We start from the raw sequence: 57,671 nt of genomic DNA on the forward strand, positions 1-57,671 counted from the left end.
AGCGAGAGCGCTCGCCCTGGTGCCGCAACTGTTGATCTGCGACGAGCCGGTCTCGGCGCTCGACGTTTCCGTCCAGGCCCAGATTCTCAATCTGCTCAAGGATCTGCAGAAGGAGCTTGGGCTGACATGCCTGTTCATCTCGCACAATCTGGCGGTGGTCGACTATATGGCCGACCGGATCGCGGTGATGTGTGCAGGGCGGATCGTCGAGCTCGCGCCGCGCGAAGTTCTGATGCGCAAGCCGGTGCATCCCTATACCAAATCGCTGCTCGCCGCCGTTCCGTATCCGGATCTTGATCGTTCGCTGGATTTCGATCTGCTCAAGGCCATTGAGGGATCGGACATGCGACGCTGGGGGCCGCAGTTCAGCGGCGACGGCCAGGAGGATGCGCTTTCTCCTGCCGACCTCGGCGGCGACCACTACGTGCTGGCTCGCAAGTCAGTGGATGCAAGGGAGTTACGGCCATGATCACTCGCCGAACTGCACTCGCGCTGCTCGCTACAGTGGCTTTTCCCAAATATCTGCTTGCGGCGTCAAGCGAGCCGAAACTCTTGGAGGCGCTTGTCGCCGAGGGAAAGTTGCCACCCGTCAATGAGCGGCTGCCGAAGACGCCGCGTGTCATCAACGTTGCCGGCATGGGGCGCCAGCCGGGCAAACACGGCGGCACGGTGCAGAGCCTGATCGGCAGCGCGAAGGACATACGGTTGATGACCGTCTACGGCTATTCGCGCCTCGTCGGCTACGACGAAGAACTCGAGCTGCAGGCGGATGTGCTGGAAAGCTTCGAGACGGTCGAGGATCGGATCTTCACGTTCCATCTGCGCGAGGGACACAAGTGGTCGGACGGCAGCCCGTTGACGACGGAAGACTTCCGTTACTGTTGGGAAGATGTGCTTCTCAACGAGAAACTGAGCCCGGCAGGCTTGTCGACGGCGCTGATGATGGACGGCGAGGCCGGAAAGTTCGAGGTCATCGACGAGCGCACGGTGCGCTATTCCTGGTCCGCTCCCAACCCTGATTTCCTGCAAAAACTCGCCGCACCGCAACCCTTGGTGCTGGCGATGCCGGCGACCTACCTCAAACAGTTCCATGAGAAATATCAGGATGAGGACAAGCTCAAGGCTCTTCTGAAGGAACAGAGGGTCAAGAAATGGAGCCAGTTGCACATGCGCATGGCCCGTTCCTATCGCCCGGAAAATCCCGATCTGCCTACTCTCGACCCGTGGCGCAACACGACAGCCTTGCCTGCCGAGCAATTCGTGTTCGAGCGTAACGCCTTCTACCATCGGGTTGACGAGAACGGCTTGCAGCTTCCTTATATCGATAAATTCGTGCTCAACGTCAGCTCTCCGGCGCTGATCCCGGCGAAGGCCGGCACCGGCGAGAGCGACCTTCAGGCGACGAACATCGACTTCATCGACTACACCTTCCTGAAAGATGCTGAAAAGCGCTATCCGGTAAAGGTTCGCCTCTGGAAGAAGACGCAAGGTTCGCGGGTCGCCCTGCTTCCCAATCTCAATTGCTCCGATGCGATCTGGCGCCCGTTGCTGCAGGATGTGCGCGTCCGGCGGGCGCTGTCACTGGCGATCGACCGGTCCGAAATCAACAAGGCCGTCTTCTACGGACTGACCAAGGAGAGTGCCGATACGGTGCTGCCCGACAGCCCGTTGTTCCGGCCGGAATTCGCCTCCGCCTGGATCGCCCACGACCCGGTGCAGGCCAATGCGCTGTTGGATGAGGCTGGTCTGACGAACCGCGGCAGCGATGGTATTCGTATTCTCTCTGACGGCCGCGCTGCGCAGATCGTCGTCGAGACCGCGGGCGAAAGCACGCTCGAGACCGATGTCCTGCAGTTGATCACCGACTACTGGCAGAAGGTCGGCATTTCCCTGTTTATCCGCACGTCGCAACGCGACACGTTCCGTAGCCGCGCCGTCGGCGGCGAGATCATCATGTCCATGTGGTTCGGGCTCGACAATGGTGTGCCGACCGCGGACATGAATCCGGGCCAACTGGCGCCGACTGCGGACGATCAGCTGCAATGGCCGGTTTGGGGACTTAACTACCTCTCGCATGGGGAGATGGGCCAGGCGCCCGATCTTCCGGCTGCAGTTGAACTAGCCGAACTTCTGCAGCGTTGGCGGCATTCGGCCGAGGATGCCGAGCGCACGGAAATCTGGGGGCGGATGCTGTCGATCTACACGGACCAGGTCTTCTCGATCGGTATCGTGAACGCCTCCCTGCAGCCGATCCTCGTTGCCAACAAGATCAAGAACGTCCCGGAAGCGGCGCTCTACGGTTTCGACCCGACGAGCTATTTCGGCGTCTATAAACCCGATACGTTCTGGATCGAGCAGGAAGGCTGACATGCTGCGATACATCCTCTGGCGCATCGCGGCGATGGTCCCGACCTTGCTCATTATTTCAGCGCTCGTCTTCACCATCATCGAGCTGCCGCCCGGCGACTACTTCGAGAGCTACGTCGCCGAGATCAGGGCGCAGGGCGAAGGCGTCAACATGGAGCAAATCGAGGCGCTGCGGAAGGAATATGGTTTCGATCAGCCGCCTCTGCTGCGATATGTCCACTGGCTCGGCGGCATGCTGCAGGGTGATTTCGGCTACTCCTTCGAATACGAACTGCCGGTCAGCGCCGTCGTCGGCGACAGGCTGTGGCTGACGATCCTGGTTTCCTTCGTCACGATCATCTTCACCTGGCTGATCGCCTTCCCGATCGGCATCTACTCCGCCACGCATCAGTATAGCTGGGGCGATTATGGCCTGTCGCTGATGGGTCTGATCGGCATCGCCATCCCGAACTTCATGCTGGCGCTGATCATGATGTACTTCGCCAATATCTGGTTCGGTATCTCGATCGGCCACCTCATGGATCAGAAGTATCTGGCCGAACCGATGAGTTGGGAGAAGGCGAAATCGATCCTGGAACATATCTGGATACCAGTGGTCATCGTCGGTGCTGCGGGGACCGCCGGCATGATCCGGCGTCTGCGCGCCAATCTGCTTGACGAACTGCAGAAGCAATATGTCGTGACCGCCCGCGCAAAAGGGCTTTCGCCGATGCGCACCCTGCTCAAGTATCCGCTCAGGATGGCGCTGAACTTCTTCATCTCGGATATCGGTTCCATCCTGCCGGCGATCATTTCCGGCGCGGAAATCACGGCAATCGTGCTGTCGCTCGAAACGACCGGCCCGATGCTGATCAAGGCGTTGCAGAGCCAGGACATGTATCTGGCAGGCTCCTTCCTGATGTTCCTCGCTTTTCTGACCGTCATCGGCGTGCTGATTTCCGATCTCGCGCTCGCCATTCTTGATCCTCGGATACGGCTGCAAGGCAGGAGCACCAAGTGACGTCATTCCTTCCGGCACCCGGCGAACCGCTGCAGCACTACGTATCGGCTGCACCATTCGATCCCTATTCCGTCGAAGCGATGACGGAAGAGCAGGTGCGGGTAAACCAGGCTTCGCAATTCCGGCTGATGTGGTGGAAGTTCCGTCGGCACAAGCTGGCGCTGATCTCCGGCATTTTCCTGGTCGCGCTCTATCTGATGATCCTCATCTGCGAGTTCCTGGCGCCCTACAATCTGCACACGCGCAATGTGGACTATATCTATGCGCCGCCGCAGTCTGTGCATCTATTCCACGAGGGCAAGTTCGTCGGGCCGTTCGTCTATGGACGGACGATGGAACTCGATATGGAGACGCTGAAGCGCAACTACACCGACAACCTGCAGGACGTCGAGCCGATCCGCTTCTTCTGCCGCGGCGACGGCTACCGCTTCTGGGGCCTGTTTGAAAGCAACGTGCACCTCGCATGCCCGGCAAAGGACGGGCAGCTCTTCCTGCTCGGCACCGACCGGCTCGGCCGCGATGTGCTGTCGCGCATTATCTATGGCGCGCGCATTTCGCTGACGATCGGCCTTCTCGGCATCACGGTCAGCTTCGTGCTCGGCATCGTTATCGGCGGTCTGGCCGGCTACCACGGCGGTGTTTTCGATCTCATCGTCCAGCGCGTCATCGAAGTGCTGCAATCCATCCCGAGCATCCCGCTCTGGCTGTCGCTGGCTGCAATCATGCCTGCGACCTGGAGCCCGATCCTGATTTATCTGGGCATCACGATCATCCTCGGCCTTCTCGACTGGACCGGGCTTGCACGAGCGGTGCGTTCGAAACTGCTGGCATTGCGCGAGGAGGACTATGTCCTTGCTGCGCAATTGATGGGTGCAAAGAGCGGTCGCATCATCGGAAGGCATCTGGTGCCGGGCTTCATGTCCCATCTGATCGCCACCGCGACGATCTCGATCCCCGGCATGATCCTCGGCGAAACGGCGCTGAGCTTCCTCGGATTGGGGCTGCGTCCTCCGATCACCAGTTGGGGTATCCTGCTGACGGAGGCGAAAAGCGTGAGCGTGATTGCCTTCTACCCCTGGCTGCTATTCCCAACGATCCCGGTCATTTTTGTGATTTTGGCGTTCAACTTCTTGGGAGATGGCTTGCGCGATGCCGCCGATCCCTACAAATGAGGTCCGTTTCGACGCCGGCCGCAAGCCGGCGTCGCGAGTTTTGGTTCGTTTTTTCCTGAGCGAAAGGTTTCTGGCATGACGCGGCGCTTAGAAGATGCCCGAATACTCATGTACAGCCACGACACTTTCGGGCTCGGCCATCTGCGCCGATGCCGCACGATTGCGCATTCGCTGGTGGAAGATTATCGCGGTTTGAACATCCTGATCATTTCGGGCGCGACGATTGCCGGCGCCTTTGACTATCGCGCACGTGTCGACTTCGTGAAGATTCCGAGCGTCATCAAGCTGCACAACGGCAACTACACGTCTCTCGATCGCCATATCGAGTTGGATGAGACGTTGAAGATGCGCCAGTCGATCATCCGGCACACGGCGGAAACCTTCAAACCGGACATCTTCATCGTCGACAAGGAGCCGATGGGGCTACGGGGCGAGGTCGAGGAGACGCTCACCTACCTCAAGGCCCATGGAACGACGCTCGTTCTGGGCCTGCGCGAGGTGATGGATGCGCCGCATCTGCTCGAGGTGGAATGGAAACGCCGCGACACCATGCGCAAGATCGAGCAGTATTACGATACGATCTGGGTTTATGGTCCACCGGACTTCTACGACCCGCTGACGGAACTCGAAGTGCCGCCTGCCGTCCGCGAGCGCATGAACTTCGTCGGCTTCCTGCAGAGGAGCGTGCCGCGAGAAGAGTTGCCCGGTCACAAGCCGGAAGGCGACTATATTCTCGTCACCACCGGCGGCGGCGGCGATGGTGCCGACCTGATCCACGATTTCATCCATGCCTACCAGCAGGATCCGGAGCTGACGCATAGGGCGCTGGTCGTGCTTGGCCCCTATATGCCGGTCAAGAAGCGCGAAAAGCTGATCAGGAAGGGAAGCAAGATCCCTTACATCAAGATCATCGAGTTCGATAACCGCATGGAAGAGCTGATCGCTGGAGCCAAGGGCGTGGTGGCTATGGGGGGCTACAACACCTATTGCGAGATCCTGTCTTTCGACAAGCCGGCGCTGATCGTGCCGCGCATCCAGCCGCGCGAGGAGCAGCTGATCCGCGCACGCCGCGCCGCCGAACTTGGCCTCATCGACATGTTGCTGCCCGACGAGGCCGAGGATCCCTTGCGTTTCGCCGCCGCGTTGAAGGCTTTGCCGCAACGCGCGCCGCCCTCGAAAAGCTCTGCCAACGGCCTGCGGCTCGAGGGGCTCGTGCATATCTCGGAAATCGTCGGCGGGTGGCTCGGCGAGCAATCGAGTGAATATCTGAGCATCGTCAAGAAATCGAGCTGAAGCATTGCCAACGGACCGCAAGATTGCCGTCGTTCTGAAGGGGTATCCGCGCCTTTCGGAAACCTTCATTGCGCAGGAACTGCTAGGACTTGAGAAAGCCGGGCATGAGCTGGTGCTGATCGCGCTGAGGCGTCCAACCGACGGCAAGCGCCATCCGGTGCATGACGAGATACGTGCCGACGTGCACTACCTGCCGGAATACCTGCATGAGGAGCCGTTGCGTGTCCTCAAGGGCCTTGTGCGCTCGCTGCCGAAGCCCGGTTTTTGGAGGGCGCTTGGGCAATTTTCGAAGGATCTCGGCCGGGACCTGACCCGCAATCGCTTCCGCCGTTTCGGGCAGGCGCTGGTGCTGGCGTCGGAATGGCCGGGTGATCCGGGCTGGCTGCACGCCCACTTCATCCACACGCCCGCTTCGGTCACGGCTTACGCCAGCCTCATCGCCGGCACGCCCTGGACATGTTCTGCACATGCCAAGGATATCTGGACATCGCCGGACTGGGAGCTTTCCGAAAAGCTCGGTCGCGCGCGCTGGACGGTGACCTGCACCCGAACCGGATATGAGCATCTGCAGAGCCTGACATCGCAAAAGGCAAGGGTGCACCTGAGCTATCACGGTCTCGACCTTGAACGTTTCCCGCATTTCGATGGCGAGCATTCGAGCCGCGATGGTTCCAATCCACAAGACCCCGTTCGTATCGTCAGTGTCGGCCGGGCGGTGGGCAAGAAGGGCTACGACGTCCTCCTCAAGGCGCTTGCCCTCTTGCCTCGGGACCTTCACTGGCGTTTTGAGCATATCGGCGCTGGAGAATTGACGGCAAAGCTCAAGGTTCTCGGCGACGAGCTCGGCATCTCGGACAGAATTGCCTGGAAGGGTGCGCTCGATCAGACCGATGTGCTCGGCCACTATCGAACCAGCGATATCTTTGCGCTTGCCTGCCGGGTGACGGCAGACGGCGACCGTGATGGACTGCCGAACGTCTTGGTCGAGGCGTCGAGCCAGCAGCTCGCCTGCGTCTCGACGGCAATCTCGGGCGTACCTGAGCTGCTGGTCGATGGAGAAAACGGCCGTGTCGTCCCGTCGGAGGACGCAAAGGCGCTGGCGCTCGCCTTGGAGCAGTTGATCCGCGACCCGCAGTGGCGTCGCCGTTTGGGCGCTGCGGCAGAACAACGGGTGAGGGAACATTTCGACCATCATTCCAGCATTGACCAGCTGACGGCCCTGTTTGCAAACGAATGGAAGACGGCATGACGCGGCAGCGGCGGGTCTTCTTCTATGTCCAACATCTGCTGGGGATCGGCCACCTGGCACGGGCAAGCCGCATTGCCAGCGCGCTGGCCGCCGATGGTTTCGACGTCACGGTGGTCACCGGCGGTACACCCGTTCCCGGCTTTCCAGCTTCCGGATTGAAGCACGTGGCCCTGCCGCCGGTCGTTGCCGGCGACAAGGGGTTTTCGGGCCTGGCTGACGAAACCGGAAATCCGGTGGACGACGACTTCAAGGACCGTCGGCGAGATATGCTGCTTGATGCGTTTCGCACGTGCGACCCGGATGTGGTCATCTTCGAAGCGTTTCCGTTCGGGCGGCGCCAGATGCGCTTCGAACTGATGCCGCTGCTCGATCTCATCGAGACGTCGAGCCCACGCCCACTGGTGGCGACATCCCTTCGCGATATCCTGCAGGAGCGAACGAAGCCGGGTCGCGCCGAGGAAATGCTGGATCTGGTGCAGGCGCATTTCGACCTCGTGCTCGTGCATGGGGATCCCGCCTTTGCACGGCTCGAAGAGACCTTTCCTTACGCGCAGGAGATCGCCGACAAGGTCGCCTATACCGGCCTCGTTGCCGGCGGTCCGCCGATGGCGCCGTTGGAGCGCTTCGATGTGCTGGTCTCGGCAGGTGGCGGTGCGGTCGGAAAGGAGCTGATCGGCGCCGGGCTAGAGGCTGCGAGGCTTCTGCCGCCGGAGCTGCAATGGTGCCTGATTACCGGGCCGAACCTGCCGCAGGTCGACTATGATGCGCTCGAAGCCGCGGCACCGGGCAATGTGAAGCTGTTCCGGTTTCGGCAGGATTTCGCCAGCCTGCTTTCCGGTGCGCGGCTTTCCGTCTCGCAGGCTGGCTACAATACGGTCTGCGACATCATTCGCGCCGGGTGTACATCCCTGCTGATCCCGTTCACGGCTGGTGGGGAAACGGAACAATCGACGCGGGCAGTGCGACTGGCAAAGCTCGGGCTTGCCGGCGTCTTGCCGGAGAACGACGTAACGCCGGCCCGATTGGCGCGCGATGTTGAAATGCTGCTGGCACGTGGGAAGCCGGCGATGCCGCCGCTCGACCTCGAGGGCGCCACTCACACGGCTGCAATCCTGCGCGAGCGGCTCTCGAAAGTGCTTGTCAAACCGTCCCGATCAGCATGAATCTTGTATATTTTTTCGTCGGCAAAGCGCCGGCGAAATCGAGTGTCGCGAGCTTTGCCTGGTTGGCGAATGCGTCGACGGACGCCACACAGTTGATGTGGGTCGGTTCGCTGAAGTAATCGTTGGATTGCAGCAGGACGCGTGTACCTCGCGGGATCAGATCGAGCCACGAGCGCAGATCGGCAATATGCTCGCAGCTCGTGTTGACGATCAGGTCTGCGCCAAGACTACCATAGTCGATCGCGTACATATCCGCCGTGACGGCTTGGAATCGGTCGGCAAAGGTTGCGTTAAGCGTGCGCGCGACAGCCTCGACCGAAGGGTCGATGTCATAGCTCTCAGCCATTGCGATATCGAAGCGGCGGTCCTCGAGCAGCATGGCGGAAAGAATTCCGTACCAGCCGCCGAGAATGACGATCCGCTCATAGGATTTGCCCGCGGCTTCCAGCAGCGTGTCGCGAGCCCAAAGCTTGCACGCCACCTGCTTGTGGTTGAACGCGTTGGCAATATCGGCGTCCGGATGCCTGGCGATCACCTTGGCGATGCCGTCGATCAGAGGGCTTCTGGTGTAGGCGGCAATTCCGCGCGTCAGGTCGAAAGCGTTTTCGTACCAGTCGCTCGCAGGAGTAGGGTGGTGGCTGGTGTGTTTCATTCGGTCGTTGTAAGCTGGCATACGATCGAGCGCAATAAGCACGCCCGTCTCCTTCCCTGCGCCATCCGTTGCGAGGAGACACGATCGCCAATCTCAAAGGCGGCGTCCATTGCGGTTTTCTCGCGCTCCTGCATAATCTAGTGAACCGGATTCGAAGCCGGATCAGATTTTGCCGAAACGCCTCGCGACCGGACGCCCCTGGCGGTTCAGTCGGAAAGTATCACAAGCACGCATTTCGTGGCTGGGTATCGTGACAGCCCTCGCCGCACACATAGCAGTGTTCAATAAGGTCCCGTTGCCAGAAACATGGAATCACGCCTCTCCCGCTATATTTGGACCCATACGCGCAAGGATCAGCTCTGGATCCTGGTGGTCGTGGCGTTTTCGATGGTGCCCTATTTCCTGTCCTTCGACCTGCCCAAGCAGATCGTCAACGGACCGATTCAGGGCGACGGCTTCGCCAGCCCGGAAGCGACGCAGGCGTTCCTGGCGATCTCCTTTGACTTGCCTTATCTTGGGACGATCAATCTCTTCGATGGCTTCCAGCTCGGCCGCGAGGGGATGTTGCTGGCTCTGAGCCTCGTATTCCTGCTGCTTGTGGTCGTGAACGGCCTCTTCAAATTCTACATCAACACCTTCAAAGGACGGCTCGGCGAGCGTCTCTTGCGGCGGATCCGTTTCGAGCTTGTCGACCGGGTCCTGCGGTTCCCACCGACGCATTTCAAGCGGGTGAAACCGGCCGAGATCTCGACGATGATCAAGGACGAAGTGGAGCCGCTCGGCGGCTTCACGGGCGACGCCTTCGTGTCGCCGGCGCTGCTGGGCGGTCAAGCGCTGACAGCCTTGATCTTCATCCTGTTGCAGAGCTTCTGGCTGGGGCTGATCGCCTCCGTCATCGTCGCCGTGCAGGCCGTGATCATCCCGCGCATGCGCAAGCGGCTGCTGGTGCTTGGGCGTGAACGCCAGCTGACGGCGCGCGAATTGTCCGGCCGGGTGAGCGAGATCGTCGACGGCATCGGCACGATCCGTGGTTATGACACCTCCAATTTCGAGCGTGCCGATATCGCATCGCGGCTCGCACGGATCTTCAAGATCCGCTACGACCTCTATCAGTGGAAGTTTCTGGTCAAGTTCATCAACAACTTCCTCGCCCAGGTTACGCCTTTCCTGTTCTATTCGATCGGCGGCTATTTTGCCCTCCAGGGCCGCCTCGATATCGGCCAGCTCGTCGCCGTTATCGGCGCCTACAAGGACCTGCCCGGACCGCTGAAGGAACTCATCGATTGGGACCAGGCGCGCCAGGACGTGCAGGTCAAGTATGCCCAGGTGGTCGAGCAGTTCAGCGTCGATCCGCTGCTCGATCCCAAGGTTCACGCCGTCGCGGCGACAAGTCCCGAACCGCTGAGCGGTGCGCTCGCGGCCGTCAACCTCACGGTGACCGACGATGGTGGCGTCACGCTTCTCGACCACGTTTCGCTGCAGGTGCAGCCAGGCGAGGCGGTCGCGCTCAAAGGCGGCGGAGAAGTGTTGGCAGAGGCCTTCGCCCGTCTGATCTGGCCGGCGGCCGGTCGGGTTGTCATTGGCGGTCAGGATATTCTGGAGATGCCGGAATCGGTCACCGGCCGGCGGATTTCTTATGCCTCCTCGGACGTCTATGTGTTTCAGGGTAGCCTTGGCGACAACCTGCTCTACGGCTTGAAGCACGCGCCATTGACCGAAGTCCGGTATGAAGGTGAGCGCGCGGCCCATCGCAAGTGGGAGCTGGTCGAAGCCAAGCTTGCAGGCAATCCATCCTTCGACGTCAACAGCGATTGGGTCGATTATCAGGCGGCCGGCGCAACTGGACCGGAAGATCTTCTGCTCAAGATCAGACCGGTCCTCGATGCCGTCCTTCTGACCAACGACGTGCTGGCGCTTGCAGTGCGCTCCACCATCGACCCGAACCGCAATGCGGCTTTTGCCGCGGGTATCGTCGAAATGCGCAGCGCGCTTCGCCAGCGCCTCGAAGAGGAGAAGCTCAGCGACCTCGTGGTGTTCTTCGAGCCCGGCTCGTACAACATCGAAGCAACGATCGGCGAAAATCTGCTCTTCGGCACGATCACCGATCAGGTGATGTGGGACGGCGCGCTTGAGGGACATCCGTTCTTCAAGACCGTGCTCCAGCGGGTCGGCTTGCGCGACGTCTTCTATGAAATGGGTCTGGAAATCGCCGAGAACGTCGTGGAACTGTTCCGCGACCTGCCGCCGGATCACCCGTTCTTCCAGCAACTGACGTTCATGACAGCCGAGGAAATCCCCGTCTATGAGGCGTTGCTGCAAAAGGTTCGCGGCCGCCCACGCGCCGATGTTGCCGAGGATGATCAGGTCAAGATCATCCGGCTATGTTTCGGGTATATCGAACCTCGCCACCGTTTCGGTCTCCTGACTGACGAGCTGATGGCAAAGATCGTCGCGGCACGGCGCGAGTTCGACGAAGGTCTGCCGGCGGACCTCGCCGGTATGATCGAGCACTATCGCCCGAACCGTTACATCGCCTCCGGCAGCATCATCGACAATGTGCTGTTCGGGCGCATCGGCCACAAGCATGCGGATGGATCGGAAAAGATCAGGGCCATTGTGCGGGATCTTTTCGAGGCTGTCGGCCTCTACAACGAAGTGCTTGCCTTCGGCTTCGATTTCAATGTCGGCGCTGGCGGCAAGCGCCTGACCGCAGGCCAGCGTCAGAAGCTGGATCTGGCGCGGGCGCTCATCCGCATCTGCGACTTCTACATCTTCAACCAGCCGCTGCTGGCGCTCGATCAACGTGTCCAGGAACAGGTGATCCGCAACGTCTTTGCGCTATTGCGGGAGGATGGGCGCAATCCTGCCATCGTCTGGGTGGTCGCCAATCCGGCCGTGATGGAGCTGTTCGACCGTGTCGCAGTTTTCGAGAATGGCCATCTGCTTCGCGACGACAATACGGAAGTGGGGGCTAACGAAGGACCCGACTATAAGGAAATGGCATCTTGATGTAATATTAATGTCAGGGCACGAGCATAAGGTCCTGCCGCAATGCGGGAGATGGCTTGTCCCCGACCGGATACTCGGAGAAACGGATTGTGATGTTGCTCAAGGATGAAGTCGAAATGCTGCGCCGGATAACCCTGTTTTCAGGATTGCCGCCTGCAAAATTGAAACTCCTTGCCTTCACCTCCGACCGGGTCATGTACAGCGCTGGGGAGGCGCTTTTCTATCAGGGCGATATCGGTGACGCCGCCTATGTCATTCTCTCCGGCAAGGCCGAGGTGCTGGTGACCACCGCAAGCGGTCCACTGAAACTGGCAGAGGTCGAGCAGAATTCGATCGTCGGCGAAATCGCTATTCTCTGTAACACCCCGCGCACGGCAACTGTGCGCACGACGACACCGCTGGAGGCCCTGCGCATCCGCAAGGACGATTTCCTGAAGCTCCTGGCCGACTTCCCCGAAATGGCCGTGGAAATCATGCGCGTGCTCGCCGACCGTCTCAGCCAGACGACGGCCGAACTCACGGAAGCACGCAGCCGAAACGAACGCATGGAAGCGTGAAGTCAAGCCGGCGGCGCCTGTCGATGGCATGTCCTGGCCGCATGAAAGACCTTCGCAAAAACGATTCCGCTTCGCCGGGATATGGGCTAGAGAAGCGCCATGCGTGCGATCACCTACTTCTGCAAGACCGTCCATTTCCCCGACAAGCCTGAGAAGAAGCGCTTCTTTGCGCGGCTTCAAAGCGGCGAGTGGGAGCCGTGCACATTTCAGAACATCGAGCGGCTGGTCGACGGCAACACGACCTTTGTCGATATCGGTGGTTGGATAGGCGTCACACCCTATTGGGCGGCACAGATTGCCGACAATGTCATTACCGTCGAGCCCGATCCTGTTTGCTTCGGCATCCTCAAGGAAATGGAGCCGCAGAATGAGGGGGACGTCGCACTGATCAATGCGGCACTTTCGGAGGATGAGGTCCTGGTGCTGAATTCAGTCGGCGGCGGATTTGGCAGTTCAGAAACCTCGGCGCTGATCGCCGACGACACGGGGCAGGCGATCAAGGCGAAAACGATCACGATTGCCGAGCTGCAGTCGATGGCGCGAACCGACAAGCTGTGCTTCAAGATCGATATCGAGGGCTATGAATACCGTGCCCTGACCCAGTTCCGGGGTATCGACCGCACACGGACGACGGGTGTTTTGCTCGCCGTTCATCCACAGATCCTATTTGCGTCGCTGAGTGGGCCGGCAATCGTCAGGGCGTTTCGTACCCTCGTTGCGACCTTCGGGCTCGTGCGCAGCTTCCGTGGCTTTCGCCTCGATAATCCGTCGGCGATATGGAGTGCGCTAAAGAAATCCATCGTGCGGCGCGAATTCCGCGGTTTCGATCTGCTCTTTGTTGCGAAGGCCCGCGAGCGGTAACATCACCCGCCAAAAAGCAACAGTCTCCGGCTTTTTCAAGCACGAGTGTCGGCGATGTATGCCTTACCGGAGCAGGAAAGTCGCGGCGATCCGCCCATTAACCATGTCTGGAGCTTGGTTAATTCTTGGTTTAAGAATATTACTTCTGGTGGTATAAAGTTTCAGGTTTCCATTTTATTCATTGGTTTTTCTGCTGTGCCATGAAAGCGGTCAGATGTCCTGGATGTATTTTGTCGGCGTAACCTATTGTATGGCTGCGCTTTTCCTATTGGCGATGACCTATTTGGAGGGCCTGCAGGCGCACGCGTCTTGGAATGCCTATCGTGTCGCCGGCATTGTGATCTGTATTTTCTGGCCGGTTCTTATTTTCTATCTAGTGTTTAAAATTGTAACAAAAAGAAACGTTCCGCAAGAATGAAGTTATTTCTCGTTGCGCCGGATGACATATCTTCACTCTCTCCCAGAGAATTTACCATACAACCACAAAATGCCGGCGGTTAACCCATGAGTCCTTCATGCGGATTATGTTTCGGTTGTGATTGGCCCGTGTGAAAGTTCTGAACATGTGTGGTTTTGGCGGCTATTTCGGTTCGGTCCGGGAAGCAGAAGCCCTTCTCAAGAGGATGGTGACCGCGATCGCGCACCGCGGCCCGGACGAGCGCGGGACATTCGTGGCGCCGGAAGCTGGCCTCGGTCACGTCCGGCTGTCGATTGTCGGGCTCGGCGACGGCCAGCAGCCAATGTCCGACGCGACGGGCGACCTGACCATCGTCTTCAACGGCGAGATCTTCAATTATGTCGAACTGCGCGAGGAACTGCGCACCAAGGGGCGGCATTTCCGAACCTCGAGCGACACCGAAGTCATCCTTCACCTCTATGACGAGATGGGAGAGGATTGCCTGTCCGTCCTCAACGGTGATTTCTCCTTTGCGATCCGGGACGCCCGCCGCAACCGGATGATGCTCGCCCGTGACCGCATGGGCGTGCGTCCGTTGTTCTATGCGACCCAAGGCGAAACACTCTATTTCGCATCCGAAATCAAGGCACTGCTCCAGGTTCCCGGCATCGCGGCAGAGATCGATCCGGTCGCGCTCGACCAGATTTTCACGCTCTGGGCCCCGATCGCGCCGCGAACCGGCTTTCGCGATATCTATGAGTTGGAGCCGGCGAGCTTTATGATCGCCGAGCGGGGCCGCCAGACGATCAGGCCCTATTGGCGTCTCGACTATCCGGACCGCGAGGCGACTTCACGCTTCGTCAACGAAGGTGATGCCGCTGAAGAATTGTGGGCGCTTCTGAGCGATGCGACGCGAATCCGCATGCGGGCCGACGTTCCGGTCGGCTCCTACCTGTCGGGAGGTCTTGATTCCTCCATTGTCGCGGCGCTCGCAGCGGGCATGGCACCGCAAGGGTTGCGCACGTTCTCGGTCACCTTCGACAGCGCCGAGCACGACGAAAGCGCCTACCAGATGCAGATGGCTGCGGCCCTCGGCACGCAGCACAGCGCAGTCGCCTGCCGTGCCGGCGATATCGCCAGGGTCTTCCCGGAGGTCGTGCGCTTTGCTGAAAGGCCGATCATCAGGACGGCGCCGGCGCCGCTCTATCAGCTCTCGGGCCTGGTACGCGAACAAGGCCTCAAGGTGGTGCTGACCGGCGAGGGGGCTGACGAGGTCTTTGCCGGCTACGATATTTTCAAGGAGGCGCGTGTACGTCGGTTCTGCGGGCGGCAACCCGGCTCGCGCATTCGCCCGCATCTGTTCCGCAAGCTCTATCCCTACCTGCCGGGCCTGCAGCAGCAGTCGGCGGAATACCTTGCCGCCTTTTTCGGGGCCGGCGACGCGCCGCTCGACGATCCGCTGTTCTCCCATCGTCCACGCTTCAAGAGCACGGCGGCGACGAAGATATTCTTCTCGCCCGATCTGCGCGCCAGCCTTGCCGGCTACGATGCGGCAGAGGAACTAGCAAGCCGTCTGCCTCAGGATTTCGCCCGCTGGCACGCTTTACACCAGGCTCAGTATCTCGAGGGTCGATTCCTTCTGCCAGGCTATATTCTTTCGAGCCAGGGCGATCGCATGGCGATGGCGCATGGCATTGAAGGGCGTTTCCCGTTCCTCGATCACCGACTGGTCGAGTTTGCTGCCGGACTGCCGCCGGAGATGAAGCTCAAGGGTCTGGTGGAAAAGCACATCCTGCGCGAAGCGACCAAGGACCTGATGCCGGAGCCGATCGGCAAGCGCACCAAGCAACCCTATCGCGCACCCGACAGCCTTTCGTTCACCGGTGTCGGCGAACTCGATTACGTCCGCGAGGCGATGAACGAAGACCGCATTTCCACGGATGGCCTCTTCAACCCGAGGGCCGTCGCGAAACTCTACGAAAAGTGCCAGTCCCAGCCGGTTTCCGGCTTCCGCGACAATGCGGCGTTCGTCGGGATTCTGTCGACGCAGCTATGGTTGAAGACATTCACCGGTACGAGCATCCATACGGCCGAGGCGGCCTGAACGACTGAGGAAAGGAAAACACATGACGGAAACGATCAAGGACAAGGTCAGGGCCTTTGTCATCGAGAACTTCCTGTTCGGCGACACATCCTACGATCTTGCCGACACGGCATCGCTGATCGAGAACGATATCATCGACTCCACCGGCGTGCTGGAGTTGGTCGCCTTCATCGAGGATCACTACGGCATCGCCATGGCGGACGCAGACATCGTGCCGGCGAACCTGGATTCGCTCGCCCGCATCTCGGCTTTCATCGAGGCCAAAGCCGGCGCGACGGTAACGGCGTAAACGACAACGGGCGAGGTCCAAGCAGATGCGGTTCGAGCAATTCCTTATCGGCAACGCCGCGGCGTATGCGGCGAAAACGGCATTGATCACCGACCGCAAGCGGCTGCGGTATGACGAACTCGATCGGCTTTCGAGCCGCCTGGCCGCCTCGCTTTCCAGGAGCGGCGTCAAGCGCAATGATCGCGTGCTGGTGTTCATGGATAATTGCTGGGAGGCCGCGGTATCGATCTTTGCCGTACTCAAGGCAGGCGCGACTTTCAGCCCGATCAATTCTTCGACCAAGGCGGACAAGCTGGCCTACATCATCGGTGATTGCGAGGCGGCCGCCATCCTCACGCAGGCAAAACTGATGCCGGTCGTGACCGAAGCCCGCGCGCTTGCTGCCGATGCGGACCTGTTCGTTGCTTCGACAGCGGCGCCGAACGGCCAGGTGCCCGCGGGCGCCACCGCATTCGACGCATGCCTGGAAGGCGATGCGGAGCCGGTTGTCCACGGTGGTATCGATCTCGATCTCGCCATGCTGATCTATACCTCCGGTTCCACCGGACGCCCGAAGGGCGTGATGATGACACATCGCAACATCGATGCGGCCTCCGAATCGATCACGACCTATCTGCGTAACCAGCACGACGACGTCATCCTCAATGTCCTGCCGCTCGCCTTCGATTACGGCCTCTATCAGCTGCTTATGGCCATAAGGCTCGGAGCGACGCTGGTGCTCGAAAAGTCCTTCGCGTTTCCGCATGCGATCTTCGAGCGCATTCGCGAGGAGGGCGTCACCGGATTTCCGCTCGTTCCGACGATGGCAGCGATGATCCTGCAGATGCGTGATCTCGAGCCGGGCTTCCTTCCGAGCCTTCGCTACCTCTCCAACACCGCCGCAGCGCTGCCGCCAGCACATATCGCCCGGCTGAGGGAGCTCTTTTCCGGCGCCCGGCTCTATTCCATGTACGGGCTGACCGAATGCAAGCGCTGCACCTACCTGCCGCCTGAGGAACTCGACCGTCGCCCGGGTTCGGTCGGCATCGCCATCCCGAACACCGAGGCTTTTGTGGTGGATGATGAAGGCAAGCGCGTGCCGCCCGGCGTGCCAGGCGAACTCGTCATCCGCGGCCCGCATGTCATGCAGGGCTATTGGCGCAACGATGCATCCACACAACGCATGCTTCGGCCGGGACCGCATCCGTGGGAAAAAGTGCTTTACACCGGCGATCTGTTTCAGACCGACGCGGAGGGCTTCCTCTATTTCGTCGGGCGCAAGGACGACATCATCAAGACCCGCGGCGAGAAGGTTGCGCCGAAGGAAGTCGAGACGGTCCTGCATTCCCATCCAGGCATTGCGGAAGCCGTCGTGGTTGGTGTGCCCGACCCGGTTCTCGGCCACGCGATCGCCGCACTTGTTGTGCGCTCGGACCACACGCTCAGCGACAAGGACATCATCCGTCATTGCTCGCGCCATCTGGAGGACTTCATGGTCCCGAAGGTTGTCGAATTTCGCACCGAGTTGCCGAAGACGGACACGGGTAAGGTTAGCCGCAGGCTTGCGGCCGAGACAATGGAGCCTGCAGAATGAACATTCGCCCGACCCATGAAGCGGCTGCGTTTTCGGCCGAAACGCTTGATATCGACCATGCGGCTGAAACCGACAGCATCGTGGCAGGGCTGCGTGAGCAGCTGCGTGGAATGAAGAAGCGCGGCCTCGTGCTAGGTCTTTCCGGCGGCATCGATTCCAGCGTGTCGGTTGCCCTGGCTGTGCGAGCTGTGGGCGCGAAGAACGTCTTTTGTCTCTTCATGCCCGAAAACGACAGTGACCCGGAAAGCCTGAGGCTCGGCCGTCTGGTGGCTGAAACCTTTGGCGTCGATGCCGTGGTCGAGGATATCGGGCCGACATTGCAGGCAATGGGCTGCTACGAGCGTCGCGACGCCTTCATCCGCCAGCTTGTTCCTGCCTACGGCGAGGGCTGGGCATCGAAGATCGTGATCGCCAACGCGCTCGAAGGCGAGGGCTACAACATCTCGTCATTGGTGGTTCAGGATCCACAGGGCAAGCAGACGAAGCTGCGCATGCCGCCTGCCGTCTATCTCGGCATCGTTGCCGCCACCAACATGAAGCAGCGGACGCGCAAGCAGATCGAATATTATCACGCCGACCGGCTGAATTTCGCGGTGCTCGGCACACCCAACCGGCTTGAATACGACCAGGGCTTCTTCGTGAAGAACGGCGATGGTGCCGCCGACGTCAAGCCGATCGCGCATCTCTACAAATCGCAGGTCTACGCGCTGGCGGCCTATCTCGGCATTCCCGAGGAAATCCGCCGCCGTCCACCGACGACGGATACCTATTCGCTGGAGCAGACGCAGGAAGAGTTCTATTTCTCGCTGCCCTACGACCGCATGGATCTCTGCCTTTATGGCCTCAACAACGGACTGGCGATCGAGGCGGTTGCGCAGGCTGCGGGCCTGACGACCACGCAGGTCGATCGCGTCTGGGCGGACATTTCCGCCAAACGCAAGGCGACGCGCTACCTTCATCTCGGACCGCAGCTCGTCCAGACCGTTGAGGAGATTGCTGACTGATGGGCATAGGGCGCGATGGCCAGTCCGGCCGCATCGGTCAGTCGAAGCGGCCGCCCATAAGTCGGCTCCAATGTTCGCCGGCTAACCCGTTTATGAACCCTTGCGAATGGCGGAACGCCTGAACGAGTTCGTCGTCGCGCGAGTGGACCACGGTTGACGCCATGTGCACAAAGGCGATGCGGCGACCGAGCATGGCCTCAAGGAGAGCTGGCTGCGTCCGCCCGCGCAGACCCGCGACACCGCGCGCGGCTGCGTGGTCGATCAAACAATCGATGACGGGGCCGGCCTGTCCGGGAAGGGCGAGGATCTGCAGCACGCGGCCGATATCGCCGGAGCGAGAGTGATAGGCAAAGGCGCCGACGACGGTTCCGGTCCGTGCGGTAACGGATGCGAAGATTGCGTCACCCTGATCAGGTTTTTGCACAGCGTCTGCGAGGATGTTGTCGAGCTGCCCTTCCGCCCAATCCGGGCGCAAAGGGAACTGGGCAGTGAGCGGACCGACAAGATCGGCGAAACCGCTTCTGTCGATTTCCCCAACGCGAAAATTTGCCTGGCCGGTTCCGCTTTCGGGGACGGCCGACCAGCGCCGCTCCCCGCGACCCATCCTGTTGCGATAGAAACGATCAAACGCATGCGCGAGCGGATTGATCAGCCGCGCGAGCTTGATCCGGTGCTCGGCGACGCTGAGCGTGAATGTCGATGGCCGGATGACACGCACCCAATCGAGACTGTATTGCGGCAGTACGATACCGCGAAGTTTCGTCCACATCTGCGTCGATACTTCGCTTGCGGTCTCGCTGAACGACAGATCCTGTGGACCCGCGAGGAAGGCCTTCAGCAACCGTGCACCCGCCATCGGATCGCTTTCACGATCCTCGGCCATAAGAGAGCCGCATATGGCGGCTCGCAACCGACGACCGTTAAACGTCATCGGCAGCGCGTTCACGCCAACGAAACCGGAGATGCGGCCGTCGCCGTTGACGTGGACGAGGGGCCGAATCTCGCGATCGCAGCCAGGTGCGTCCAGATAGAGCTGGCGCATATAGTCTACGAGCGCAGCTGGCGGCTCCGTCTGATCTTTGCAGAAGACCCTCTGGAACATTCCAGCGATCGCTGGAATGTCTGCGGGTTCAAGGGGGCGGATGCTACTCATCTTTCTTCGTTCCCGGCATCCGCCGCAACGGATGCTTGAGTGACAAGTTTCCTGACGATGGCGACGCGTGGTTTGCCGTCCGCATCGGTGGCGAACGCGACAGGTTCGTAGGCCCTGGTGCGAGCGAGAAGAGCGGATGCCTGTCGGTCCTGGCCGGCGCCGAACTCGAAGAGCAGCCAGCCGCCGGGCTTCAGCAGCGCCACGGCATCTCGGATGAGACGCTGATGGATGGAGATGCCGTAGGGGCCGCCATCGAACGCTTCGCGCGGCTCGGCCTCGAGCAGGTGGGCGCTGTCACCTTCGAGCCGGGATGTGGAGATATAGGGCGGGTTGCAGACGATCATATCAACCGCGCCCTCGAGATGGTCGTCGGCCAGGGCATCAAACAGATCGCCTTGCCGTATGGTAACGCGGTCGGCGACCTTCAAGCGTGCGACATTGCGTCGGGCAAGGGCAACGGTGCTGTCGGTCAAGTCCGCCGCGAAGACCCGGGCGGACGCAACATCGGTCGCGATCCCAAGCGCGAGGTTTCCGGAGCCACAGCACATGTCGATGACAGTTGCACCGGCTGGCCGGTCGTGCAGTATTCTGGAAGCAGTGCGTCCAAGCAGCTCTGTTTCCTCTCTTGGCACCAAGACATCAGGCGCCAGTTCGAGGTTGACGTCCATGAACCGATGCAGGCGCAGCACAATGCTGTCGGGCTGGTCGTCCGGAAGAGGGGTATTGTTCTGCGGCACGGCCTCTCCTTCATCGGTCGATGGATCGCTGCGGGGGTTACGCTACCCCAATCAGGTAAACGGAAGCTAAAATGCAATTGAGGCGCGTGTGTTAACCGCGCAATCATTTCTGCGTGCTAACTTTTGCGACGATCGGAAACGGGGGCGCTGATCCAGCCCTTCCGGCAGAAGACGCGCATTTCGTCGGATTGTTGTCAGAGGCAGATCGGGATGGCATCGGAAGGTCTCAGAGAACCGCGCGCGCACAAGCCGTTCCTGTCGATGATCGTGTCCTATGCTGCTTCGGGCGGCAGCCTCATCATCGGATCTGCAGCCCAGCTTCTGACTTTCGCGATCCTCGCGCGCTGGCTCGGCGTCCATGAGTTCAGCGTCTTCGTGGCAATTACCGCCGTTGCCAACATTGCCGTGCATCTCTGCGGATTGGGGGCGATGGAGTGCCTCGTGCGCCGCGTGGCGCGCGACCGGAGCATGTATTCCCACATGCTCGGGCACAACATCATACTGACGGCCACCAGCGGCATCGTTCTGGTTCTGCTTGGTGCGATCACGCTTCCGTTCTTCTTCACTCTTTCCGCCGATCCGGTCACCAACATGGTCGTGATCACGCTGATGCTGACCACCAACGTCGTCTTTGTGCGGATTATTGTTTTGGCGGAGCAGATCTTTCTCGCTCACTCCAATTTTGCATCCGCCAACAAGGTTGTCGTCGGTTTCGCGATTGCCCGCACCATCGCCGCTGCGCTCGCCTGCATCGTCTTCGGCGTGGCGACCGTCGCCTCCTGGGCCGTCTGGCAGTTCGTGTGCCATGTGCTTGTGGCCATCGGCTGCTGGTATGCCGTCAAGGGCCTTGGCCGGCCAACCTATGGCATCGTTCGGGAAGAGCTGCCGCAGGGGCTCTATTTCAGCGTGCCCTTCATTCTGCGCGCGGTGCGCCAGAATGCCGACTTGCTCGTCCTGAGCCTTGTCGCCACAGCGGAAGTGATGTCGAGCTACAGCGTCGCACGGCGCATGCTGGAAAGCAGCTATCTCTCGGTCGAGGCGCTGAACCGGTTGATCTACCCAGGTTCGGCCAAGGCGACGGCCTCCGGCTTGCACCACGCCTTCGAGCGGGTGCGCAAGGTGCTCGTTGCTGCCACATCGATCAGCATCGCGGCGGCGATCGCGGTCTTCGCGCTTGCGCCGGTGCTCCCCTATCTCTTCGGCAAGGACTATGTCTCGCTGGTTTCCTTCGTCCGGATTCTTTGCTGGGTCGTCGTACCCATCGCCATGTGGTCGGTTGCCATGGAGGCGCTTGGCGCATCCGGGCATCACCCGGCACGCGCCTCGGTGATGGGGCTTGGCAGCGTGCTCGGCGCAGCCTTGACGGCGTGGGCGACCTGGTATGCGCCGCCTGCGGGCACGTTCATCTCCTTCTATGTGATCGAGATCGCGATGGTCATCGTTTCCTGGAGTGTCTTCCTGCGCTTCGTCCGGCGCGACAGAGAGGGAGCGATTGAGGACGTAGTCCCGACGAGGATGGCACATGAAGGCTGAGCTGAGGGAACTGGAAACTGCCGCATCCATTGGGCGTCGCATGCCGCATCCGGGCAGCGTGAGACCCATGGAGCGGGGCGATATCCCTGCGGTCAGCCGGCTCTTCAGCAAGATTTTCCGCAAGCACGACATCGAACCAGGCGATGATCTCCGGCAGTATCTTGAAGCGACCTTCTTCGGCAGTCCGCTCTACTCTCCCGAGCATGGCAGTATCGTCTATGATGACGGCGACGGCACCATCGCGAGCGCTATTCTGGCGCTGCCGATGGAATTCTCGATCCACGGTCGCCGTACCGTCGGCAAGCTTCTCTGCGCATTCATGTCCGACGGCAAGGCGGGCGCCGTTGGTGCGGCATGTCTCGCTCGTGCGATGCGCGCCGCGCGCCAGGACATGTGCTTCTCGGATAATTCGTCGCCGGTGAGTGCTGACCATTGGGTTGCCGGAGGCGGGGTCGTGCTTCCGATACAAAGCCTGGAGTGGCAGCGATCGTTTCGACCAGTTACCAGCGGCGCCATTCGTGCCAGCAGGCAGTTTCCGGCATTGGGTTCGAGGATGCTCCTCGGGGTCCTTGGCGCAGTCGATAGGGTTCTGCGCCGGCGAAGACCATCTGTGAAGCCCGCCCCGGCTTCAGGATGCACCACGACGGTGATTGGGGCGGGCGAATTTATCGGGTGTGCCCGACCAATGATGGAGCGGTTTTCGGTAAGGCCCGTTTGGTCGACCGAAGAGTTCGATTGGCTTGTCGGGATCGCGGCGAAGAACCAAAGCCTCGGTGACGTGCATTTCCGCCAGGTGACGGCGGATGGAACAGCAATTGGCGTTTTCGTCTTTCTTGGCAAGACAAACAGGACTGCGACGGTCCTGAATGTGCTTTGCCAACCCGGTCGGGAATTTGAAGTGACGGCCGAAATGTTTGCCTGCCTCGACCGCGAAGGTTACGCCCAGGCTGTCGGCGCTGCGCAACCCTTTCTGATGAACGCGATATCGCGCCAGCGTTGGCTGACGTTCCGCCACCGCGGATATTTCTGCATGGTGACGCGCCATGGCGATCTCAAGGAAGCGGCATTGCGCAACGACCTCTATATCGGCGGCCTGGCATCCGAAAGCTGGAGCCGGTTGCTGACGGACTTCTGAGCGTTAAGGTAAACGGCTACCTGGCCGATTAACGGAATTTTCACCGTACAACTCTAATCCTTCTTTGGAGATACGAGACGCGCGAGCCGGCGATTTTTGCGTCTTGAAGCGGGCGTGAGGAATGCGGATGTATAGGCCGAACGAGCCCCGACAACAAAGGTCGGCTGAGCCAGTGCACAGTCAGCGTGCGATGGTCGGCCGTGGCTCGCTGCTCAACTTTCTGCCGTCTGAAGACGAGGACGCGCCCGCTCTTTTTGAGGAAAAGCAAGCGTCGCGAAGAGATCCGGATGTCCGGCGTCCGCAGCCGGTTCCCCAGGCGCAAGCAGAGACGGAGCCGACGCCGCATGTCGGTGGCGCGTTCTTCCCCCGGCTGCACCTCGTCAGCAAGATCGGAGTAGACGACGTTCTTCGCTGGCTGCGCGACGGCATGTTCTGGATAATCGCCGCAGTCACGATCTGCACATTTGCGGCCCTGGTCTATGCGATGACCGCGTCACCTCGATACACCGTGTACACCGATATCGTCGTCGACCCGTCCAATCTCAATGTGGTCAGCGACGATGTTTTTACAACCAATCCGCAGCGTGATGCGCAACTGTTGGAGGTGGAGAGCAAGCTCAGGATACTGACGTCACGCAATGTGCTGGCGCGGGTGATCGACGAATTGCAGCTCACGCGCGATCCCGAGTTCGTCAAGCCGGCGTCGTTCGCTTCACTGCGCAATCTGTTCTCTTCGAAGCAGGAACAGCAGGTCAACAACGAGCTTGCAGCCATGCGCGCGCTTTCGGAGCGCGTGGAGGCACGACGGGAGGAACGCTCCTTCGTCGTCGTCATGAAGGTTTGGAGCGAGGAGCCGGCAAAGGCCGTGACCCTCTCGAATGCAATCGTCGACGCTTTCGAGCAGGAACTGTTTCAGTCGGCGGCAGAAAGTGCCGGGCGTGTCGCCAAGAACCTGAATGCTCGGCTGGACGAATTGCGCCGCAACGTGACCGATGCCGAACGGGCGGTGGAAGATTTCCGCAGGGTCAATGGCCTGCAATCGACCAATGGTCAACTGGTGAGCAATCAGCTTTCCGGCGAACTGAACACCCAGGTCCTGGGCGCACAGCAGCGCTTCATCCAGGCGGAGACGCGCTACAGTCAGATGAGTGCGGCAATCGCTCAAGGGAGAACGGCCAGCGCGTCGGAGTTCGAGTCCGAAAACATGACGAACCTGCGCGAGCAGTACAACATGCTCCAGCAACAGATCGCTTCGATGCAGCGGACTTTCGGCGAGCGGCATCCCCGCCTGGTGGCCGCCAGATCCGAGCGTACGACCCTTGAGGGAGCGCTTGCCGACGAGGCTCGACGCATTCTGGAGCGCGCCAAGGCGGACATGGATCGCGAGGAGCAGGCGCTCGTGGCTCTGCGCGGCAAGGCAAATACCGAGAAATCAAACGTCTTCACTGACAACGAGGCCCAGGTTCAGCTGCGCGATCTCGAGCGTGACGCCCGCGCCAAGGCGGCGATTTACGAAACGCATCTCGCGCGCGCCCAGCAGATTACCGAACGCCAGCAGATCGACACGACCAATGTGCGCGTGATCTCGCGCGCCTTGCCGCCCAACGCACGCACGTGGCCGCCACGTACGGTGATCCTGTTGATCGCCGGCGGTATGCTCGGCCTTTTTCTCGGCGTGTCGGCAGCGATCGCCCTCGGCCTGTGGAGATATATTCGCCGCCCGCAGCCGGCGACCGCCTGACGGGAGCGCGCCAATGACCAGCGCCTCCTATGCCGAAACCAATGCCGCCGACACGCTGCGGCTACGCGTCGGCACCCTGCTGTTCATGGCGATGTTTCTGTTCTTCTGGATATCGATCAACCCTTTCGTCGACCTGACCGGGGCAGCAGTGCTCGATCCGTCGGCCGGCAATTCCAACCGCCTGAACCAAATCGTTTCCCTGCTGCTGTTCGCGGGCATGCTTGGCTATGGCCTGTGCCACCCGATGCGAAACATCATCCTGCAGCCGCGTCCGCTGCTGGCCGTGCTGTTCGCCTGGTTCCTGTTCGTATCGGTGATCTCGGCCTACCCAATGCTTGGGATCAAGGGCACCGTTCTCGCCGTCATGGTGACGGTCAATGCGAGCATCTACCTCCTGTTGCCCGCCAGCGAGCGACATTTCGCCAAGATGCTGGGCGTCGGCACGCTCATCATGCTCGGCGTTGCCTACTACGGCATCGCCTTCAAGCCGGCGCTCTCCATCCACCAGGCGTCCGAACTGCGCGAGCCGATGAATGCGGGTCTCTGGCGCGGCCATTTCCCGCACAAGAACAGTGCTGCGGCCGCCATGGTGATCGCGGCCTTCTTCGGACTTTTCGTCATGAATACCTGGTCGCGATTGGCCGGGATAGCCATTGTGCTCCTGTCGTTCAACTTCCTCATCCACACCGGCGGCAAGACGTCGACCGCGATGCTTCCGACGATCCTGCTGCTCGCCTGGATATTCGAGAAGTTCCGTTTCTTGCGCATTCCTATCGTCATCGGTGGTGTCGGGCTGTTCAACCTGTTCGCGGTCGGATCTGCCGTGTTCACGCCGCTAAGCGAATTAATAACCGAGCTTGGCATTGATGCGACGTTCACCAATCGGGCGGATATCTGGCGTTTCGCGTTCACAGCGCTCGCCGAGCAGCCTATCACCGGCTACGGCTTCAAGGCTTTCTGGCAAACGGCGGAGCTGGTCCATAGCGGCGGCGCGATCGAGACCTGGGCGGTGGCTGCCGCCAACGGCCACAACTCCTATCTCGATATTGCCTTGATGACCGGCTTTCCCGGGCTGCTGTTGACGGTGTTGTGGATCCTCGTCCTGCCGCTGCGCAACATTGCACGCATGGCACCGGCCGAGGAGCACTCGCATCTCACGCGGCTTTTTACGCGCGTCTGGCTCTACACGATCTTCAATGCCGGACTTGAGAGCTTGTTTTACGAGGGCGGTAACCTGCTTTGGTTCACCTTCCTGTTTTCACTCTACGGTTTGCATCTGCAGGCGCGGGCGGTCCTAGCCTTGCCGTCGCAGTCCGCCGAAAAAGGGGGCGTTGCCTATGCCTGAGCTTCTGCAAAAGGTTGATGGCCTGGTCGACCGGCTGGCAAATCGCCTGATCTGGCGCTTTGCTCCGAAGAAGCTCGACGTCAGGACAGACGTTCCGCTCGTTTCCTTTACCTTCGACGACGTGCCCGACAGCGCGCTGCATCAGGGTGCCGAGATCCTCGAACGGTACGGCGTTCGCGGTACATTCTATATTGCCGGAGGGCTCGAAGGACGGGTCGAGCCGGATCGGACCTTGATCACGGCTGCGGGTTGCGAGGCGCTCTCCAGGCGTGAGCACGAAGTCGGTTGCCACACTTTCAGCCACAGCAAGATAAGGCGCTTGACCGGAGGCGCGCTTGCGCAAGACCTCGAGCGAAATGCGGACTATCTCGCGCGCAGCGGGGTTGGCGAGCCGGCAAGGAACTTTGCCTTTCCCTACAACGCCGCCTGGCCGATGGCGCGCAAGGAATTGGGGCGGCGCTATCGCACCTGCCGGGCGGCAGGGGAAGCGATCAACCGCGGTGCGGTCGATCCGCTGATGCTGAAGGCGGTTGAGATCCGCCAGCCTGAGCAGCACGCCTTTGCACTGACGCGCTGGATCGATGCTCTCGTCGCGCAGCCGGGATGGCTGGTCTTTTTCACGCACGACATCGCGCCGCGTCCCACGCCCTATGGCTGCACGCCAGAGACGTTCGAACATCTCGTGCGTTACGCGGTCGAGAAACGATGCACGGTCCTGCCTGTCGACAAGGCGCTCGATCGGCTTGGCGGATGAGGAGAACGATGTGTCCAACACGGTAGCCGCCGGCAAGCGACTTCTCGCCATCAACAACTACTTCTATCGCCGTGGCGGCGCTGAGGCGGTCTTCTTCGACCATATGAAGATGTTTACCGACATCGGCTGGGATGTCGTGCCTTTTGCCATGGAGCACGAGGACAACGAACGCTCTGCCTGGTCAGACTATTTCGTGTCCGAGATCGAATTTGGCCGCCAAACGAGTTTTCTGCGAAAAGTGGAGCAGGCGGCAAGCGTGATCTATTCGCGCGAGGCGCAGCGTAACATCTCCAAGCTGATCGACCGTGCGCGTCCGTCCGTTGCCCACGCGCACAATGTCTACCATCACCTGTCGCCGGCGATCTTTTCGACGCTGAAGACAGCCGGCGTGCCAGTCGTGATGACGGCTCATGACCTCAAGCTTGCCTGTCCTTCCTACAAGATGCTGCGCGACGGCAAGATCTGCGAGGACTGTCGCGGTGGGCGGGTCTACAACGTCCTGCGCCATCGCTGCGTCAAGGGCTCGCCGATATTGAGCGGTGTTGTCCTGGCAGAAACGGTACTGCATCGTGCGCTGGGGCTCTATCGAAACAAGGTTGATCGTATCGTCGTTCCGAGCCAGTTCTACGTGGAAAAGCTCGTCGAGTGGGGCTGGGCACGGGAGCAGATGGTGCACATTCCAAATTTCGTTGATGTGGACGATTACCGCAGCGCCTGGGACGAGGGCGATTATTTCGTTTTCGCAGGGCGACTTGCGCCCGAGAAGGGCATTGCCACCCTGATCAAGGCGGTGGCGCTCTCGAAACAGCGGCTGGTCGTTGCCGGTGCTGGCCCCGAAGAGGCGTCGTTGCGGCAGCTCGCCAGCGCGCTCGATGCCGACGTGACGTTCACCGGTTATCTCTCGGGCGAGAGCCTGCACGGTTTGATCGGGTCATCCAGGGCGCTCGTCCTGCCGTCTGAATGGTACGAAAACGCACCCATCAGCCTGTTGGAGGCATACGCTCTGGGGCGGCCGGTGGTCGGTTCAGCCATCGGGGGCATTCCGGAAATGATCCGGGTCGGAGAAACGGGCGCGACGGCGGCGTCCGGAGACGCCGAGGATCTGGCACGAGCGCTGACCGACATCGCCGCTCTTGGATCTGCCGCGCGGGCCGGGATGGGCGCGGCAGGCAGGGCGTGGATATCCAGGGATTTCTCCGCCGATGTTTATCGGGACAGAACGCTTGATCTTTACGCAACGTTTGGAGCCGTATAGTTCGGCGGATTTCATCCTTGCGATATTAACCAACAACTGAATATATACTTACTATGACATTAATTCCGTTCGTTTGTTGGCCTGTTCATTCGATATTTAATGATTAATTTACGGATTTGTTAAGTATTGTTAACGTAAAAGGCAGCGGGTGCGCAATCCTTGAGGCCACGCCATGGGCAGAAAGTCAGGAGTCTCGCAAGTTGATCGTCGGCAACAGCCGTCGATCTCTTCTGAGATTGTACAATCTGGAGTATTGGAAGGCGTCGACGGAAAGGGCGGTGCTGCCCAGCGTGGAGTCTATCTCGTGGACAGTCATCGCGAGCTGACAGGTAAAGATCGACGGCTGGGCGCGCGAGCGGCACGACGGCGCGTGATGATGCTGGGCCTGCGCGGAATTCCGGATGTGCAGGGCGGCATCGAAAAGCATGTCGAGATCCTTGCCGGCAAGCTTACGAAGCATGGCTGGGACGTCGACGTCATCGGGCGTCGTCGATATCTTCCCGCATCGGTTCCCTTTAGCTGGAACGGCATTCGCGTCTTCCCGTTCTGGGCGCCTCGCCGGATGGCGCTGGAAGCCATCGTTCACACGTTCATCGGCGTTTGCTACGCGGGCTGGCGGCGTCCTGACGTGCTGCATATCCATGCGATAGGGCCGGCGCTTTTCGTGCCGCTTGCAAGAATGCTCGGACTGACGGTGGTCGTCACCCATCACGGCTATGATTACGACCGGCAAAAATGGGGTGCCCTTGCCAAGAGTATGTTGAAACTCGGCGAACTCCTGGGCATGCGCTTTGCAAGCGGGCGGATCGCCATTTCAAAGGATATCGCCGATACCATGGGCGCGCGGCACAACGTGTCCATGTCCCTTGTGCCCAATGGGGTGTCGGTTTCGGCGGCCAACGGCGAGACGGGAATTCTTGCCGAGTTCGGCCTTGCGCCACGGCGTTACATCCTGCTTGCCGCGCGCATCGTGCCCGAGAAGCGCCAGCTCGATCTGATCCGCGCCTATGCCAAATGCTCCAATCCGGAGTTCCGGTTGGTGCTCGCCGGCGGTGCTGAATTCGAGACCTCATACACGGAAGAGGTGAGAAGGCTGGCAAGCGATGTTGGCGGTGTCGTTCTGACGGGCTTCCAGTCTGGTGACCGGCTGGCGGAGCTTTTTGCCAATGCGGCACTATTCGTTCTGCCTTCCAGCCATGAGGGCATGCCGATCGCATTGCTGGAGGCCATGGCCTATGGTCTGCCGGTTCTCGCCAGCGATATCGTTGCCAATCGCGAGCTTGGCCTTGCCGGCGAGGAATATTTCCCGCTTGGCGACGTGGAGGCACTGTCATCGGCGATGACGGCCAAGCTGGCCAATCCTCCCAGTGAAAGCGAGATGCGCGCCCGTGCCGCCTGCGCCGAAGCCGCCTACAGCTGGACAAGCGTGGCGGAAAAGACCGTGGCGGTGTATAGCGCGTTGGTGGCAAAATAAATCGCGCGCAATTGCGCGATCTCCCTGTTGCCGACGGATGACGATTGCCGTGTTACGTGCGGTGCGGAGAGACAAGCAAAGTATGAATATCAAGCGCACCGCCGGCCTGCTTGCATGGCTCATATTCGCCGTAATCGCCTATTCGACGCTCTCGCCGCTCGATCTGCGCCCGCGCATGGGCACGTTCGTGCATGTCGAGCGCTTCGGTGCGTTCGGGTTGATGGGCCTGCTGTTCGCGATCGGTTACTCAAGGCGCATCGTTCTTGTGCTTTGCCTCGTCTTCGCAACCGCGGTCGGCTTCGAACTGCTGCAGATGGTGCTGGCGGATCGCCATGCGCGGATCGAGGATCTCGTCGTCAAACTGCTCGGCGGCGCCTGCGGCGTGGCTTCGGGTTCAATACTGATCCGTTATCGGTCACGTCTGCTGCAATTGCTGGGGCAAATAAACCAAAACTCAAAGTATCAGGGGTAGAACGGGCTGCGCCGGGACGCTTGGTTAGACGTCCCGGTGATTTTGGAGGCTCGCTTGGCAGTATCCGTCATCATCAAGACGCTGAACGAAGAGAAGCGAATAGAGGCCACGATTGAAAGCGCGCTTGCAGCGCTTGGCGAGACAGGTGGCGAAGTCATCATTGCCGACAGCGGCTCGTCCGACCGGACGGTCGAGATCGCTTCGCAATACCCCGTGGTCATCGCTCAGATCAGTCCGCCGGCGCGACCGAGCTGCGGCATCGGCCCGCAACTCGGCTTTCAGTATTCCAAAGGCGACCATATTTGCCTGCTCGACGGCGACATGCTGCTCGATGGTGATTTTCTCGACGTCGCCGTGGCGTTTCTCGCCGACAATCCCTCGGTTGCGGGTGTTACCGGCCATGTGCAGGAGATGTTGACGTCCAATCTCGAATTTTCGCGGCGCGTCAAACGCAACTCACCGGAAAACCGGATCGGGTCGATCGACCGGATGAACGGCGGCGGGCTTTACCGGCGCGATGCGATCGAGGCGGTCGGTTACCTCTCCGATCGCAATCTCCATGGATACGAGGAATTCGATCTCGGCATCCGGTTGCGAAGCGCCGGGTGGGGATTGCATCGCCTTGACCGCCGTTTCGTCCAGCACTTCGGCCACACCGTCAATTCCTATCGTCTTCTGGTTCGACGCTGGAAGAGCAAATATCTCTTCGGTATCGGCGAACTTCTGCGCGCCTCCGTTGGCCGGCCCTATTTCTTCCAGCTTGTGCGCGAGCTGCCCGAGCTGAAGCTTTGGTGCCTCGTCTACCTCTGGTGGGCGCTTTCGTTCTGCGTGCTCTTGTTCTCGCCCAGCCTGACAGTCGGCTTGGGCATCGTCACCGCTGCGCTGGCCGGTGTCATCGTGCTGATGAGTTTTCGCAAGGGCAGCTTGAACATGGGGCTCTACACGGTCGTCGCCTGGTTCTTCCATGCCGCTGCATTGCCCGTCGGCTTTTTCAGGCGGCGGCGAAAGCCGGAGGCCCCGATCGAGAGCAAGTTGCTTGGAGCGGCAGCGTGATGCATCAGCGGGTCCTTGGGGCGGCGCTGGTGCTTGCGGTGATGTGCCTGCCTGCAAGCGCCTCGGATCAATGGGCTCCGGTGAAGGAGATCTCGCTCGAATTGCGCCCAGGCAGCCCGCTCGATTTCTCGTCGATCCTGCCGAACGCCCCGATCGATGACGATCATAGGCTGGTTGCCGGCAAGGAAGGGCGCCTTGCCTATGCGAAAGCGCCGGATACGCCGGTCAGGATGTTGTGCGCCTCGCTCGCCTGGAGCCCCGCGTCCGGCGGCTTCCCCGATCACGAAGGCGCAGATCGTTACGCGCGCCAGCTGGCGATGCATGGCTACAATATCGCACGCCTGCATTTCGTCGACGCAAGTCTGATGTTTGGGCGTGATCGGGATTTCGATTTCGATGCGGAAACGCTCGACCGGATCCAGTATCTGCTTGCGGCTCTGAAGCGCAACGGCATCCATTGGATCATCGATGGTCTGTCGTCGCCGCGTGGCGCCTATGGCGGTTTCGACGATCGCTGGGAAACGGGCGGCGATGTGAAACTCATGCTTCACCTGGACGACCGGACCTTTGAGCATTGGAGGCGGTTGCAACAGGCGATCCTCGGGCGCGTGAATCCTTACACGGGCGAAGCTCCGATCCATGACGAAGCTCTTGCGCTGGTTATTCTCGCCAATGAGAATGGCCTGGAGTTCGAAGCGGTGGTCCACGACCGGCCGGGCCGGGCCCCCTATGACGAGAGGTTGGCTGGGCAGCTCAATCTCTGGCTGAAGAAGCGTTACGGCACAACGGCGAACCTGGCGAAGGTGTGGGGCGCGCTCGATGCCGGGGAAGAGCTTGAAACAGGCGGGATCAGGTTGCCACTGGATCGCTATAACGACAGCCCGCGTCTGCGCGATCTGCAGGCGTTCTTCGTCGAAACCGAGCGTGCCTCCACCGCGCGCATGAGCAAGGTTCTGCGCGACCTCGGCTACAAGGGCCTGATCAGCAACTACAACAATTGGCCGTCGAGCCAGATGGGTCTCAGCAGGCGCGACCTCGAGGTCGTTACGGCGAACACTTACCACGATTGGGTTGGCGGCTACGCGCCAGGCAGTGAACTTCTGCAAACCAGTTCAATCGCCGATGGCGTCAACTATATCAGGATGATCGCAGCATCGCGCTGGCTCGGAAAACCATTCGTTGTCAGCGAATACGATCACCTGTTCTGGAACCGCTACCGTTACGAGGCTGGCCTGGCCATGCCGGCCTATGCTGCCCTTCAGGGCTGGGACGCTCTTTGCCGCCATGGTCACGGGCCGATCGCGCTCGCCTATGGGGAGCCGTTTCCCCACAAGCGGGCGATGCTGCCCTACGCGATTGCGCTCGATCCGGTCGCCCGCGCGGGCGAGACCTTGGCCGCCTTGCTCTATCGCCGTGGCGATGTTGCGACCTCTGACGTGACGATCCCCTTTTCCGTGCGCGGCGACGAGGATCTGACCGATGATATGCAGGCGCGCGAGCCGGAGTCTCTGACCGATCTTGCCCTGGTCGGCCGTATCGGCCTGGGCCGAGCCGAGCCATTGGGCGATGCGATCGCAATCGCCCAGCCGCGGCGGGAAAGCAGCGACAATGTACTGGCGCTGCTGCGGGCGAGCGGCACGTTGATGCCAGACAATGGAACGACGGTCGATGCCGGCATCTATCAAAGCAGCACCGGTGAAATTCTCCTCGATCGGTTCGCCGGCCAGTTGCGCGTTAAGACACCGGCGACGGAAGCGATGGCGTTTGCGTCCCTGCGCGAGCCGGTCGACCTCGGCATGCTGCGGATCGAGCACGCCGACGGCAATGGTCTTGTCGCGCTGTCGGTGCTGGATCCGCGCGCAACCTTGTCCGACGGCCGGCGTTTCCTGTTAATCTTTGCAACCGACGCCCAGAATACGGACATGGCGTTCCGTGACAGCGAAGAGAAGGTCATCGAGAGTTTTGGGCGGTTGCCGGTGCTGATCCGGCGGGGGTATGTCGATCTCTCCCTGTCTCGGACGGCTGCAAGGTGGCGCATTTCTCCGGTGGGGCTTGACGGGACAGTTCACCCACCGATGGCCGATGGTGTCGGCGCCGTCGCATTTCGCCTGAGCAACGATGCCCCGTCCGGCCCGACGACCTACTTCCTGCTGGAACTTGAGTAAGCCTCAGCACTGGAATGCGGCTCAGCGGATCAATGATTGGCCATGATCTCCGCCTATAATCATCCTTTCAAACCAAGGGAGGATGCGATGAGAACTTGGGAAGCAATGCACCCCGGCGCGCGCTGGATAACGCCTGAAACGGACTTGCGCACGGTGGCAAGGATCATGCGTGACGAAGACATCGGCGCTCTGCCGGTCGGCGAAAACGATCGCCTTATCGGCATGGTGACGGACAGGGATATTGCAGTGCGGGCGTGGGCGAACGGCCACGATGCCGCGTCGCTGACCGCGCGCGACGTCATGACGAAGGATATCGTCTACTGCCGCACGAGCGAAACGCTCGAGGACGCCGTTCGCCTGATGGAGGCCAAGAAGATACGGCGCCTGCCGGTGATCGATGACGAAAAACGTATGGTCGGTATGTTGTCGCTGGGCGATATCTCCCATGCGAGCAGCCGTGAACTGACGACCGGATTGGTCAAGGCCGTAACCGCACATCACGCATGAAATGCGACCGCTGGCTTACTGCATGTTTCCTTAAATCCCATCCGATTTAAGGACAAAAACATGCAGAAATTCAAAGTGCTACAGCGCCGCGCGTCTGCTAAGACGCGCGGCGCTGTAGGGTGTTCCCCTCGCTGCGTCACGGCGGCGGGGGGAAGGACTTTGTCTGCCAACGCGTCACCGCTGACGAAAGCGTCAGAAGCGGTAGGTGATGCCTGTGCCGATCAGCCAGGGATCGAGCTTGACCTTGCCTGGCACTGTGCCTGCGCCCGGCAGGGTCGCGTTGACCTCCGGTTCGAGGAACAGTTTCTTCACGTCGAAGTTGATGCCCCAGTGATCGTCGAGCTTGATGTCGACGCCGGCCTGCAGCGCAACGCCGAACGTGTTCTTGAGGTTGAAGCTGGAGAAATCTCCCTTGGCCTTTTCATTGTAGAAAATGGTGTAGTTCACGCCGGCGCCGACATAGGGCTTGATCGTGTCGGTGAGATTGACGTGGTACTGCAGCGTCAGCGTCGGCGGCAGCAGCCAGGCCTTGCCGATCTCGCCGAGACCGGCGATCGAGCCGCTGCCCCTTGCCGTGTGAGGGGTCGTGCCCAGGATCAGTTCGGCCGCAAGATTGTCGGTGAAGAAGTAGGTGATATCGAGTTCGGGCACGACGGAATTGCTGACGCCGACCTTTTCGCCGTCGAGCGACGTGCCGTTCAGCTGCAGCGATGCCTTGTCCTCTGGCAGGACGGCGAGCGCGCGGGCGCGGATCATCCATGGGCTCTGCTCGCTTGCGGCCGGCAGCGCAGGGGCGGGTTCGCTCGGTGCGGTCAGGTCTGCAGCCCGAGCCGCGGTGACCGGGGCCGCCAGCAAGACGAGCGTGGCGGCGGTTGGCAGGATGGAGCGAGTAAACATGATTCCGGACCCCCAGAAGAAGTTAAAAATTGCCATTCAGGGCATGCGGCGGCAGTGAATCTGCGGCCGGCGGCACTATGGGCAACTCCGCTCGACGAGGGGTTGTTCTAGATCAAGGTGGTTTGCCAGCTGGTGGGGTGGCCGCCGCCGCGAGATTCGCGCGTGGCGAATGCTAACGGCTCCAAACGCTCAAGCCGGCATGCGTGGAATGCTGGCAAGCAACCGCTGGGTATAGGAATGCTGTGGCGCCGCCAGGATATCGCGCGTCTTGCCGCTCTCGACCACCTGTCCCTTTTCGAGGATGACCATCTCCTCGCAAAGCGATGCGACGACGCCGAGGTCGTGTGACACGAACACCAGCGTCAGCGTTGCCGACAAAGTCTTGAACAGTTCGACGATGCGGATGCGGGTCGAAAGGTCGAGAGCGCTGACGGCTTCATCGGCAAGAATGATCTGTGGACGGGCGACGATCGCGCGCGCGATGGCGATGCGCTGGCGCTGGCCGCCGGAAAATTCATGCGGGTATCGCTCCATGGCGTCGAGGGGCAGGCCCACTGCCTCCAGCGCCTGTACCACCGCATCCTTCCGCGGTCCGGCGATGCGCAGCGATTGCAGCGGCTCGGCGATGATGTCGAGCACCTTCTGGCGAGGATCGAGCGACGAGTAGGGATCCTGGAAGACCGGCTGTACCGAACGCCGGTAGCGGCGCATGAACGCGCCGTCGGCCGGATCGAGCACTTCGTCGCCGAAGCGGATTGTGCCGCTGGTGGGCCGTTCGAGGCCGAGCAGCAGTCGCAGCAGCGTCGTCTTGCCCGAACCGGACTCGCCGACCAAGCCGACGCTGGCGCCGGCGCGCACGTTGAACGAAACGTCTGATAAAACCTTGCCGTGACGGGAATAGCCGAAGTTCACATTCTGCAGGTCCAGCGTCATGATCCCGTCCGTCCAAGGGCCTCGTCGAACATGCGTGCGGCGTCGACGAGCGTCTGCGTATAGTCGTGCGACGGGTTGGCGAACACGTCGATAACGGCGCCTTCTTCAAGGGCTATGCCGTCGCGCAACACCATCACGCGCTGCACCACTTCGGCAACAACAGGCAGGTCATGGCTGATGAAGAGCAGAGCCATTCCCGTTTCGCGCACCAGCCCATCGAGCAGCTTGAGGATTTCGGCCTGCGTGGTGACGTCGAGAGCCGTCGTCGGCTCGTCGGCGATCAGAAGTTTTGGGCGGCAGGCGAGCGCCATCGCGATCGCCACGCGCTGGCGCTGGCCGCCCGACACCTCGTGCGGATAGGCGTTGGCGATGCGCTCCGGCTGCGGCAGGGCGACCTTGTCGAGCAGATCCAGCACTTCGCGGCCAACCGCCTGACGCGACGGGCGGCCCTGTTCACGCTGAAGCCTGCGGCGGACCGGCTCGGCAATCTGCTTGCCGATTTTCATCAGCGGATCAAGCGCTGTCAGCGGCTCCTGGAAGACGACGGCGGTCGCGACCCCGCGCAGCCGGTTCAAGTGCTTGTCTTCAGTCCCAACGATTTCCTGGCCATCGAGCACGATCGAGCCGGTCACAGAAATGTTCGCCGGCAACAGGCCGGTAATGGCCATCGCGGTCATGGACTTGCCCGAACCGGATTCGCCGATCAGCCCCATCCGCTCACCGGAGCCGATGGAGAACGACAGGTCCGAAACCAACGTCTTGCCGCCGGCGCGCACAGTCAGGCCCTGGACGGAAAGCAAGGCGCTCATCGTGATCTCCCGCGTGTCGGATCGCCGACATCCCGCAGCCCGTCGGCAAATAGGTTCATGCCGATGACCAGTGCGACCAGGGCAATGCCGGGCGCAATCGCGCCGACGGGGGCCGTATAGACCGTGCCCTGGGCTTCCTGCAGCAACCTGCCCCAGGACGCGTTCGGCGGCGGTGCGCCCAGGCCGAGATAGGAAAGCGACGCCTCCGCGATCACGGCCAGGCCGAATTGCAGTGCGAAGTTGACCGAGAGCGTCGGCCATATATTGGGCAGCACATGCCATACGACCACACCTAGCCACGAGGTGCCGGAGGTCCGGGATGCGATGATATAGTCCTGGCGCAGCACCCGCTTGGCAAGGATGCGCGTCAAGCGGGCGACAATGGCCGAGATCGCCAGGCCGAGCGCCAGGATCGCCGACCACAGGCTGGCGCTGTCGCTGGCTGCGACCACCAGCATTGCCAGCAGCAGCGTCGGAAACGCGATCAGGATATCGAGGGTGGCGGCCATCACATCGTCGAGCAGGCGCGTCGCAAAAGCGGCGAGTATACCGAGCGTCACGCCGATCGAGGCGCCGATCGCAACCGCGCCGGTACCGACGATCAACGCGGTGCGCGCGCCGATCATGATTTGCGTCAGGTAGTCTCGGCCGAGCCGATCCGTTCCGACCCAGTGCAGCCATGACGGCGCTTCGAGCCGACCGCCGGAGGCATTGAGCGGATCGTAGGGTGTCCAGAACAGGGTGAGGAGTGCGACAACAACGTTGAGGCCGACGAGGGCGAGCCCGATGGAAAGCGACAGCGAATGTCTGCGGGCCGGTCGATCCGCCGAAAGGTCCAGCGCGGTCATGGCGCAGCTCCTGTCGCCCGTTCGCGCAAGCGGGGATCGATCAGCCGCTGAACCAGATCGGCGGCAAAGCCGATCAGCAGCACCAGCAGGGTTGAGATGAACAACACGCCCTGGACATTGGGATAGTCGCGCTGCTCGATTGCCAACAGCAACATCGAGCCAAGGCCGGGCAGGGCGAATACACGTTCTACCACGACTGCGCCAAGAAGTGTCGTCGCAAGCTCGATGCCCAGGATCGAAACGATCGGCACGGCGCCGTTGCGAATGCCATGTCGGATCAGCGCCTGCGAGAAGCTGGCGCCGAGCGCGCGGGCGGTTCGCAGGTAGTCGCTGCCGAGAACGTCCTGTGTCGCGGATCTGATGTAGCGGATCAGCGAGGCGGCCATGACCAGCCCGATCGTCAGGACCGGCAGTGCTAGGGCATAGAGTACCTGACCCTCGTTCTGCCAGCCGCGACGGGGATAACCGCCCGACGGAAACAGCCGAAGATTGACCGCAAAGACGGTGACAAGCAGGATTCCCACCCAGAAGACCGGGATGGCGATGCCGAGCTGCGACACGGTCGAAATGGCCGCACCGTACCAGCGATTGGCCTTGACCGCCGACAGGATGCCGAGCGGAACGGCAATGGCGATCGCAAGCGCAAAGCCCAGCAGCGCCAGCGGCACCGTTACGGTCAGGCGGGCGGCGATTTCCTCGACAACGGGCTTGCCGCTGACGAAGGATGTTCCGAGATCGAAGCGGGCGAGATTGCCGACGAAGCGCAGGAACTGCTCCCAGAGCGGCAGGTTGGAGCCGACCTGTTCGCGCGCTGCCTCGATCTGTTGCTGATCGGCGCCAACGGAAAGCAAGGCGTTCGCCGGGTCTCCGGGCAAAAGGCGCAGCAGCACAAACAGCACCACCGCGGCGATCAGCAGCGACAGGATCAGAATGGCGAAGCGGCGCAGAATATAGGCGAAAATGGTGGGCTTCCTTTTATCCGACGGGCGTAACACCCGGGCCCGGAGCGCTGGCTTTTGCACATAATCAACCGGGAGGCTACTGCATAATCCCCTAAATCGTCATCGGTTTCAGCGGAAATTATGCAGCACGTTCCGAGCGCTACAGCGCCTTGGTGCGGCGCACCTCGCCCGCGGCGCTGTTTTGCATCCGGGTAGGAACAGACTGACTTGGCGTTGCCTTGCGGAGGGAATGGCGTGGCATAGCCGTCAACGCAAAGGAGCCCCCAAATTGCTCGAGGGCTCCCTTCTTGAGCGTGCGATCGCGGCAGATCGTCTAGAAGAAGGTCGGGATCAGTTGCCGCTCTTCTTGATGTTGTAGGCGAAGAACTGCGAGTTGAGGCCGTTGACGGGATAACCGGTGACGGCCGAGCTCGAAACCACGATCTGCGGATAGAGATAGAGCCAGTTGCTGGCAGCGTCCTCGGCAATGATGCGGTTTGCCTCCGTCAGCTTGGCCGTCTGCGCGTCGGTGTTGGCCGCGGCTTCCGATTCCTTGATCAGGTCGACGACATCAGGGTTGTTGTATCCCCAGTAGAAGTCGGGATTGCCGTAGAACACGATGTCGCGGTGATTGACGTGTTCCTGCAGTGTCGCCTGGAAATCGTGCGCCTTGTAGACCTTGGTGTACCACTCGTTGGCGGTGATGACGTTGATCTCGACCTTGATGCCGACCTTCGCCAGCTCGCTCTGGAGGAACTGGGCGACGATCGGATGCGGGTCGTAATTCGGCGTGTCGAGCTTGAACGAGAAGCCATCGGCAAAGCCGGCTTCCTTCAAGAGCGCCTTGGCGCTTTCGACGTCATAGGCATCGACGCCGGTGAGGTCGACGTACCACGGATCGGTCGGCGGCACGAAGGAGCCGATCAGCGTGCCGTATTCCCCCCAGATCGACTGCAGCAGCTTCTTGTCGTCGATCGCGCGGGCGATGGCCTTGCGGACCTTGACGTTGTTGAAGGGCTCGACCCTGTCGTTGAACGCCAGGAGCTCCTTGGTGGTCGACTGGCCGGCGGTCACCGTGAAATCGGGATTGTCCTTGAACTGGGCAATCGAATCCGGGCTCTGCACGCTGGTGATGACATCGACGGCACCCGTCAGCAGCGCATTGTTGAGCGCAGTGGCGTCGGTGAAGTACTGGAAGACGACTTCGCCATTGGTCGGGGCCGTGCCCCAGTATTTGTCGTTGCGGCTGAGCGCCAGCGACGAGCCGCGGCGCCACTCGTCGAGGCGGTAAGGGCCCGTGCCATCTTCGCCGGCGTTGAGATCCTTCGCCGCGTCGTTGACGATCCAGACATAGCTGAGGTTGTAAGGCAGCGAGATGGAGCGGGCGGAAAGCTTGACCACCACCGTCTGATCGTCGGGGGTCTCAATCCCGCTGATCGTCGCCAGGCTCTTCTTGCGCGAGCTCTTGGAATCGGGCGCGACCACGCGCTCGATGCTGTGCTTCACGTCCTGTGCCGTCAGCGGGTCGCCGGAGTGGAAGGTGACGTTCGGCCGGAGCTTGAAGGTATAGGTGAGGCCGTCTTCGCTGATTGTCTGTTCGGCCACGAGACCGGGAGTGACGTCGCCCGCATCGGTCAGTGTGAACAGGGCCTCGTAGACGTTGCCGTTGAAGGCTTCGTTGATGCCCTGGCCGGCGCCGGCGGTGTTGTCCAGGTTCTGCGGTTCATAGAGCGAGCCGATGACGACGGAGGCATCCGGATCGAAGTTTGCGTCCTGCGCGAGCGCTGCCGTGCTCGTCGACAGCATGGCCAAAGCTGCGGAGGCGAGGATCGAACGCCTGCCTTTCCGGCTCAGCCTCGAAAGTTCGCCCAAGTCGATCGTGTTGCCAGTCATTTCCCTAACTCCTGCATATATACTCATCACGCGAGGTCGCGCTTGCCGTCCGAATGTACACATCGGGCGGTTGCGATGCATCATACAAATTCCCTACCAATTTAGTGGGAATTTTGGTTCGTTTTGTCGTGCCAAGTTGAAATTTGCACCCGCGGCAGGCCCCGGCAAGCGAAGGGCGTTCCCGAATTAGAAGATGCAGCGGGGCGATCAGTGCTGCGCATATCGCCGCGACCAGCGCCCCGGAATCTTCAGAACCAGGACGCACAACAGGCCGGCTAGGATCGCCGGTGCCCAGAGAGAGAACTGCCCGAAACGATGTTCGAGAATGGCGCCGATGATGGCGCCGCCGAGCATCCCGATCCAGGGGACGATCTGGATCGTCCATTGCATGTTGCCCGTGCCGATGATCCATCGGCCCAAGCCACGGCCGAAGCGGGACAGGGCGCCCGTTACATAGGTAAGACCGATCGGTAGTCCCTCGATATGCTCGACGGAGGCGTTCACGACACCCATCGCAAGGACGATGAAATAGAAGCGCAATTCGTTCGGTAGGTGGTCGCCACCGGCAGCGGTAAGGGTGAGGATAAGGGTGACGCAGCACAGGACACCACCGGCACGAAACCTGCTCGCGACGATCGTTCCCATGGCATTGCCGATGACGAAGACTGCGAGCGAGCCGAGAAGGATGAGCGACCGTAGGATGTTGCCGTCGGCAATGGCGGTTGCGGCGCGCGTCGTGTTGCCGCTCATGAAGGAGACGAAGTCGCCCACCGTCAGCAGGCCGATCGCGTCGGTCATCCCGGCCAGGAAGGAAATGAGCGCGACGACGAGAAGCGCGGTCCCGGTTCGCTGGCGCTTGATGATCCGACGCCGTCGCTGAAAAGTCATGATGCTGCCCCGCCGTTTTCCTCAGGCTTAATCCGCCGACCGCGAGAATGGAAGTCACCCGGTATAGGTGCGCTTTGACGAGGCGGGGTAGGCATGATCGTCGCGTCATGCGTCGCTGTCTGTCCACAGACGGAGCGCCTCAAGAAAGCACAAAAATTTCGAGAGCCGGCAAAAGGATTCGACAGTGAAGGGAATCTGATATATCGCTTGATTAATCGTTTAATCATCGATAACGGAAAACACGGCCTTGGCGCGTTCCGGACCAAAACTGACGAGGATTGCCAGAACACTGGGCGTCTCCGCGGCGACGGTTTCCAACGCGCTCTCCGGTAAGGGGCGTGTCTCTGCCGAACTGGCCGAGAAGATCCGCGCGACGGCAGCTGAACTCGGCTATGTCCCGAGCCTCGCGGGCAGGGCGCTGCGCACCGGCCGCACTGCCGCCATCGGCCTCGTGCTTCCCGATATTGCCAATCCGCTCTTCCCGCAGATCGCCCAGGCGATCGAACTGGCTGCGTCTTCGGCCGGCTACGGCGTTCTGATCGCCGACTCCCGCGGTGACGTCACCACCCAGACCAAGGCCATCGAGCGGTTGATCGACCGTGACGTCGACGGCATGGTGATCGTGCCTCGGCGTGGCACGCGCATCACCGATGTCGGCTGTCCCGTGGCCGTTATCGATACGCCGTCGACACCGGGCAATACGGTTGCCGCCGACCATTGGGGCGGTGGCCGGCAGATCGCCGAACACCTGAAGGCGCTTGGCCACCGGCGCGTTCTCGTCATCGGCAACAATCCTGCCTCCAACGTGCAGAACGATCGCATCGGCGGTATTCGCTCGGCGCTTGCCGAGGGCGCGTTCGTTGAAACGCTGTGGATCGAGCCGCTGGAGCGTGAGCAGGGCAAGGGCTGTCCGCTCGGCCTCGCCGAGAAGGTTGCGGAGGGCTTTACCGCCTTTGCCTGCGTCTCCGATCTTCACGCGCTCCGCGCACTGACCGAGTTGCAGCGGGCCGGCATCAACGTGCCGGAAAAGGCGAGCGTCACCGGCTTTGACGATCTCATCTGGTCGCCGGTGGTGACGCCGGCGCTGACCACCGCACGCATGGACATGACCCGGATTGCCGCGATCGCCGTCGGAGCGCTGGTAAAGGCGATCGGCGAGCGCGATCCGACGGATGCGGCCATCGGCGCGCCGGTAACCGCCGACGACGCCGAAGTGCCGATGCAGCTGGTCGTGCGGCAATCGAGCGCCGCACCGCCCAGGATACAATTCCAGCCTGGCCAGACGACTGCCAACGCCAGAACCTCAGCCCCAGAAGGAGAACACCAGCCATGAAGAAGATCCTGCTCGCTTCCAGCGCGCTTTTGCTCGTCGGCGCCAATGCCGCTTCCGCCCAGGAAAAGACGCTGACCATTTCCGTCTACGGTTTTGCCCAGGACGCTTTCAAGGAGCTGGTCTACACACCCTTCGAAGCCAAATGCGGCTGCAAGCTGGTGGTGGAGACCGGCAACAGCGTCGAGCGCCTGGCGAAGATGGAAGCCAACAAGGCGAGCCCGGTTGTCGACATGGCGGTCGTCTCCATGGCTGACGCTCTCTCGGCCTCGCGCGCCGGCCTGATCGAGAAGATCGACAACACGAAGCTGTCGAACTTCAACAAGCTCTACGATATCGCCAAGGATCCGAACGGCGACGGCATGAGCGTCGGCTACACCTTCTACGCAACGTCGATCGTCTATCGCTCCGACAAGATGGAAGTGAACTCCTGGGCCGACCTGCTCGACGAGAAGAACGCCAGCCACGTTGCCTTCCCGAACGTCACCACCAACCAGGGCCCGCCGGCGCTCTACATGGTCGGTGAGGCGATCGGCAAGAATACGCCAGATCTGAAGGAAGCCATTGCCGCCGTCGGCGCGAAGAAGGACGACATCGTCACCTTCTACGTCAAGTCTTCGCAGCTCGTGCAGCTGATGCAGCAGGAAGAAATCTGGGCAGCTCCGATCGGTCGTTTCTCCTGGGAAGGCTTCACCAAGCTCGGCCTGCCGATCAAGTGGGCGGCGCCGAAGGAAGGCCAGACCGGCGGCATGAACGTCATGGTTCTGACCAAGGGCGCCAAGAACCAGGACCTGGCGCTGGAGTTCATGGACTTCTGGCTCTCGACCGAAATCCAGACGGCCCTTGCCGAAAAGCTGGTCGACAGCCCGGCCAACAAGGACGTGAAGGTCGCGCCGGAGATCGCTGAAAACCTCACCTATGGCGAGGAAACCGTGAAGAGCCTCAAGCTCATTCCGTCGGCAGTCGCCCTCGACAACCGCGAAGCCTGGCTTTCCGAGTGGAACGCCCAGGTCGGCCAGTAACAGCCAACGCCAAAAGCCCCCATCACCATGATGGGGGCAGTTTGCGGCTGTCCGGCGACCTCAACCGACCCGCAATGATTGAACGCGACGAAAGGAAGACCAGGGATGTTTCAGAACCGCGCCGAGGCATTGGCGCTCGCTTTGCCGGCGGCGGTCTTTGCGGCGATCGTCTTTCTGGCGCCTGTCGTCATTCTGCTTGCCGAAGGCTTTCGCAGCGCCGACAGCTGGTCGCTTGTCGCCTATGTCGATTTCTTCACCGACCCGCTGAACCGCACCGTCTTCCTGCGCACGTTCCGGCTCGGGCTGATGGTGACGGCCGTCTCTGCCGTGATCGGCTATGCCGCAGCCTTTGCGATCGTCAATCTTTCGCCGCGCAACAAGGGGCAGATGATCGGCCTCGTCGTGCTGCCGCTGATGATTTCGTCGGTCGCGCGAACCTATGCCTGGATCGTCATTCTCGGGCGCACCGGCATCGTCAACCAGGCGCTGCAGCTCATCGGCCTTTCGGACGAACCGATCCGCTTTCTCTTCACCGAGACAGCCGTGTTCATCGGCCTGTTGCAGCTGTTTCTGCCGCTGATGATCCTGTCGCTGATCAGTGCGCTCGAGAACATGCCGAAGGACGCCATCCCAGCGGCGCGCGTATTGGGTGCCAACTGGTTCCAGGTGTTCTGGAAGGTCATCCTTCCGCTGACCAAGGAAGGTCTCGTCATTGGCGGAACGCTGGTCTTCACCGGTTCGCTGACCGCCTATATCACCCCGGCGATCCTCGGCGGCTCCAAGGTGCTGATGCTCGAAACGCTGCTTTATCAGCGCGTCACCGTCGCCAGTGATTTCGTCTCGGCGAGCGTCATTGCCTTCATCCTGATCGTCATGAGCTTTGCCGCCAATCTGCTCCTGAAACGGCTCGCCACCGCGAGGAACAAGCGATGACCCCCCGCGTCTTTTCTCCCCTCGTCCTGCTCCTGGTGATCGCCTTCCTGATCGGGCCGTTCTTCATCATCGTCGCGGCATCGCTGTCGGGCGGCGAGACCCTGGCCTTCCCGCCACAGGGGTTCTCGCTGAAATGGGTCGCCAAGGTCTTCACCGTCGAAAGCTTCCGTGAAAGTTTTGCGGTGTCGATGTTCCTTGCCATCGGCGGTACCGCCATGGCACTCGTGCTCGGCATTCCCGCATCCTACGCCCTTTCGCGCTACAAGCTGCCCTTCGGCGAGACCGTGCGCACGATCGTGTCCCTGCCGATCATCGTGCCGGGTATCATCGTCGGCCTGGCGCTGCTGCGCTACATCGTCGTGCCGTTCGGCTTCAACATCACCCTGGCGCTGTTCCTTGCGCATACGGCGCTGGTGCTGCCCTATGCGGTGCGCGTCGTGTCGGCGAGCCTCAACAACCTGCGCTCCGATATCGAGGAGGCGGCGGTTCTGCTCGGCTCCTCGCGCGCTGGCGCCTTCTTCCGCGTGGTGATGCCGAACATTCGCAGCGGCATTCTCGCCGCCTTCATCCTCGGCTTCGTGACGAGCTTCAACCAGGTGCCGGTCTCGCTGTTCCTGTCCGGCCCGGGCGTGCGCACGCTGCCGATCGACATGCTCTCCTACATGGAGATCACCTATGACCCGTCGGTTGCGGCCCTTTCGGCGCTGCTCGCCTTCATGTCCATCGGCATCGTTTTCCTTGCCGAACGCTTCCTAGGATTTTCCCGTTATGTCTGACGCCGCCTTCCTCAGTCTCGAAAAACTCACACTCGCCTACGGCGATACCGTTGCAGTGAAGGATCTCGACCTGTCGATCCGCAAGGGCGAATTGGTGGCGTTCCTCGGGCCGTCCGGCTGCGGCAAGACGACGACGATGCGTTCGATCGCCGGGCTGCTGACGCCGGCGTCGGGCCGCATCAGCCTTGACGGTACCGACATCACCCGGGTCTCCGCCAACAGGCGGTCGGTCGGGCTCGTCTTCCAGTCCTACGCGCTCTTTCCGCATCTGTCGGTTTTCGAGAATGTCGCTTTCGGTCTGCGCCTGAAGAAGCTGCCGGCAAGCGAGATCGAAACGCGTGTCACCGCCGGCCTCAAATCCGTGGGCCTGTCGAAATTCGCGGCACGTAAGCCGGCCGAGCTTTCCGGCGGTCAGCAGCAGCGCGTGGCGCTTGCCCGCTCGATGGTGATGGAGCCGAAGGTTCTGCTGCTTGACGAACCGCTGTCGAACCTTGATGCCCGGCTTCGCCTCGAGATGCGCACCGAGCTGCAGCGAGTCCAGAAGGAAACCGGCGTGACGATGATCTTCGTCACTCATGATCAGGGTGAAGCACTGTCGCTCGCCGATCGGATCGTGGTGATGCTGAACGGCGCCATCGAGCAGATCGGCACGCCCGAGGACATCTACAATCGTCCGGTTTCCCGTTTCGTTGCCGACTTCGTCGGCTTCGAGAACATTTTCGCGGCCGAAGGCGGCAAGCTCAAAGCCGCAAACGGCCCGATCGCTCTTTCCGAATCCCTGCCGCCTGACACGGCAGGGCTTGCGTGGCGTCCGCGCATGGTGACCCTTGGTTCAGGTCCTTTCCAAGGCACTGTGCGCGGAGCCTCTTTCTCCGGCAGCACACGCGAATATCTGCTCGATACGCCGCTCGGTGCGATCAAGGCCGAGGAGGATGCGGGCCTTCCCGCGCATCAGCCGGGCACGGAGCTTACCTTCGATATGCCGGTCGCCAAGGCGGCACGGCTCGAGCGGTTCGGGTAACCAGCAATGGGTATCTGGATCGATACGGATATGGGCTTCGACGACATCGCAGCGGTGCTCGTCGTTCTCCATGCCAATGAGACGCTTGACGGCGTCTCGCTCGTCTTCGGCAATACGCCGCTTGAACAGGTCAAGCGCAATGCCGCCAGCGCGGCAATGGCATTCGGCTGGACGTTCCCCATCCATGAGGGACGTGCGTTGCCCGTGCTCGGCAAGCTGGAAACGGCGGAGCGGATCCTCGGCGAAACCGGCATGCCGACCGCCGGCCTGACGCTGCCGGCGGCGTCAGCGCTGCCGGTCAGCGATGCCTTTGTCGAACTCTGCCGCTGGTTGGAGGAGGCGAAAGAGCCGAGGCGTATCCTGGCGCTCGGCCCGCTGACCAACATCGCCGCACTCTGCCTTGCCCGTCCGGATCTGGCGGCGAAGATCACCGATCTGACCTGGATGGGCGGTGGCGTCACCAGCGGCAACCATACGGCTTCCGCTGAATTCAACGCCTTCGCAGACCCGGAAGCTTTGGCGATCGTGCTGGCGCACGAACTGCCGTTGCGCATGGTAGACCTCGACCTCTGCCGCAAGGTCTTCGCCTATCCCGATGATATTGCACCCATTCGTGCCGCAGGCGGTGTCAATGCCGCGCTGATTGCCGATCTGCTGTCCGGCTACGTCTCCATTGGCACAAGCCGCGGGCGTCCGGGCATGGCGATCTATGATCCGACTGCCGCGGTCGCATTCGTCAATCCAGGTGCGGTCTCCTTCCGCAAGGCGCGTATCGATACGGAGTTGGCAGGCACGCTTACCCGCGGACGTACGGTGGTCGAGGTCCGTGAAAGCCATGCCGCCTTCAACGCCGAATACGCCACCGACGTACATGCTGAAACGGCACGAGCCCAGATCCTCGGCGCGTTGATGGAGGAAGCCGCCAAGTGACCCGTCCGCACGAACCAATGGATCTGATGGATCCGGCGCTGCGCGCACGTGCCGTCGCAGCGGCGCGAGGGGGCGCGGCGTTCGACATGCTCATCACCGGCGGCGTCGTCGTCGACATGGTCACCGGTGAAAGGCGCGCAGCCGACGTCGGCCTTGTCGGTCCGCTGATTGCCAGCGTGCATGCCCCGGGTACCCGCGGCGATGCCGCTTCGATCGTCGATGCCGCCGGTGCCTTCCTGTCGCCGGGCCTCATCGACACGCACATGCATGTCGAAAGTTCGATGGTCACGCCTGCGACCTATGCCGACGCGGTGCTGCCGCGCGGTGTCACGACGATCGTCTGGGATCCGCATGAGTTCGGCAATGTCAGCGGCATGGCCGGCGTGCGCTGGGCTGCGGATGCCATCGCTGACCTACCGCTGCGCTGCGTTCTGCTGGCGCCCTCTAGCGTACCGTCCGCGCCGGGCCTGGAACTGGCCGGCGCCGACTTCGATGCCGATGCCATCGCCACCATGCTCTCCTGGCCGGAGATCGGCGGCATCGCCGAGATGATGAACATGCGCGGCGTTATCGATGGCGATCCGCGCATGCACGCCATCGTCCAGGCAGGACTTGCCGCGGGCAAGCCGGTCAATGGCCATGCACGCGGCCTTGCCGGTGCGGACCTGCAGGCCTTCGTGACCGCGGGCGTCAGCTCGGATCACGAACTGGTCTCCGCTGACGATCTGCTGGCCAAGCTTCGCGCCGGGCTGTCGATCGAACTGCGCGGCTCGCATGATCACCTGTTGCCCGAGTTCGTCGAGGCGCTGAATGCTCTCGGCCACCTGCCGCAGACCGTGACGCTTTGCACGGACGATGTCTTTCCCGACGATCTCGATCGTGCCGGCGGGCTTGACGACGTCGTGCGGCGGCTCGTGCGCTACGGGCTGAAACCCGAATGGGCGCTGCGCGCCGCGACGCTGAACGCCGCTGCTCGCCTCGGCCGCGTCGACCTCGGCCTCGTGGCTCCGGGGCGGCGGGCGGATATCGTGGTCTTCGAGGATCTCTCGGACTTTCGCGCACGTACGGTGATCGCCGGCGGCAAACAGGTCGCGATGGCCGGGCGGATGATCGATGCCTTGCCGAAAGCCGACGTCGAGGTGCTTGTCGGCACTATGAAGATCGAACCGTTGATCGACACCGATTTCGCCATTCCGGCGACGGGTTCGAAGGTGCGTGTGGCGACGATCGATCGCCCCCGCTTTACGCAATGGGGCGAGGTCGTGGCTGAGGTCGAGGACGGTTTTGTCGTTCCGCCGCGAGGCGCGACGCTGATTGCCGTCGCCCATCGCCATGGCCGCGCCGACAGCAGGCCGCGCGTCGGACTGCTCACCGGTTGGGGAGCGTGGCGCGGCGCTTTCGCGACCACCGTTTCGCACGACAGCCACAACCTGACGGTCTTCGGCGGCAATGCCCGCGACATGATGGTGGCGGCCAATGCCGTCATCGCCGCCGGTGGGGGTATGGCTGTCGCATCCGCAGGCAAGATCGACGCGGTGCTACCATTGCCGCTGTGTGGCCTCGTCTCCGATGCACCGTTGGCGGATGTGTCCGCTGGCTTTGCTGCACTGCGCGATGCTGTAGGGCGGGTCGTGGATTGGCAGCCGCCCTACCTCGTCTTCAAGGCCTGCTTCGGAGCGACGCTAGCCTGCAATGCAGGGCCGCACCAGACCGATCGCGGCATTGCCGATGTGGTGACGGGAAGGCTTCTCGAAAATCCCGTGCTCGAAGTGCTCTGATGTACCAAGGGGGCGACGATTGTCGCCCCGCGACTGCTTTCGCTGATCACCGCGCCTCCGTCCGCCGACCGAGCGAAGCCTGAGTGCGCCGCCTCCCAAGACCAAGTCTCTCGGACCAGTCGGCAGAAGGCGTAACTCGGTAGATGCGTCGCCGGAGTTCCTGCGGCGTGAACGTCTGCCCCTGATTTGCTCGGACTGCTTCTCGTTCGAAACAGGCAGCGCAACCAAGGCCACCGCGATTCCCCGGAAACGGTATCAGCTCAACGGTCTGCCGAAGCGCTCAACTCCTGCTCCACTAATGTCGTCCAGAAGGTGACGCCGGGGCCGATGGCGTCGTCGTTGAAGTCATAGGCCGTGTTGTGGTGAAGGGCGCCATCGACGGCAGGTCCGTTGCCGAGCCAGACGTAGCAGCCGGGGGCTTCGAGCCCGAAGAAGGCGAAGTCGTCGCCCGCTGTCGATGGCGGAAACCGCGTGCGGGTCTTTTCGCCGAAGACCGCACGGGCTGCCGAAAGCGCACGTTCGCTCGCGTCGGCATCATTGACCACGGGCGGAATGCGACGTTCGAACGCGTAGTCGACCTTGATGCCGTACATCTCGGCGGTGCCTCGCGCCAGACGGCCGATCTCTTCCTCAAGCTGGTCGCGGACTAAAGGCGTGTAGGCGCGCGCCGTGCCGCCAATCTCGACCGTATCGGGGATGACGTTGAGCGCCTTCGGGTCGCCGGCGCGCACGGAGCAGGCGCTGACGACGGCCGGCTGCAGCGGATCGACGACGCGGCCGACGATCGATTGCAGCGAGGCGAGGAAGGTGCCGGCTGCCGTCACCGGGTCGCGGCCGAGATGCGGCTTGGCGCCATGGGTGCCGACACCACGGAAGGTCAGCCGCCAGCTGTCGGAGGAAGCGAGCTGCGGCCCGGCCACCACGGCCATCTCGTCCGGGTCGAGGCCGGGCATGTTATGCAGGCCGTAGACCGCGTCGCAGGGGAAGAGTTGGAAGAGGCCATCCTCGACCATGCGCTTCGCGCCGCCGCGACCTTCTTCGGCCGGTTGAAAGATGAAATGCACCGTGCCGGAAAAATTGCGCGTCCCGGCGAGGTGGCGGGCGGCGCCAAGAAGCATGGCGGTGTGGCCGTCATGGCCGCAGGCATGCATCTTGCCGTCTTCTTTCGACTTGTACGGCCGTTCGGCAAGCTCCGGCATGGCGAGCGCATCCATGTCGGCGCGCAGGCCGATCGAGCGGGTGCCGTTGCCGATCTGCAAAGTGCCGACGACGCCGGTTTTTCCAAGGCCACGGTGGACTTTAAGGCCGGCTTCTTCAAGTAGTTTCGCGACCAGATCGCTTGTGCGAACCTCCTCGAAGCCAAGCTCCGGGTGGGCGTGCAGATCGCGACGGAATTCGGTGAGGAAGGGCAGGTCGTTGGTGATCCCATCTGGCACGCGCATTGTCTGGCAGTTCCTTGCATGTCTGTTGGAGCAGGGCCGTCGAATTCCCCAGATTTGCGTCTGCCGGGGCGCCCTTTCGGTTTGATCGAAGTGGTAAACGGTATAGACGAAAACCGCCGGAACCAGAACAGTCCGCCGGTGTTTTCATCGCCTTTCGTTCGAAGCCTGAGTGGCGCAGAAGAGGACAGTACCGATGCAGCCGCATGAATTCTGGCAGGATGTATTTCCGCCGAAAAGTTTCGATACTGGAAGCGGTTATCGCGATTTCTTCCCGGCAATTCTTGAAGACGGTCGCCAGATCCCGCTACCGATCCGGCCACTCTCCGATGGCAAACATGCGCTGGCGTCGCTGATCATCAACCAGGCGAGTTTCGCGGTCGAGGAAGCTCTGGCAACGGAACTGGCCGCAAGGCTCGCGCCGTTCGAACCGGACGTCATCGCCGGCTTGCCGACGCTGGGGCTGACCTTGGCCGCCGCCGTCGCCCGCAAGCTTGGCCATGCGCGTTATGTGCCGCTCGGCACATCGCGCAAGTTCTGGTATGTCGACGACCTCTCCGTGCCGCTGTCGTCGATCACTACGCCCGACCAGAAGAAGCGGCTTTACGTCGATCCGCGCATGCTGCCGCTTCTTGAGGGCAAGCGGGTGGGGCTCGTCGATGACGTCATCTCCAGTGGCACGTCGATCGTTGCCGGGCTGACGCTCATGGAGACCTGCGGCATCGAGCCGATTGCGGTCGGTGCCGCCATGCTGCAGACCGAGCGTTGGAGACAGCCCCTGGCCGATCTCGCGCCGCATTGGCCGGAACGGGTGAAGGGTGTGTTCCGCACACCCTTGCTGGCCCGGGCAGAAGACGGCGCCTGGCGCGCCGCCTGAGGCTATATCGCCCACGCATGCCTGCGTTACTGCGCCGGCCGCACCTTGTAATAGATGGTCGGCGCTACGCCGGAGGTCTTGGCGATGGTGTAGACGTCGTAGGACGCCTGCGGGTCGTTGCCCATGCCGAGCGAACCTGCGGGCATGCCGGGCACGGCGATGCCTGATATATCCGGTCTCTCGGTCATGAGTTTTTGTACGGCCTCCAGCGGCACGTGCCCCTCAATGACGTAGCCGTCCATGACGGCGGTGTGGCAACCCTCCATGTCGGCCGGCACGGCGAACCGGGTCTTGATCGGCGTCATATCGGCTTCATCGCGGATCTCGACCTTGAAGCCTGCGGCCTCCATCGCTTCCGCCCATTGTTCGCAGCAGCCGCATTGTGGATCTTTGTAGACGGTCATCGGGCCTGCCGCGATCGCCGCGGAGGCTGTGAGCATTGTCATGCCCATGATCGCACCAGCGATGAAATGTCTGCGTTTGACGTCCAACATCGGACGCTCCTTTCCTTCAGTTCGGCCTGGTCGTCCAAGGCCCGGGATTGTTGTTATACCGGGCCTTGGACACTGGATTACTTGATCTCGGTCACGGTGAGCTTGCCATCGACCCGGTCGGCCACGAACTCGATTGGCGCACCTTCCTTCAGCTTGGCCAGAATAGCCTCGTCCTTGATCCGGAACACCATGGTCATGGCAGGCATGTCGAGGTTCTTGAGATCCTCGTGGGCGATCGTCACTTTCTTGGCTGCGGTATCCAGCTTCTTGACCGTTCCCTTGGTGAATTCCGCAGCCTGGGCCGATACGGCCATGACCAGGGTGGCGAGCAATGTTACAAACGTTTTCATGATGTTATCCTTTCAATGGGTTACAGTCACTTCTTCACAACTTCGAGCGGACCATGCATGCCGGCGTCGTAGTGGCCGGGGACCAGGCAGGCGAACTCGAAAGTGCCGTTGTTTGTGAAAGTCCAGACGATCTCGCCGGATTGGCTGGGCTCAAGCCGAATGGCATTCGGATCGTCGTGTTCCATCTCTGGAAACTTCTCCATCGCGGCCTTGTGTTCCTGGATCTGCGCCTTGTCGTCGAGCACGAATTCATGCCCGAGCTCGCCGACATTCTTGATGGCGAAGCGCACGGTCTGCCCCTGGCGCACCTTGATGCTTGCCGGCGTGAAGATCATCTTGCCGTCATCGGTTTCCTTCATCGTCACGCGCACGGTCTGGGTCGCCTTCTTGGCGTCGCCCGGCTCGCCGACCGACACGGCATCGTGGCCGCCGGCGTGGGAACCGCTGGCCAGCATCGGCGAGGCGAGTGAGGATGCGGCGAGCAACGCCAGTGCGAAAAGTGTCATCTTCATCTTGGTTTCCTTGGTTGCGTTGGTACAGGTCATGGCGGTCAGCCTTTTCTTGGCGGAGGCGGCGTGATCACTGTCTTGGCATCGGTTGCGCGGGTGGCTTCCGGCAGCGCGCCGGTCCATTCCCAGGCCTGCGTTCCCGGCGGGTTTTCGTACCAGCCGGGGTCGCTGTAATCGCCGGCGGAGATGCCTTCGCGCACCTTCACCACCGAGAACATGCCGCCCATCTCCAACGCGCCGTGCGGGCCCCAGCCCGTCATCATCGGGATCGTGTTGTCGGGAAGCGGCATTTCCATTTCGCCCATGTCGGCCATCCCGGCCGTGCCCATGGGCATGTAGTCGGGCTTGATCTTGCGGATCTTGGCCGCGACTTGGGTCTTGTCGGCACCGATGAAGGTCGGGATATCGTGGCCCATCGCATTCATCGTGTGGTGCGATTTGTGGCAATGGATCGCCCAATCGCCTTCGTACTTGGCATCGAACTCATAGGCGCGCATGGCGCCGACGGGAATGTCGATCGACACCTCCGGCCATCGGGCTTCCGGGCGGACCCAGCCGCCATCGGTGCAGGTCACCTCGAAATCATAGCCGTGCATGTGGATCGGGTGGTTGGTCATGGTGAGGTTGCCGACGCGCACCCGCACCCGATCATTCTTGGAAACAACCAGCGGATCGATGTCCGGGAAGATGCGGCTGTTCCAGCACCACATGTTGAAGTCCGTCATCTCCATGATGCGCGGGACATAGGTGCCTGGGTCGATGTCGTAGGCGTTGAGCAGGAAGACGAAGTCGCGGTCGACCCGCATGAAGGCCGGATCCTTCGGGTGGATGACGAAGAAGCCCATCATGCCCATGGCCATCTGCACCATTTCGTCGGCATGCGGGTGGTACATGAAGGTGCCGGACTTCACGAGATCGAACTCGTAGACGAAGGTTTTGCCCGCCGGGATATGCGGCTGCGACAGGCCGCCGACGCCGTCCATTCCCGATGGCAGGATCATGCCGTGCCAGTGGATCGTGGTGTGCTCCGGCAGCTTGTTGGTGACGAAGATGCGCACCCGGTCGCCCTCGACCGCCTCAATCGTCGGGCCGGGAGACTGGCCGTTATAGCCCCAGAGATAGGCGGTCATGCCGTCGGCCATCTCGCGTTCCACCGGTTCGGCGACCAGGTGGAATTCCTTGACGCCGTTGTTCACCCGGTGCGGCAGCGTCCAGCCATTGAGCGTCACGACCGGCTGGTAGTCCGGCCCGCTCATCGGCACGAGCGGTTTTTGTGTGGCGGCATTGTCCATGCCTGCCGCCTCCGGCAGGCCGGATGTCGAGGTCTGTGCCCAGGCGGTGGTCGAAACGAGTGCCGCGCCTGCGCCGAGAATTTGTCGTCTGTTGAACATGGTCATGATCCCTTTCAATCCGCATCGGCCGCTGCGGGGGCAGCCGTCTCGACCTCGGCGCTCTCCGCACCGCCGCCATGGATGGCCGTCATCAGATCGGCGTCGGCGAGCCAGAACTCGCGTTTGGCGTTGATGGTGAGGATCACCGAGTCCACCTTGGCGCGCGTGTCGGCGAGCAATTCGAAGGTGCTGGTGATCATGCCGTTGTAGCTGAGGGTGGCTTCCTCATCGATCTTGCTGCGCAAGGGCACGACGTTGTTGCGATAGTGCCTGGCGATGTCGTAGCGCGACCGATAGGCCTGATAGGCCGAGCGGGCTTCCGAGCGGACGTTGACGGCCTTCTCGGCCAGCAGGTTGGCGGCGCGCATATGCGCCAGTTCCGCCTTGCGCATGCGCGCCTGGCCGGTGTCGAATATCGGGATGGAAAACTCCAGCTCCGCCTGGCCGGTGGTTTCGACCTTAGTGTCCCCGTCTTCGCGTTCGCGCTCGGCTTCTGCGCCTGCGACGAGCGTGAGATCGCTGACGAAGCGTGTCGCCTCCGTTAACCGATAGGATTTTGCCACGGCCTCAAGGTCAAGGCGGGCCATCTGCAGGTCGACACGGCGCTTGAGCGCTTCGGCCTCGATGCTGTCCCGGCGGGAAAGGGTCTTCGGTAGGTCAGGCAACCGGTTCGGCACCTCGTAATCGGCGTCTCCGCCCCAAAGCCCTATTTTCCGGGTGAGGTTCTCCTTGGCAAGGCGCGCGGCAAGGCGGGCTTCCGCCACCTGTCCGGCGAGTTCGGCATTGAAGACGTGCTCGCGTGCCTGGTCGCCCTTGCCCATGGAACCAGTTTCTCCGAGCTTGGCGGCGAGTTCGGAGGATGCGTCGGCGGCGGCCTGCGCTCGGTTGAGCTGTGCGACCGTCTCCCAGGCCGAAACCGTCTCTACCCATGCGCGGCGGGTCTCCGCCGCGAGCGCAAGCGTCCTCAAGGCCGCCGCAAGCTGCGCCTGACGGAAACGCGCGTCGGCGACGGCGATGGTCTTCTCCCGTGTCATGAGCGCCAGGATATTGGTGGTGACCAGTCCTTCGATGGCGCGATAGGCTTGAAGCTCCGGCGCTCCGATTCCGGTGGTGCCGATCGAAACCGTCGGGTTGAGCAACATCGTTGCCTGCCAGGCATCCGCTGACGCCTCGCCGAGATCGGCATAGGCGGCCTGCAGGCCCTTGTTGTTGAGAAGCGCGATCTGCACCGCGGTATCGGCATCGACCGACTTGCGTGCCAGCAGAGTTTTCACCTGGGCCCGGGCCTTCTCGGCCTGATTGCGGTTCTGGATCCAGACGCTTTTTTTCGCCGTGCCGGCGCCGACCTTGGCCTCGACGGCGGTGAAGCCGGCATCATTTGCCGAATACTCAGCGTTTGTCGCGCAGCCGGCGAGCAGCAGCGGCAAGCCGATAATCGCGGCGAGCTTGAACCTTTGCCTGTTCATGATGCCTCTCCCTTGGCGGGAGACTGGGCGTCGTTGAGCGGCACCCAAGGTTTTGGACCAACCGGCTCGCGGTGGATGTAGCCGGCAACGGGGCTTCGGTAGGTCTGGCTGTTGGCGGCGGCGGAACTCTCCGAGGGATCGGCGAGGCTTGTCACCTCGGCAGGCATTGTCGTCGCGCATCCGCCCAGAAGGATGGGCAGGAGCGCCATGGGAAACAGACGTTTCATGGTTCAACCTGAAATGTGAATGATGGATTTCGGCGTCCGACCGGCAAAGCCGGGCAGGCCAAGACCTAGACCGCGAGACGCGGTCAGCTGTTCACGGGATCAGGCTCTTGGAGGGCGGTGCAAGCCCGCGCGGTCGCCGGGGCTGAGTTGCGACTGCAGGCCAAAGCTCAAGGTGGCGCGTGGCACGCCGAACCGGGCTTCGTCGGCTTCGGCAAGAACGGCGACGGAGGCGCAGAACGTCTTGCAGCAGTCCTTCTTATCGGCCTTGCCGCTATCGCTAATGGGCTTTGTCTTGCCGCTGTCTGCCTCCAGGCAATGCTCGCTCAGCGCCGGCGCGCTGATATCGACCGAGGCATCCGGCTGCATCGCCGCGTGCATCTGCATAGCTGCGTGCGATGCGACATGGGTCATGCCGGCAGCGCTGGAAAAAGGCAGCACAGCCAGCGACAGCATCGTCACCAGCTTGAGCATCGTCAGCAGACGCCGATATGCATTTCCAACCTTTTCCATCACCAATCCGTAGAAACGCCGTCGATTCCTGTCAATGCTGCCGGCAGGGCTCGGGCTCACGAATGCGTGAGCCCCGGCGAGGTTTCTTTGTTCTCAGGCCTGTCGGCGGTTGCGGACCGGGTCAATACCTGCCGGGCCAAAGCGCGCAGGCTCTAGGGCCTTGCCGGGTTCGTTCGCCATGTCGGCGAGATCGTCGAGGATCGGGCAGTCCGGCCGACCGTCGCCGTGGCAGTTTGCGGCCAGATGTTTCAGCGTCCGGCTCATGGCCCTCAGTTCCTCCGCCTTGCGTTCAAGGATCTCGACATGCTCGAGCGCGATCTTCTTCACCTCGCTGCTGGCGCGCGAACGATCGCGCCAGAGCGTCAGAAGGTCGGTCATCTGCTCGACGGTGAAGCCGAGATCGCGGGAGCGGCGGATGAAGCGCAGAGTGTGGACATCGTTGTCGCCGTAATTGCGATAGCCGGCCCCGCTGCGATCGGCCGGCGGAATGAGGCCGATCGTTTCGTAATAGCGGATCATCTTCGTCGAGACGCCGGAGGCGCGTGCGGCTTCGCCGATGTTCATGACTTCACCTTTCGAGAGGCGCGCAGAGCGCGAGTATTCGAGTCGAATATAGGAATTCTTCCCGGCGGGCGCCACGTTGGCGTGACCCACCGGGGGAGACCTTAACGTCATCGTGCCGCTGGCGTTTCCACGATGATGCCGTGAAAGCCCCTTAGCCGCAGCGCGTTTCCGAGCACGAAGACACTGGAAAGGGCCATCGCACCGGCAGCGAAGATCGGCGAGAGCAGCAGGCCATAGGCGGGATAAAGTGCACCCGCTGCAACCGGGATCAGAACCGCGTTATAGGCGAAGGCCCAGAACAGGTTTTCCTTGATGTTGCGGATCGTTGCCTTCGACAGGGCGATCGCGTTTGGTACACCCAGCAGATCGCCGGACATCAGCACCACATCGGCGCTTTCGATCGCGACATCGGTGCCGGTCCCGATCGCAAGTCCGACATCGGCTTCGGCAAGGGCCGGCGCATCGTTGATGCCGTCGCCAACGAAGGCGACGGCGCGGCCGTCGGCCTTCAAGCGTTTCAGGGCGGCAACCTTGCCGTGGGGCAGCACCTCGGCGATGACTTCGTCGATGCCGAGCTTGGCGGCGATCGCTTCTGCCGTGCGACGGTTGTCGCCGGTGATCATCGCCACCTTGAGACCGAGATCGTGCAGCATGCGGACCGCCTGCGGCGTCGTTTCCTTGATCGGATCGGCAACGGCGATGATGGCGGCAAGCTTGCCGTCGATCGCCGCATAGAGCGGGCTCTTGCCTTCCGAGCCGAGGCGGGCCACCTGGCCGGCAAACACCGAGACGTCGAGCTTCAGCCGGGCCATCAGCCGGTCGGCGCCGACA

53 protein-coding genes (2 of these 53 cut by a window edge) are annotated in these 57,671 nt (G+C 61.7%); 33 read left to right on the forward strand and 20 right to left on the reverse strand.

Translation table 11 applies throughout. The features are described from left to right. The 7 genes from BC363_RS32190 to BC363_RS32220 all read left to right on the forward strand — a co-directional run. Positions 1-469: the 3' end of an ABC transporter ATP-binding protein gene (locus BC363_RS32190; protein ID WP_065784240.1), read on the forward strand. The gene continues 1,424 nt to the left of window position 1, outside the view; only the last 469 of its 1,893 coding nucleotides appear in the window; the start codon falls outside the window, past its left edge; it ends in the stop codon at positions 467-469. Then, on the forward strand, positions 466-2,367 hold the full coding sequence (locus BC363_RS32195) for an ABC transporter substrate-binding protein (protein WP_065784241.1): 1,902 nt from the start codon (positions 466-468) through the stop codon (positions 2,365-2,367). The genes BC363_RS32190 and BC363_RS32195 overlap by 4 nt, the downstream gene beginning before the upstream one ends. 1 nt (position 2,368) lies before the next feature. After that, positions 2,369-3,367 (forward strand): ABC transporter permease, encoded by a 999-nt coding sequence (locus tag BC363_RS32200; protein ID WP_065784242.1) that lies wholly within the window; start codon positions 2,369-2,371, stop codon positions 3,365-3,367. Next, positions 3,364-4,539 (forward strand): ABC transporter permease, encoded by a 1,176-nt coding sequence (locus tag BC363_RS32205; RefSeq protein WP_065784243.1) that lies wholly within the window; start codon positions 3,364-3,366, stop codon positions 4,537-4,539. The genes BC363_RS32200 and BC363_RS32205 overlap by 4 nt, the downstream gene beginning before the upstream one ends. 75 nt (positions 4,540-4,614) lie before the next feature. Then, positions 4,615-5,832: a glycosyltransferase family protein gene (locus tag BC363_RS32210; RefSeq protein ID WP_065784244.1), complete on the forward strand. Its 1,218-nt coding sequence runs from the start codon at positions 4,615-4,617 to the stop codon at positions 5,830-5,832. A 4-nt stretch (positions 5,833-5,836) separates the two neighbouring features. Beyond that, on the forward strand, positions 5,837-7,081 hold the full coding sequence (locus BC363_RS32215; RefSeq protein WP_065784245.1) for a glycosyltransferase family 4 protein: 1,245 nt from the start codon (positions 5,837-5,839) through the stop codon (positions 7,079-7,081). After that, on the forward strand, positions 7,078-8,244 hold the full coding sequence (locus tag BC363_RS32220; RefSeq protein ID WP_141690525.1) for a glycosyltransferase: 1,167 nt from the start codon (positions 7,078-7,080) through the stop codon (positions 8,242-8,244). Before BC363_RS32215 ends, BC363_RS32220 begins: the two co-directional genes overlap by 4 nt. Here the strand turns inward: BC363_RS32220 and BC363_RS32225 are convergent. After that, a complete protein-coding gene (locus BC363_RS32225) occupies positions 8,222-8,896 on the reverse strand; it encodes a hypothetical protein (protein ID WP_065784404.1) in 675 nt (224 codons plus the stop codon). The genes BC363_RS32220 and BC363_RS32225 overlap by 23 nt on opposite strands. Positions 8,897-9,202: 306 nt before the next feature. Between BC363_RS32225 and BC363_RS32230 the strand changes: the two genes are divergently transcribed. From BC363_RS32230 to nadE, 7 genes are all read left to right on the forward strand, one after another. Then, a complete protein-coding gene (locus BC363_RS32230; RefSeq protein ID WP_065784247.1) occupies positions 9,203-11,905 on the forward strand; it encodes an ABC transporter transmembrane domain-containing protein in 2,703 nt (900 codons plus the stop codon). Positions 11,906-11,997: 92 nt separating this feature from the next. After that, entirely contained in the window at positions 11,998-12,462 is a 465-nt protein-coding gene (locus BC363_RS32235) for a Crp/Fnr family transcriptional regulator (protein ID WP_065784248.1), read from the forward strand. 99 nt (positions 12,463-12,561) lie between these two features. Beyond that, positions 12,562-13,323, forward strand: coding sequence for an FkbM family methyltransferase (locus BC363_RS32240; protein WP_065784249.1), 762 nt, complete (start codon positions 12,562-12,564; stop codon positions 13,321-13,323). A 563-nt stretch (positions 13,324-13,886) separates the two neighbouring features. Then, positions 13,887-15,824 (forward strand): asparagine synthase (glutamine-hydrolyzing), encoded by a 1,938-nt coding sequence (gene asnB / locus BC363_RS32250; protein ID WP_065784251.1) that lies wholly within the window; start codon positions 13,887-13,889, stop codon positions 15,822-15,824. A gap of 22 nt (positions 15,825-15,846) precedes the next feature. Continuing rightward, positions 15,847-16,113, forward strand: coding sequence for an acyl carrier protein (locus tag BC363_RS32255; protein WP_065784252.1), 267 nt, complete (start codon positions 15,847-15,849; stop codon positions 16,111-16,113). 25 nt (positions 16,114-16,138) lie between these two features. Continuing rightward, positions 16,139-17,686, forward strand: coding sequence for a class I adenylate-forming enzyme family protein (locus BC363_RS32260; protein ID WP_065784253.1), 1,548 nt, complete (start codon positions 16,139-16,141; stop codon positions 17,684-17,686). Then, complete coding sequence (nadE, locus tag BC363_RS32265) at positions 17,683-18,690, forward strand: NAD(+) synthase (protein ID WP_065784254.1); 1,008 nt, start codon at positions 17,683-17,685, stop codon at positions 18,688-18,690. The genes BC363_RS32260 and nadE overlap by 4 nt, the downstream gene beginning before the upstream one ends. A 37-nt stretch (positions 18,691-18,727) precedes the next feature. Here the strand turns inward: nadE and BC363_RS32270 are convergent, their stop codons facing one another. After that, complete coding sequence (locus BC363_RS32270) at positions 18,728-19,843, reverse strand: hypothetical protein (protein ID WP_065784255.1); 1,116 nt, start codon at positions 19,841-19,843, stop codon at positions 18,728-18,730. After that, positions 19,840-20,511 carry a HemK/PrmC family methyltransferase gene (locus BC363_RS32275; protein ID WP_139110227.1) on the reverse strand — a complete coding sequence of 224 codons (672 nt, stop codon included), beginning with the start codon at positions 20,509-20,511 and terminating at the stop codon, positions 19,840-19,842. The genes BC363_RS32270 and BC363_RS32275 overlap by 4 nt, the downstream gene beginning before the upstream one ends. 279 nt (positions 20,512-20,790) lie before the next feature. On the opposite strand from BC363_RS32275, the gene BC363_RS32280 reads away from it, so the two are divergent. From BC363_RS32280 to BC363_RS32330, 11 genes are all read left to right on the forward strand, one after another. Next, positions 20,791-22,113, forward strand: coding sequence for a lipopolysaccharide biosynthesis protein (locus tag BC363_RS32280; protein WP_065784257.1), 1,323 nt, complete (start codon positions 20,791-20,793; stop codon positions 22,111-22,113). 40 nt (positions 22,114-22,153) lie between these two features. After that, entirely contained in the window at positions 22,154-23,248 is a 1,095-nt protein-coding gene (locus tag BC363_RS32285) for a GNAT family N-acetyltransferase (protein WP_141690531.1), read from the forward strand. Between the two features lie 190 nt (positions 23,249-23,438). Beyond that, complete coding sequence (locus BC363_RS32290; protein ID WP_244519996.1) at positions 23,439-24,989, forward strand: GumC family protein; 1,551 nt, start codon at positions 23,439-23,441, stop codon at positions 24,987-24,989. Positions 24,990-25,002: 13 nt separating this feature from the next. After that, positions 25,003-26,334, forward strand: coding sequence for an O-antigen ligase (locus BC363_RS32295; protein WP_065784260.1), 1,332 nt, complete (start codon positions 25,003-25,005; stop codon positions 26,332-26,334). Next, positions 26,327-27,088, forward strand: coding sequence for a polysaccharide deacetylase family protein (locus tag BC363_RS32300; RefSeq protein WP_065784261.1), 762 nt, complete (start codon positions 26,327-26,329; stop codon positions 27,086-27,088). Before BC363_RS32295 ends, BC363_RS32300 begins: the two co-directional genes overlap by 8 nt. 10 nt (positions 27,089-27,098) lie before the next feature. Then, positions 27,099-28,343 (forward strand): glycosyltransferase family 4 protein, encoded by a 1,245-nt coding sequence (locus tag BC363_RS32305; RefSeq protein WP_065784262.1) that lies wholly within the window; start codon positions 27,099-27,101, stop codon positions 28,341-28,343. 373 nt (positions 28,344-28,716) lie between these two features. Continuing rightward, a complete protein-coding gene (locus BC363_RS32310; RefSeq protein ID WP_244519997.1) occupies positions 28,717-29,817 on the forward strand; it encodes a glycosyltransferase family 4 protein in 1,101 nt (366 codons plus the stop codon). A gap of 37 nt (positions 29,818-29,854) precedes the next feature. After that, positions 29,855-30,289: a VanZ family protein gene (locus BC363_RS32315; RefSeq protein ID WP_244512931.1), complete on the forward strand. Its 435-nt coding sequence runs from the start codon at positions 29,855-29,857 to the stop codon at positions 30,287-30,289. Between the two features lie 54 nt (positions 30,290-30,343). Next, positions 30,344-31,342: a glycosyltransferase gene (locus BC363_RS32320; RefSeq protein WP_065784264.1), complete on the forward strand. Its 999-nt coding sequence runs from the start codon at positions 30,344-30,346 to the stop codon at positions 31,340-31,342. Next, a complete protein-coding gene (locus BC363_RS32325; protein WP_065784265.1) occupies positions 31,342-33,507 on the forward strand; it encodes a glycoside hydrolase in 2,166 nt (721 codons plus the stop codon). Before BC363_RS32320 ends, BC363_RS32325 begins: the two co-directional genes overlap by 1 nt. A gap of 87 nt (positions 33,508-33,594) precedes the next feature. Further along, entirely contained in the window at positions 33,595-34,014 is a 420-nt protein-coding gene (locus BC363_RS32330) for a CBS domain-containing protein (protein WP_065784266.1), read from the forward strand. 192 nt (positions 34,015-34,206) lie between these two features. On the opposite strand, the gene BC363_RS32335 is transcribed toward BC363_RS32330, so the two are convergent. The 7 genes from BC363_RS32335 to BC363_RS32365 form a co-directional block, all read right to left on the reverse strand. Further along, on the reverse strand, positions 34,207-34,911 hold the full coding sequence (locus tag BC363_RS32335; RefSeq protein ID WP_065784267.1) for an OmpW family protein: 705 nt from the start codon (positions 34,909-34,911) through the stop codon (positions 34,207-34,209). A 189-nt stretch (positions 34,912-35,100) separates the two neighbouring features. Further along, complete coding sequence (locus BC363_RS32340; RefSeq protein ID WP_065784268.1) at positions 35,101-35,844, reverse strand: ATP-binding cassette domain-containing protein; 744 nt, start codon at positions 35,842-35,844, stop codon at positions 35,101-35,103. Then, complete coding sequence (locus BC363_RS32345; protein ID WP_065784269.1) at positions 35,841-36,653, reverse strand: ABC transporter ATP-binding protein; 813 nt, start codon at positions 36,651-36,653, stop codon at positions 35,841-35,843. Before BC363_RS32345 ends, BC363_RS32340 begins: the two co-directional genes overlap by 4 nt. Further along, positions 36,650-37,501 (reverse strand): ABC transporter permease, encoded by an 852-nt coding sequence (locus BC363_RS32350; protein WP_065784270.1) that lies wholly within the window; start codon positions 37,499-37,501, stop codon positions 36,650-36,652. The genes BC363_RS32345 and BC363_RS32350 overlap by 4 nt, the downstream gene beginning before the upstream one ends. Beyond that, positions 37,498-38,451 carry an ABC transporter permease gene (locus tag BC363_RS32355; RefSeq protein WP_065784406.1) on the reverse strand — a complete coding sequence of 318 codons (954 nt, stop codon included), beginning with the start codon at positions 38,449-38,451 and terminating at the stop codon, positions 37,498-37,500. The genes BC363_RS32350 and BC363_RS32355 overlap by 4 nt, the downstream gene beginning before the upstream one ends. 342 nt (positions 38,452-38,793) lie before the next feature. Beyond that, complete coding sequence (locus tag BC363_RS32360) at positions 38,794-40,335, reverse strand: ABC transporter substrate-binding protein (protein ID WP_065784271.1); 1,542 nt, start codon at positions 40,333-40,335, stop codon at positions 38,794-38,796. A gap of 207 nt (positions 40,336-40,542) precedes the next feature. After that, entirely contained in the window at positions 40,543-41,223 is a 681-nt protein-coding gene (locus tag BC363_RS32365; RefSeq protein ID WP_065784272.1) for a YoaK family protein, read from the reverse strand. A gap of 247 nt (positions 41,224-41,470) precedes the next feature. On the opposite strand from BC363_RS32365, the gene BC363_RS32370 reads away from it, so the two are divergent. The 7 genes from BC363_RS32370 (at position 41,471) to BC363_RS32400 (ending at position 49,013) form a co-directional block, all read left to right on the forward strand. After that, positions 41,471-42,556 (forward strand): LacI family DNA-binding transcriptional regulator, encoded by a 1,086-nt coding sequence (locus BC363_RS32370; RefSeq protein WP_083222748.1) that lies wholly within the window; start codon positions 41,471-41,473, stop codon positions 42,554-42,556. Continuing rightward, positions 42,553-43,575, forward strand: a complete 1,023-nt coding sequence (locus tag BC363_RS32375) for an ABC transporter substrate-binding protein (protein ID WP_065784273.1) — start codon at positions 42,553-42,555, stop codon at positions 43,573-43,575. Before BC363_RS32370 ends, BC363_RS32375 begins: the two co-directional genes overlap by 4 nt. A 105-nt stretch (positions 43,576-43,680) precedes the next feature. Continuing rightward, the gene (locus BC363_RS32380; protein WP_065784274.1) at positions 43,681-44,508 is read left to right on the forward strand and encodes an ABC transporter permease; all 828 of its coding nucleotides are present in this window, start codon (positions 43,681-43,683) and stop codon (positions 44,506-44,508) included. Continuing rightward, a complete protein-coding gene (locus BC363_RS32385) occupies positions 44,505-45,284 on the forward strand; it encodes an ABC transporter permease (RefSeq protein ID WP_065784275.1) in 780 nt (259 codons plus the stop codon). The genes BC363_RS32380 and BC363_RS32385 overlap by 4 nt, the downstream gene beginning before the upstream one ends. Next, entirely contained in the window at positions 45,277-46,305 is a 1,029-nt protein-coding gene (locus tag BC363_RS32390; RefSeq protein ID WP_065784276.1) for an ABC transporter ATP-binding protein, read from the forward strand. Before BC363_RS32385 ends, BC363_RS32390 begins: the two co-directional genes overlap by 8 nt. Positions 46,306-46,311: 6 nt before the next feature. Continuing rightward, positions 46,312-47,235: a nucleoside hydrolase gene (locus BC363_RS32395; protein WP_065784277.1), complete on the forward strand. Its 924-nt coding sequence runs from the start codon at positions 46,312-46,314 to the stop codon at positions 47,233-47,235. 17 nt (positions 47,236-47,252) lie between these two features. Next, positions 47,253-49,013 (forward strand): adenine deaminase, encoded by a 1,761-nt coding sequence (locus BC363_RS32400; RefSeq protein ID WP_065784278.1) that lies wholly within the window; start codon positions 47,253-47,255, stop codon positions 49,011-49,013. 260 nt (positions 49,014-49,273) lie between these two features. Here the strand turns inward: BC363_RS32400 and BC363_RS32405 are convergent, their stop codons facing one another. After that, positions 49,274-50,455, reverse strand: a complete 1,182-nt coding sequence (locus BC363_RS32405) for a M20 aminoacylase family protein (protein ID WP_065784279.1) — start codon at positions 50,453-50,455, stop codon at positions 49,274-49,276. 193 nt (positions 50,456-50,648) lie between these two features. Here BC363_RS32405 and BC363_RS32410 point away from each other — a divergent pair, with 193 nt between their 5' ends. Further along, a complete protein-coding gene (locus BC363_RS32410; RefSeq protein ID WP_065784280.1) occupies positions 50,649-51,329 on the forward strand; it encodes a phosphoribosyltransferase in 681 nt (226 codons plus the stop codon). A gap of 26 nt (positions 51,330-51,355) precedes the next feature. On the opposite strand, the gene BC363_RS32415 is transcribed toward BC363_RS32410, so the two are convergent. The 9 genes from BC363_RS32415 to BC363_RS32455 form a co-directional block, all read right to left on the reverse strand. After that, positions 51,356-51,781, reverse strand: coding sequence for a DUF411 domain-containing protein (locus BC363_RS32415; RefSeq protein ID WP_161952507.1), 426 nt, complete (start codon positions 51,779-51,781; stop codon positions 51,356-51,358). Between the two features lie 119 nt (positions 51,782-51,900). After that, positions 51,901-52,173: a copper-binding protein gene (locus BC363_RS32420; RefSeq protein ID WP_065784282.1), complete on the reverse strand. Its 273-nt coding sequence runs from the start codon at positions 52,171-52,173 to the stop codon at positions 51,901-51,903. A gap of 26 nt (positions 52,174-52,199) precedes the next feature. After that, positions 52,200-52,685, reverse strand: a complete 486-nt coding sequence (locus BC363_RS32425) for a plastocyanin/azurin family copper-binding protein (protein ID WP_065784407.1) — start codon at positions 52,683-52,685, stop codon at positions 52,200-52,202. Positions 52,686-52,723: 38 nt separating this feature from the next. Then, a complete protein-coding gene (locus BC363_RS32430; protein WP_065784408.1) occupies positions 52,724-54,073 on the reverse strand; it encodes a copper oxidase in 1,350 nt (449 codons plus the stop codon). A gap of 14 nt (positions 54,074-54,087) precedes the next feature. Continuing rightward, the gene (locus BC363_RS32435) at positions 54,088-55,539 is read right to left on the reverse strand and encodes a TolC family protein (protein ID WP_065784283.1); all 1,452 of its coding nucleotides are present in this window, start codon (positions 55,537-55,539) and stop codon (positions 54,088-54,090) included. Further along, entirely contained in the window at positions 55,536-55,766 is a 231-nt protein-coding gene (locus BC363_RS32440; RefSeq protein WP_065784284.1) for a hypothetical protein, read from the reverse strand. Before BC363_RS32440 ends, BC363_RS32435 begins: the two co-directional genes overlap by 4 nt. A 99-nt stretch (positions 55,767-55,865) precedes the next feature. Continuing rightward, positions 55,866-56,276, reverse strand: a complete 411-nt coding sequence (locus BC363_RS32445; protein ID WP_065784285.1) for a hypothetical protein — start codon at positions 56,274-56,276, stop codon at positions 55,866-55,868. 93 nt (positions 56,277-56,369) lie between these two features. After that, on the reverse strand, positions 56,370-56,840 hold the full coding sequence (gene cueR / locus BC363_RS32450) for a Cu(I)-responsive transcriptional regulator (protein ID WP_065784409.1): 471 nt from the start codon (positions 56,838-56,840) through the stop codon (positions 56,370-56,372). Between the two features lie 107 nt (positions 56,841-56,947). Continuing rightward, positions 56,948-57,671 carry the end of a heavy metal translocating P-type ATPase gene (locus BC363_RS32455; RefSeq protein ID WP_083223547.1) on the reverse strand. The gene runs 1,799 nt beyond the window's last position, so the window shows 724 of its 2,523 coding nt (coding positions 1,800-2,523); its start codon lies off the right edge, out of view — the gene reads right to left on this strand; the stop codon is at positions 56,948-56,950.

The sequence above is a fragment of the Ensifer sp. LC384 genome (assembly GCF_001695865.1).
Classification (GTDB): Bacteria; Pseudomonadota; Alphaproteobacteria; order Rhizobiales; family Rhizobiaceae; genus Ensifer.

What these genes read in the sequence shown, in the direction of transcription:
- BC363_RS32195 (WP_065784241.1), top strand. Translation starts at nt 466, where the DNA reads ATGATCACTCGCCGAACTGCACTCGCGCTGCTCGCTACAGTGGCTTTT.
- BC363_RS32200 (WP_065784242.1), top strand. Translation starts at nt 2,369, where the DNA reads ATGCTGCGATACATCCTCTGGCGCATCGCGGCGATGGTCCCGACCTTG.
- BC363_RS32210 (WP_065784244.1), top strand. Translation starts at nt 4,615, where the DNA reads ATGACGCGGCGCTTAGAAGATGCCCGAATACTCATGTACAGCCACGAC.
- BC363_RS32220 (WP_141690525.1), top strand. Translation starts at nt 7,078, where the DNA reads ATGACGCGGCAGCGGCGGGTCTTCTTCTATGTCCAACATCTGCTGGGG.
- BC363_RS32225 (WP_065784404.1), bottom strand. Translation starts at nt 8,896, where the DNA reads ATGAAACACACCAGCCACCACCCTACTCCTGCGAGCGACTGGTACGAA.
- BC363_RS32230 (WP_065784247.1), top strand. Translation starts at nt 9,203, where the DNA reads ATGGAATCACGCCTCTCCCGCTATATTTGGACCCATACGCGCAAGGAT.
- BC363_RS32235 (WP_065784248.1), top strand. Translation starts at nt 11,998, where the DNA reads ATGTTGCTCAAGGATGAAGTCGAAATGCTGCGCCGGATAACCCTGTTT.
- BC363_RS32240 (WP_065784249.1), top strand. Translation starts at nt 12,562, where the DNA reads ATGCGTGCGATCACCTACTTCTGCAAGACCGTCCATTTCCCCGACAAG.
- asnB (WP_065784251.1), top strand. Translation starts at nt 13,887, where the DNA reads ATGTGTGGTTTTGGCGGCTATTTCGGTTCGGTCCGGGAAGCAGAAGCC.
- BC363_RS32255 (WP_065784252.1), top strand. Translation starts at nt 15,847, where the DNA reads ATGACGGAAACGATCAAGGACAAGGTCAGGGCCTTTGTCATCGAGAAC.
- BC363_RS32260 (WP_065784253.1), top strand. Translation starts at nt 16,139, where the DNA reads ATGCGGTTCGAGCAATTCCTTATCGGCAACGCCGCGGCGTATGCGGCG.
- nadE (WP_065784254.1), top strand. Translation starts at nt 17,683, where the DNA reads ATGAACATTCGCCCGACCCATGAAGCGGCTGCGTTTTCGGCCGAAACG.
- BC363_RS32270 (WP_065784255.1), bottom strand. Translation starts at nt 19,843, where the DNA reads ATGAGTAGCATCCGCCCCCTTGAACCCGCAGACATTCCAGCGATCGCT.
- BC363_RS32275 (WP_139110227.1), bottom strand. Translation starts at nt 20,511, where the DNA reads ATGGACGTCAACCTCGAACTGGCGCCTGATGTCTTGGTGCCAAGAGAG.
- BC363_RS32280 (WP_065784257.1), top strand. Translation starts at nt 20,791, where the DNA reads ATGGCATCGGAAGGTCTCAGAGAACCGCGCGCGCACAAGCCGTTCCTG.
- BC363_RS32285 (WP_141690531.1), top strand. Translation starts at nt 22,154, where the DNA reads ATGCCGCATCCGGGCAGCGTGAGACCCATGGAGCGGGGCGATATCCCT.
- BC363_RS32290 (WP_244519996.1), top strand. Translation starts at nt 23,439, where the DNA reads ATGGTCGGCCGTGGCTCGCTGCTCAACTTTCTGCCGTCTGAAGACGAG.
- BC363_RS32295 (WP_065784260.1), top strand. Translation starts at nt 25,003, where the DNA reads ATGACCAGCGCCTCCTATGCCGAAACCAATGCCGCCGACACGCTGCGG.
- BC363_RS32300 (WP_065784261.1), top strand. Translation starts at nt 26,327, where the DNA reads ATGCCTGAGCTTCTGCAAAAGGTTGATGGCCTGGTCGACCGGCTGGCA.
- BC363_RS32310 (WP_244519997.1), top strand. Translation starts at nt 28,717, where the DNA reads ATGATGCTGGGCCTGCGCGGAATTCCGGATGTGCAGGGCGGCATCGAA.
- BC363_RS32315 (WP_244512931.1), top strand. Translation starts at nt 29,855, where the DNA reads ATGACGATTGCCGTGTTACGTGCGGTGCGGAGAGACAAGCAAAGTATG.
- BC363_RS32325 (WP_065784265.1), top strand. Translation starts at nt 31,342, where the DNA reads ATGCATCAGCGGGTCCTTGGGGCGGCGCTGGTGCTTGCGGTGATGTGC.
- BC363_RS32330 (WP_065784266.1), top strand. Translation starts at nt 33,595, where the DNA reads ATGAGAACTTGGGAAGCAATGCACCCCGGCGCGCGCTGGATAACGCCT.
- BC363_RS32335 (WP_065784267.1), bottom strand. Translation starts at nt 34,911, where the DNA reads ATGTTTACTCGCTCCATCCTGCCAACCGCCGCCACGCTCGTCTTGCTG.
- BC363_RS32340 (WP_065784268.1), bottom strand. Translation starts at nt 35,844, where the DNA reads ATGACGCTGGACCTGCAGAATGTGAACTTCGGCTATTCCCGTCACGGC.
- BC363_RS32345 (WP_065784269.1), bottom strand. Translation starts at nt 36,653, where the DNA reads ATGAGCGCCTTGCTTTCCGTCCAGGGCCTGACTGTGCGCGCCGGCGGC.
- BC363_RS32350 (WP_065784270.1), bottom strand. Translation starts at nt 37,501, where the DNA reads ATGACCGCGCTGGACCTTTCGGCGGATCGACCGGCCCGCAGACATTCG.
- BC363_RS32360 (WP_065784271.1), bottom strand. Translation starts at nt 40,335, where the DNA reads ATGACTGGCAACACGATCGACTTGGGCGAACTTTCGAGGCTGAGCCGG.
- BC363_RS32365 (WP_065784272.1), bottom strand. Translation starts at nt 41,223, where the DNA reads ATGACTTTTCAGCGACGGCGTCGGATCATCAAGCGCCAGCGAACCGGG.
- BC363_RS32375 (WP_065784273.1), top strand. Translation starts at nt 42,553, where the DNA reads ATGAAGAAGATCCTGCTCGCTTCCAGCGCGCTTTTGCTCGTCGGCGCC.
- BC363_RS32380 (WP_065784274.1), top strand. Translation starts at nt 43,681, where the DNA reads ATGTTTCAGAACCGCGCCGAGGCATTGGCGCTCGCTTTGCCGGCGGCG.
- BC363_RS32385 (WP_065784275.1), top strand. Translation starts at nt 44,505, where the DNA reads ATGACCCCCCGCGTCTTTTCTCCCCTCGTCCTGCTCCTGGTGATCGCC.
- BC363_RS32390 (WP_065784276.1), top strand. Translation starts at nt 45,277, where the DNA reads ATGTCTGACGCCGCCTTCCTCAGTCTCGAAAAACTCACACTCGCCTAC.
- BC363_RS32395 (WP_065784277.1), top strand. Translation starts at nt 46,312, where the DNA reads ATGGGTATCTGGATCGATACGGATATGGGCTTCGACGACATCGCAGCG.
- BC363_RS32400 (WP_065784278.1), top strand. Translation starts at nt 47,253, where the DNA reads ATGGATCTGATGGATCCGGCGCTGCGCGCACGTGCCGTCGCAGCGGCG.
- BC363_RS32405 (WP_065784279.1), bottom strand. Translation starts at nt 50,455, where the DNA reads ATGCGCGTGCCAGATGGGATCACCAACGACCTGCCCTTCCTCACCGAA.
- BC363_RS32410 (WP_065784280.1), top strand. Translation starts at nt 50,649, where the DNA reads ATGCAGCCGCATGAATTCTGGCAGGATGTATTTCCGCCGAAAAGTTTC.
- BC363_RS32415 (WP_161952507.1), bottom strand. Translation starts at nt 51,781, where the DNA reads ATGGGCATGACAATGCTCACAGCCTCCGCGGCGATCGCGGCAGGCCCG.
- BC363_RS32420 (WP_065784282.1), bottom strand. Translation starts at nt 52,173, where the DNA reads ATGAAAACGTTTGTAACATTGCTCGCCACCCTGGTCATGGCCGTATCG.
- BC363_RS32425 (WP_065784407.1), bottom strand. Translation starts at nt 52,685, where the DNA reads ATGAAGATGACACTTTTCGCACTGGCGTTGCTCGCCGCATCCTCACTC.
- BC363_RS32430 (WP_065784408.1), bottom strand. Translation starts at nt 54,073, where the DNA reads ATGTTCAACAGACGACAAATTCTCGGCGCAGGCGCGGCACTCGTTTCG.
- BC363_RS32435 (WP_065784283.1), bottom strand. Translation starts at nt 55,539, where the DNA reads ATGAACAGGCAAAGGTTCAAGCTCGCCGCGATTATCGGCTTGCCGCTG.
- BC363_RS32440 (WP_065784284.1), bottom strand. Translation starts at nt 55,766, where the DNA reads ATGAAACGTCTGTTTCCCATGGCGCTCCTGCCCATCCTTCTGGGCGGA.
- BC363_RS32445 (WP_065784285.1), bottom strand. Translation starts at nt 56,276, where the DNA reads ATGGAAAAGGTTGGAAATGCATATCGGCGTCTGCTGACGATGCTCAAG.
- cueR (WP_065784409.1), bottom strand. Translation starts at nt 56,840, where the DNA reads ATGAACATCGGCGAAGCCGCACGCGCCTCCGGCGTCTCGACGAAGATG.